At 64.1% G+C, this 57,671-nt stretch carries 49 protein-coding genes and 1 pseudogene (2 of these 50 cut by a window edge); 19 read left to right on the top strand and 31 right to left on the bottom strand.

The window, feature by feature from the left end; all coding sequences use genetic code 11:
• On the top strand, positions 1 to 504 hold the 3' portion of the coding sequence (locus tag AC1DW2_RS12850) for a YoaK family protein (RefSeq protein WP_084795221.1). It extends 228 nt beyond the left edge of the window; only the last 504 of its 732 coding nucleotides appear in the window; its start codon lies beyond the left edge, outside the window; the stop codon is at positions 502 to 504.
• A 63-nt stretch (positions 505 to 567) separates the two neighbouring features.
• On the opposite strand, the gene AC1DW2_RS12845 is transcribed toward AC1DW2_RS12850, so the two are convergent.
• From AC1DW2_RS12845 to AC1DW2_RS12835, 3 genes are all read right to left on the bottom strand, one after another.
• The gene (locus AC1DW2_RS12845; protein WP_477006214.1) at positions 568 to 1,434 is read right to left on the bottom strand and encodes a PhzF family phenazine biosynthesis protein; all 867 of its coding nucleotides are present in this window, start codon (positions 1,432 to 1,434) and stop codon (positions 568 to 570) included.
• 141 nt (positions 1,435 to 1,575) lie between these two features.
• Complete coding sequence (locus AC1DW2_RS12840) at positions 1,576 to 1,785, bottom strand: hypothetical protein (protein WP_477006213.1); 210 nt, start codon at positions 1,783 to 1,785, stop codon at positions 1,576 to 1,578.
• Positions 1,782 to 2,621: a helix-turn-helix domain-containing protein gene (locus AC1DW2_RS12835; RefSeq protein ID WP_477006212.1), complete on the bottom strand. Its 840-nt coding sequence runs from the start codon at positions 2,619 to 2,621 to the stop codon at positions 1,782 to 1,784. The genes AC1DW2_RS12840 and AC1DW2_RS12835 overlap by 4 nt, the downstream gene beginning before the upstream one ends.
• Before the next feature lie 452 nt (positions 2,622 to 3,073).
• On the opposite strand from AC1DW2_RS12835, the gene AC1DW2_RS12830 reads away from it, so the two are divergent.
• The 7 genes from AC1DW2_RS12830 (at position 3,074) to AC1DW2_RS12800 (ending at position 10,967) form a co-directional block, all read left to right on the top strand.
• Positions 3,074 to 4,951 carry a PAS domain-containing sensor histidine kinase gene (locus AC1DW2_RS12830; RefSeq protein WP_477006211.1) on the top strand — a complete coding sequence of 626 codons (1,878 nt, stop codon included), beginning with the start codon at positions 3,074 to 3,076 and terminating at the stop codon, positions 4,949 to 4,951.
• Positions 4,948 to 5,619: a response regulator transcription factor gene (locus AC1DW2_RS12825; protein ID WP_038944749.1), complete on the top strand. Its 672-nt coding sequence runs from the start codon at positions 4,948 to 4,950 to the stop codon at positions 5,617 to 5,619. Before AC1DW2_RS12830 ends, AC1DW2_RS12825 begins: the two co-directional genes overlap by 4 nt.
• A gap of 100 nt (positions 5,620 to 5,719) precedes the next feature.
• A complete protein-coding gene (locus tag AC1DW2_RS12820) occupies positions 5,720 to 6,100 on the top strand; it encodes a response regulator transcription factor (RefSeq protein ID WP_038955794.1) in 381 nt (126 codons plus the stop codon).
• 153 nt (positions 6,101 to 6,253) lie between these two features.
• On the top strand, positions 6,254 to 8,155 hold the full coding sequence (locus AC1DW2_RS12815) for an FUSC family protein (RefSeq protein ID WP_477006210.1): 1,902 nt from the start codon (positions 6,254 to 6,256) through the stop codon (positions 8,153 to 8,155).
• Positions 8,152 to 8,355, top strand: coding sequence for a DUF1656 domain-containing protein (locus tag AC1DW2_RS12810; RefSeq protein WP_445221354.1), 204 nt, complete (start codon positions 8,152 to 8,154; stop codon positions 8,353 to 8,355). The genes AC1DW2_RS12815 and AC1DW2_RS12810 overlap by 4 nt, the downstream gene beginning before the upstream one ends.
• A 10-nt stretch (positions 8,356 to 8,365) precedes the next feature.
• On the top strand, positions 8,366 to 9,664 hold the full coding sequence (locus tag AC1DW2_RS12805) for an HlyD family secretion protein (RefSeq protein ID WP_477006209.1): 1,299 nt from the start codon (positions 8,366 to 8,368) through the stop codon (positions 9,662 to 9,664).
• Positions 9,665 to 9,920: 256 nt separating this feature from the next.
• A complete protein-coding gene (locus AC1DW2_RS12800; RefSeq protein ID WP_477006208.1) occupies positions 9,921 to 10,967 on the top strand; it encodes a helix-turn-helix domain-containing protein in 1,047 nt (348 codons plus the stop codon).
• A gap of 194 nt (positions 10,968 to 11,161) precedes the next feature.
• On the opposite strand, the gene AC1DW2_RS12795 is transcribed toward AC1DW2_RS12800, so the two are convergent.
• The 10 genes from AC1DW2_RS12795 to AC1DW2_RS12750 form a co-directional block, all read right to left on the bottom strand.
• Positions 11,162 to 12,100 (bottom strand): ACP S-malonyltransferase, encoded by a 939-nt coding sequence (locus tag AC1DW2_RS12795; protein ID WP_477006207.1) that lies wholly within the window; start codon positions 12,098 to 12,100, stop codon positions 11,162 to 11,164.
• Between the two features lie 9 nt (positions 12,101 to 12,109).
• Complete coding sequence (locus AC1DW2_RS12790; RefSeq protein WP_354117212.1) at positions 12,110 to 13,060, bottom strand: AEC family transporter; 951 nt, start codon at positions 13,058 to 13,060, stop codon at positions 12,110 to 12,112.
• Entirely contained in the window at positions 13,057 to 13,938 is an 882-nt protein-coding gene (gene mdcB / locus AC1DW2_RS12785; protein WP_477006206.1) for a triphosphoribosyl-dephospho-CoA synthase MdcB, read from the bottom strand. The genes AC1DW2_RS12790 and mdcB overlap by 4 nt, the downstream gene beginning before the upstream one ends.
• Positions 13,935 to 14,615, bottom strand: coding sequence for a malonate decarboxylase holo-[acyl-carrier-protein] synthase (mdcG, locus tag AC1DW2_RS12780; RefSeq protein WP_477006205.1), 681 nt, complete (start codon positions 14,613 to 14,615; stop codon positions 13,935 to 13,937). Before mdcG ends, mdcB begins: the two co-directional genes overlap by 4 nt.
• A complete protein-coding gene (mdcE, locus tag AC1DW2_RS12775; RefSeq protein WP_063984273.1) occupies positions 14,590 to 15,312 on the bottom strand; it encodes a biotin-independent malonate decarboxylase subunit gamma in 723 nt (240 codons plus the stop codon). The genes mdcG and mdcE overlap by 26 nt, the downstream gene beginning before the upstream one ends.
• On the bottom strand, positions 15,299 to 16,237 hold the full coding sequence (locus AC1DW2_RS12770) for a biotin-independent malonate decarboxylase subunit beta (protein WP_477006204.1): 939 nt from the start codon (positions 16,235 to 16,237) through the stop codon (positions 15,299 to 15,301). Before AC1DW2_RS12770 ends, mdcE begins: the two co-directional genes overlap by 14 nt.
• Positions 16,234 to 16,551: a malonate decarboxylase acyl carrier protein gene (gene mdcC, locus AC1DW2_RS12765; protein ID WP_063984275.1), complete on the bottom strand. Its 318-nt coding sequence runs from the start codon at positions 16,549 to 16,551 to the stop codon at positions 16,234 to 16,236. Before mdcC ends, AC1DW2_RS12770 begins: the two co-directional genes overlap by 4 nt.
• 9 nt (positions 16,552 to 16,560) lie before the next feature.
• Positions 16,561 to 18,207 (bottom strand): malonate decarboxylase subunit alpha, encoded by a 1,647-nt coding sequence (gene mdcA, locus AC1DW2_RS12760; protein WP_477006203.1) that lies wholly within the window; start codon positions 18,205 to 18,207, stop codon positions 16,561 to 16,563.
• Complete coding sequence (locus AC1DW2_RS12755) at positions 18,204 to 19,070, bottom strand: MBL fold metallo-hydrolase (RefSeq protein ID WP_477006202.1); 867 nt, start codon at positions 19,068 to 19,070, stop codon at positions 18,204 to 18,206. The genes mdcA and AC1DW2_RS12755 overlap by 4 nt, the downstream gene beginning before the upstream one ends.
• A 94-nt stretch (positions 19,071 to 19,164) precedes the next feature.
• Complete coding sequence (locus tag AC1DW2_RS12750) at positions 19,165 to 19,950, bottom strand: alpha/beta hydrolase (RefSeq protein ID WP_063984278.1); 786 nt, start codon at positions 19,948 to 19,950, stop codon at positions 19,165 to 19,167.
• Positions 19,951 to 20,255: 305 nt separating this feature from the next.
• On the opposite strand from AC1DW2_RS12750, the gene AC1DW2_RS12745 reads away from it, so the two are divergent.
• Complete coding sequence (locus tag AC1DW2_RS12745; RefSeq protein ID WP_166351901.1) at positions 20,256 to 20,597, top strand: hypothetical protein; 342 nt, start codon at positions 20,256 to 20,258, stop codon at positions 20,595 to 20,597.
• Positions 20,598 to 20,933: 336 nt separating this feature from the next.
• Here the strand turns inward: AC1DW2_RS12745 and AC1DW2_RS12740 are convergent, their stop codons facing one another.
• Positions 20,934 to 21,338: a hypothetical protein gene (locus tag AC1DW2_RS12740; RefSeq protein WP_477006201.1), complete on the bottom strand. Its 405-nt coding sequence runs from the start codon at positions 21,336 to 21,338 to the stop codon at positions 20,934 to 20,936.
• A gap of 23 nt (positions 21,339 to 21,361) precedes the next feature.
• On the opposite strand from AC1DW2_RS12740, the gene AC1DW2_RS12735 reads away from it, so the two are divergent.
• The 4 genes and pseudogenes from AC1DW2_RS12735 to AC1DW2_RS12720 all read left to right on the top strand — a co-directional run bounded on the left by AC1DW2_RS12735 (position 21,362) and on the right by AC1DW2_RS12720 (position 28,196).
• The gene (locus AC1DW2_RS12735) at positions 21,362 to 22,534 is read left to right on the top strand and encodes an efflux RND transporter periplasmic adaptor subunit (protein WP_354117202.1); all 1,173 of its coding nucleotides are present in this window, start codon (positions 21,362 to 21,364) and stop codon (positions 22,532 to 22,534) included.
• Positions 22,531 to 25,674 carry an efflux RND transporter permease subunit gene (locus AC1DW2_RS12730; protein WP_477006200.1) on the top strand — a complete coding sequence of 1,048 codons (3,144 nt, stop codon included), beginning with the start codon at positions 22,531 to 22,533 and terminating at the stop codon, positions 25,672 to 25,674. Before AC1DW2_RS12735 ends, AC1DW2_RS12730 begins: the two co-directional genes overlap by 4 nt.
• Complete coding sequence (locus AC1DW2_RS12725) at positions 25,661 to 26,077, top strand: thioesterase family protein (RefSeq protein ID WP_354177549.1); 417 nt, start codon at positions 25,661 to 25,663, stop codon at positions 26,075 to 26,077. The genes AC1DW2_RS12730 and AC1DW2_RS12725 overlap by 14 nt, the downstream gene beginning before the upstream one ends.
• Positions 26,078 to 26,422: 345 nt before the next feature.
• Positions 26,423 to 28,196: pseudogene (locus tag AC1DW2_RS12720) on the top strand (ATP-binding protein).
• 11 nt (positions 28,197 to 28,207) lie between these two features.
• On the opposite strand, the gene AC1DW2_RS12715 reads toward AC1DW2_RS12720, so the two are convergent.
• Positions 28,208 to 30,499 (bottom strand): FdhF/YdeP family oxidoreductase, encoded by a 2,292-nt coding sequence (locus AC1DW2_RS12715; RefSeq protein ID WP_477006199.1) that lies wholly within the window; start codon positions 30,497 to 30,499, stop codon positions 28,208 to 28,210.
• 240 nt (positions 30,500 to 30,739) lie between these two features.
• Here AC1DW2_RS12715 and AC1DW2_RS12710 point away from each other — a divergent pair, with 240 nt between their 5' ends.
• Complete coding sequence (locus AC1DW2_RS12710; RefSeq protein WP_477006198.1) at positions 30,740 to 31,987, top strand: oxalate decarboxylase family bicupin; 1,248 nt, start codon at positions 30,740 to 30,742, stop codon at positions 31,985 to 31,987.
• Between the two features lie 94 nt (positions 31,988 to 32,081).
• Here AC1DW2_RS12710 and cydB read toward each other — a convergent pair whose 3' ends face one another.
• The 13 genes from cydB to AC1DW2_RS12645 all read right to left on the bottom strand — a co-directional run bounded on the left by cydB (position 32,082) and on the right by AC1DW2_RS12645 (position 43,682).
• Positions 32,082 to 33,068: a cytochrome d ubiquinol oxidase subunit II gene (gene cydB / locus AC1DW2_RS12705; RefSeq protein ID WP_477006197.1), complete on the bottom strand. Its 987-nt coding sequence runs from the start codon at positions 33,066 to 33,068 to the stop codon at positions 32,082 to 32,084.
• Positions 33,069 to 33,070: 2 nt separating this feature from the next.
• Positions 33,071 to 34,480, bottom strand: a complete 1,410-nt coding sequence (locus AC1DW2_RS12700) for a cytochrome ubiquinol oxidase subunit I (protein WP_477006196.1) — start codon at positions 34,478 to 34,480, stop codon at positions 33,071 to 33,073.
• Between the two features lie 18 nt (positions 34,481 to 34,498).
• A complete protein-coding gene (gene mqo, locus AC1DW2_RS12695; RefSeq protein WP_477006195.1) occupies positions 34,499 to 36,037 on the bottom strand; it encodes a malate dehydrogenase (quinone) in 1,539 nt (512 codons plus the stop codon).
• 42 nt (positions 36,038 to 36,079) lie between these two features.
• A complete protein-coding gene (locus tag AC1DW2_RS12690; RefSeq protein WP_477006194.1) occupies positions 36,080 to 36,484 on the bottom strand; it encodes a cupin domain-containing protein in 405 nt (134 codons plus the stop codon).
• Positions 36,481 to 36,906: a cupin domain-containing protein gene (locus tag AC1DW2_RS12685; RefSeq protein WP_477006193.1), complete on the bottom strand. Its 426-nt coding sequence runs from the start codon at positions 36,904 to 36,906 to the stop codon at positions 36,481 to 36,483. The genes AC1DW2_RS12690 and AC1DW2_RS12685 overlap by 4 nt, the downstream gene beginning before the upstream one ends.
• A gap of 13 nt (positions 36,907 to 36,919) precedes the next feature.
• A complete protein-coding gene (gene fumC, locus AC1DW2_RS12680; protein WP_477006192.1) occupies positions 36,920 to 38,356 on the bottom strand; it encodes a class II fumarate hydratase in 1,437 nt (478 codons plus the stop codon).
• A gap of 164 nt (positions 38,357 to 38,520) precedes the next feature.
• On the bottom strand, positions 38,521 to 39,108 hold the full coding sequence (locus tag AC1DW2_RS12675) for a YoaK family protein (RefSeq protein WP_354132828.1): 588 nt from the start codon (positions 39,106 to 39,108) through the stop codon (positions 38,521 to 38,523).
• 96 nt (positions 39,109 to 39,204) lie between these two features.
• A complete protein-coding gene (gene fdhD, locus AC1DW2_RS12670) occupies positions 39,205 to 40,041 on the bottom strand; it encodes a formate dehydrogenase accessory sulfurtransferase FdhD (RefSeq protein WP_477006191.1) in 837 nt (278 codons plus the stop codon).
• Between the two features lie 3 nt (positions 40,042 to 40,044).
• Positions 40,045 to 40,644 (bottom strand): HdeD family acid-resistance protein, encoded by a 600-nt coding sequence (locus AC1DW2_RS12665; protein WP_063984294.1) that lies wholly within the window; start codon positions 40,642 to 40,644, stop codon positions 40,045 to 40,047.
• 137 nt (positions 40,645 to 40,781) lie between these two features.
• The gene (locus tag AC1DW2_RS12660; RefSeq protein WP_477006190.1) at positions 40,782 to 41,405 is read right to left on the bottom strand and encodes a histidine kinase dimerization/phosphoacceptor domain -containing protein; all 624 of its coding nucleotides are present in this window, start codon (positions 41,403 to 41,405) and stop codon (positions 40,782 to 40,784) included.
• 38 nt (positions 41,406 to 41,443) lie between these two features.
• Positions 41,444 to 41,944: a Dps family protein gene (locus tag AC1DW2_RS12655; RefSeq protein ID WP_028153529.1), complete on the bottom strand. Its 501-nt coding sequence runs from the start codon at positions 41,942 to 41,944 to the stop codon at positions 41,444 to 41,446.
• Positions 41,945 to 42,069: 125 nt separating this feature from the next.
• A complete protein-coding gene (locus tag AC1DW2_RS12650) occupies positions 42,070 to 42,633 on the bottom strand; it encodes a cytochrome b (RefSeq protein ID WP_477006189.1) in 564 nt (187 codons plus the stop codon).
• Entirely contained in the window at positions 42,630 to 43,682 is a 1,053-nt protein-coding gene (locus AC1DW2_RS12645) for a catalase family peroxidase (protein ID WP_477006188.1), read from the bottom strand. Before AC1DW2_RS12645 ends, AC1DW2_RS12650 begins: the two co-directional genes overlap by 4 nt.
• 357 nt (positions 43,683 to 44,039) lie before the next feature.
• On the opposite strand from AC1DW2_RS12645, the gene AC1DW2_RS12640 reads away from it, so the two are divergent.
• Positions 44,040 to 44,933, top strand: a complete 894-nt coding sequence (locus tag AC1DW2_RS12640; protein WP_477006187.1) for an SDR family NAD(P)-dependent oxidoreductase — start codon at positions 44,040 to 44,042, stop codon at positions 44,931 to 44,933.
• A 230-nt stretch (positions 44,934 to 45,163) separates the two neighbouring features.
• Positions 45,164 to 48,067, top strand: coding sequence for an ATP-binding protein (locus tag AC1DW2_RS12635; RefSeq protein WP_477006186.1), 2,904 nt, complete (start codon positions 45,164 to 45,166; stop codon positions 48,065 to 48,067).
• Between the two features lie 241 nt (positions 48,068 to 48,308).
• Here AC1DW2_RS12635 and AC1DW2_RS12630 read toward each other — a convergent pair whose 3' ends face one another.
• Complete coding sequence (locus AC1DW2_RS12630; protein WP_477006185.1) at positions 48,309 to 51,161, bottom strand: ATP-binding protein; 2,853 nt, start codon at positions 51,159 to 51,161, stop codon at positions 48,309 to 48,311.
• Positions 51,162 to 51,285: 124 nt separating this feature from the next.
• Positions 51,286 to 51,567, bottom strand: coding sequence for a hypothetical protein (locus AC1DW2_RS12625; protein WP_028153535.1), 282 nt, complete (start codon positions 51,565 to 51,567; stop codon positions 51,286 to 51,288).
• 912 nt (positions 51,568 to 52,479) lie between these two features.
• On the opposite strand from AC1DW2_RS12625, the gene AC1DW2_RS12620 reads away from it, so the two are divergent.
• Both AC1DW2_RS12620 and AC1DW2_RS12615 read left to right on the top strand, forming a co-directional pair.
• Positions 52,480 to 53,751 (top strand): ABC transporter substrate-binding protein, encoded by a 1,272-nt coding sequence (locus AC1DW2_RS12620; protein ID WP_477006184.1) that lies wholly within the window; start codon positions 52,480 to 52,482, stop codon positions 53,749 to 53,751.
• 153 nt (positions 53,752 to 53,904) lie between these two features.
• The gene (locus tag AC1DW2_RS12615) at positions 53,905 to 54,138 is read left to right on the top strand and encodes a hypothetical protein (RefSeq protein WP_166351859.1); all 234 of its coding nucleotides are present in this window, start codon (positions 53,905 to 53,907) and stop codon (positions 54,136 to 54,138) included.
• Positions 54,139 to 54,438: 300 nt separating this feature from the next.
• Here AC1DW2_RS12615 and AC1DW2_RS12610 read toward each other — a convergent pair whose 3' ends face one another.
• Complete coding sequence (locus tag AC1DW2_RS12610; protein WP_477006183.1) at positions 54,439 to 55,332, bottom strand: helix-turn-helix transcriptional regulator; 894 nt, start codon at positions 55,330 to 55,332, stop codon at positions 54,439 to 54,441.
• Between the two features lie 596 nt (positions 55,333 to 55,928).
• Here AC1DW2_RS12610 and AC1DW2_RS12605 point away from each other — a divergent pair.
• Positions 55,929 to 57,671, top strand: partial view of an ATP-binding protein gene (locus AC1DW2_RS12605; RefSeq protein WP_477006182.1) — the 5' portion only. It continues 1,158 nt past the right edge of the window; the window shows 1,743 of its 2,901 coding nt (coding positions 1–1,743); the start codon lies at positions 55,929 to 55,931; the stop codon falls past the right edge of the window.

Here is a 57,671-nt window from a genome sequence, read left to right as displayed (position 1 = left end):
TGGGCACAGCTGTTGGCGATTCCCGTTTTCATGCTGACCTTGGCGACCGTCTGGCTGATCGCCCAAGCTTCCGGCCGGCACGGTTCGAGCCTGGCGCGACTGTTGCTTCGGGTTCAGTTCCTCGTCCTGGCCGCGTTGTTGATCTTCAGCGTCATCACAAGGCCGTCTGCCGATGCGGCTGGATCCCGGGCCGGCGCGGCCGCGATGATCGCCGTGTCGGCCATGGCCTGCCAGTACGCGCTCCTTCGCCTCGCTCTGCCGGGCGCGATCTCGACCGCGGTGATGACCGGCAATCTGGCCAATGCCGTCTTGTCGGCGATGGACCTGCTCGCTCCACGCACCCCTCTGCTGCCGCATGATTCAACGCCGCTGGGTCGCTCGCTCCATCGTTTGCTCGGCTTCATCTTCGGCTGTGTCGCCGCCGCGGCGGCTGTTTCAGTGCTGGGAGACTGGGCCTGGTCCCTTCCGGCAGCCTTGTCTGCCGTCGCGGTCGCGGTGCGTTAGCGGGTCTGACTCAATATGCATACCGCAGCCGAAGCGCGGCATGATCGACCATCGACCTGTGGCTTAATCGGCAATCCTGCCATCCACGCACGTAACGCAAGCGCCGCCAACGCTGATCTCGCCGTCCGCTTCGATCGCCAAGGCGATGCGGCCATCGCGCCCGACGCAGCGCCCCTGCGCCGCCGTGTAGCTCGTCCCGGCCTTGAGGAGACCGCGGTCGCGATGGAACACGGCGATGGCGCCGTTTCCACTGCCGCATACCGGGTCCTCCTCGACGCCGCATGATGGTGCAAAAGAACGCACCTCGATAGCCGCCTCGCCATCAGCGTGACGGCCAAAAAGCGAGAGCCCGGTCACACCCAGCCGCTTCTCGAAGGTGGCCGAGCGCCGGAAGTCCGGCGTCAGCGCGAGAACGCTGTCCGCGTCGGCAAGTTGCGCGACGACCCAGACGGCCCCGACATCCACGATCGCTGGAGCCACCTCGCGAACGATCCGATGACCGATGACAGCTTCCAGTTCGTCGACGTCTGCGGCTGAAAGAGCCGTGACCTTCGCCGGCGGCAAGGCAAGCGTCAGACGCCTCTCCGCGCCGTCGCCCTCCACGGCAATCCGCACCAGCCCGACACCGCATTCCTGGACGAGACGGCCGGCCCGGAGCATCACGCGGCCCGCCTCCAACACGGCATGGGCGCTGCCGAGCGTCGGATGCCCGGCAAACGGCAGTTCGCTGCGGGGGGTGAAAATGCGCAGGCGGTAGTCCGCCTCGGAACTCGTGGGCGGCAAGAGAAATGTCGTTTCCGACAGGTTCGTCCAGCGGGCAATTGCCTGCATTTCGGCCGTCGCCAGCCCCTCGGCGTCAAAGACGACTGCGACGGGGTTTCCCAGGAAGGGTTTGGAGGAGAAGGCGTCGACGACTTTGTAGGCTCTCATGACTCTCGCTCTGCGGTTTGCCATCGCCGTGTTAACGCTTGACCAGCCCCGCTTGTAAAGGGCGGTGTTGCGAGGCGCCGAGGGAGCATGCTGCGCGATCTCGCGCCGGAAATCGCGCCGGGCACACCGATTTGCTAGAGGCTATCGCGCGACGACCGTGACGATGGTTCGGCAGAAATCGAAAATGAACCGGCCATAGAGCGCGCCGGATCCCGGATCTGAAGATGCCAGGCGATAGGAGTTGCCGAGAGCACGGGCAATCTCCAGCACGCCCGTGACTTCATGGTGCGTCATCGCCAGGTGAATGCCGGCCAGCGGCAGCATCAGGGCCTCAATGCCAACACTGCTCATGACGGCCCCGCTTCGGCGCGAGGCAGCGGCAGGAATTGCGCAAGGTAGGCGCTCCTCCATTGATAAGGCGTATCGCCGGCGAAACGCTTGAATACCGTCGTGAAATGCGCCTGAGTCTGGAATCCGACGGTCAAGGCAACGTCGACCAGCGAGACGTCGGCGCGCCTCAGCAGTTCCTGGGCGCGTTCGATCCGCCGCTTCAGCAGAAAGTCGTGAGGCCGCATGCCGACGGCCGCGCGGAACTGCGCGGCAAAGTGCATGCGGCTGAGGCCGGCGACCGCCGCCAGATGCTGCAAGGTGATCTTGCCAGCCAGATTCTCGTCGACATATTGCAGCACGCGCTTGAGGCGCCATTTTTGCAACGACCGCACAGACCGGCACCGCTCGTCGGCCTGATCGGTCTCGTTGCGCGCGACGGCCGTCGGCCGGCTGGCTCTGCGGGTCAGGATGGCAAGACGCAAGGCGTCCGCAAGGATGGCGGAGTGAGGATGATGGGCCGCTTCGGTTGCCGCGAGCGCATCGGAGAGGCTTCGCATCACCGGGTCCGGGAACTCGCCTGCACCGGCCTCCCGATCGGTCTCGACGGAGATGCGCGCGAGGCGTTTCGCCGATACCCTGAAGCTGGGCCCGTCGCCGGCGCATCTCCGCACGCCCGGCGGGGGCGTCTCGATGGCCAGGGCAACATCGAGGTGAACGAGGGACAGCGTCATCGCCTTTTCGCCGGTGCGATCCGGACGTTCCGCAAGCCCGGACTGGCAACCATCGATAGCCGAGACGCCGATCGAGCCGACGACATGATCCTTCGCGCCTAGCGGGTGTGACATCTGTAGCGACATCGTCGAACTCCTTGTCCCATTTTCGATCCGGCGAGACCCAATGGCTCGTCCGAATGTGGGAGCAGAGTAGTTCGGCGGTCCCCGCGCTCCATTCTACGCGCGGGTGCACCGGATAGGTTCTCGGGTTGATCGCGTCATACCTAGGTATGACCGCGGCGTCGCCGGCCGCACGGGCGTCCCGTTCGCCGCGATGGCGGAACTGATCTCGCCCTGCGGTAAGTTGACGCGCTCGCCAATGGTCGGAAACTCACGCAAAACCCCGTTTTTGCCGGGGAATGTGCCTCATCGGCACGCGCGCGGGATCAAACCGCGGCAACGTCTTTCAAGAGAGCACGAAAATCATGTTGCCGCATGTTGTCGGCCCGATCAAATCGCGGCATCAACGTGACCGAAAATGAGCAGAGCGACCACCAGCGACGATGACCAGTCTTGATCGGGCCACGGGTTCATCGATGAGCCGCGCCGGCTTGCGGTTCTGGTCTGCCGTCCTCGCTTTCGCGGTTTTCCTGGTCGATGTGCTGACGCCGCTCGAGGGCGCGGTCGCAGTTCTCTACGTCGTTGCGATCCTGCTCGCGGCGAGGACGCACCGGCGTAACGACATCATCGCCGCCGCTGTCGGCTGCAGCGTCCTGACCATAACCGCCTATCTACTGTCGCACGATCTGGAGGCGATCGCCTCGCCTGCCCTTCGTGCGCTGGTGAGCCTCGCAGCCATCGGAATCACGACCTTGCTGGCGCTCCAGAATCAGGCGGCGACGAAGCGCCTCGCGGCGCAGGCGCGCCTGCTCAATCTCTCGCATGACATGATCTTCGTCAGGGATCGCGGCGGCGTGATCAGTTTCTGGAACAGGGCCGCGGAACAGGCCTACGGCTGGTCGGCCGACGAGGCGGTCGGGCAACTCGCCGACGCGCTGCTGAGAACCAAATATCCCGACCGGCGAGAGGCCATCGAGGCCGGCCTGCTCGACATCGGCCGATGGGAAGGCAGGCTGGAGCAGCGGACGAAGGCCGGCGGCGCACTCACCGTCGATGCAAGATGGGCGCTCCAGCACGACCATCTCGGCAAACCCGTTGGAGTCCTTGAAACCCACACCGACGTCACGGACCGCGTCGCGGCACATAACGCGCTGGTGCAGAGCGAGCAGCGATACCGCCGGATGTTCGACGCAAGCCGGGTCGGCGTCGTCGAGGAGGATTGGAGCGCAGTGCGGACCGCGCTGAATTCGCTGGAGACCGGAGGCGCCACGTTGCGGGACTACCTTGCACGAAATCCTGAATTCGTGCGGCATGTCCGCCGGCTCGCCAGAATTACCGACGTCAATCCGGCCCTCCAGAAGATGGCGGGAGCAAGCGACTCTGCGGCCTTCATCGCGAACGTGGACAGGCTTCTGGACGAGAACCACCGCCGTTTCCTCGGCGCGCTGATCGCATTCGCGGAAGGAGATCGGTTCCACGAAGGCGAGACCGATTTCGTGAGTCTCGACGGTCGCAAGGTTCCCGTCATGTTTACGATCACCTTTCCGGCCGAGCCCGACGGAGATCGCAACGTGCTCGCCTTCGTCATCGACATCACCGAGCGCAAGCAGGCACAGGATGCGCTGCTCGCGGCGCAGGCGGAGCTGGCGCATGCCGCGCGCGTCGCCACCCTCGGCGAGCTCAGCGCGTCCATTGCCCACGAGGTGAATCAGCCTCTGGCAGCGATCGTCACCAGCGGCGAGGCTGGCTTGCGGTGGCTGCGCCGCGACGTGCCCGATCTCAAGGAGGTTGCGGCGACGATCGGTCACGTCGTTGCCCAGGGCCGCCGCGCCAGCGAGATCGTGACCCGCATCCGGACTTTCCTGAAGAAGGCCCCTACCCAGCAGGATCTGCTGCAGATCGACGAGATCATCGAGGAAGCGACCCTCCTGGTCGCGCGCGAGCTCGTCAAGGACGACGTCACCCTCATCGTCGAGACGGAGCATGGCCTGCCGCCGGTTCGCGGCGACCGGATCCAGCTTCAGCAGGTCCTGGTCAATCTTCTGATCAATGCCGGCCAGGCCATGTCAGGCCGGCCTGGTTCCCGCACCGTTACGCTGCGCGCCGGAACCGTGGACGGCGAAAACCTCGCCATCACGGTCGAGGACAGCGGCCCGGGCATCCAGCCGGACGACCTGCCGCGCCTGTTTGATCCGTTCTTCACCACCAAGGGCGGCGGCATGGGCATGGGACTTGCGATCTGCCGAACGACGGTGGAAGCTCACGGCGGCCGATTGTCCGTGGAGAGCTCTCCGGGCTCGGGCGCGACATTCCACCTGACACTGCCATTTAGCCAAGAACACGCCTTGCCATGACACGACCAAACCAAGTGCAACCGCCGGCCCAATCCTCCAGTTCAGTCGTCATCATCGTTGATGACGACGCGAGCATTCGTGCCTCGCTCGACAGCCTGTTCCGATCCGTCGGCCTCGAGACACGCCTGTTCGGCTCACCGGCCGAGCTGCTTGGCGGCGTCATGCCCGACAAACCGGCCTGCATCGTGCTGGACGTCCGGCTCCCGGGCGTGAGCGGCCTCGATCTCCAGGGGCAACTGACCCGCCAGGGCATCAGATATCCAATCATCTTCATGACCGGTCATGGAGACATTCCAATGTCGGTGCGCGCCATGAAGGCTGGCGCCGTGGATTTCCTGTCCAAGCCGTTTCGCGATCAGGACATGCTCGACGCCGTGACGGCAGCGCTCGAGCGCGATGCGCAGCGCCGTGCGGAAGCCGCGACGAAGGAGGATATCCGCATCCAGTATGAGAGCCTGACGGCGCGCGAGCGCGAGGTGATGGGCCATGTGACCGCCGGCTTGATGAACAAGCAGGTGGCCGGCCTGATCGGCCTCAGCGAGATCACCGTCAAGATCCACCGCGGCAACGTCATGCGCAAGATGGAGGTCCGGTCGCTGGCCGACCTCGTTCGCAAGGCCGAAGCGCTCGGGATTTCCCAGAACCGAAAGACTACGGACCAAACCTGAGTATAATTCCGGCGGGACTGCCGCACGGTGCATAAGGCCCCATCGGCCGCCCAATGGGAGATATCCTCCCTGCGGAACACAGCGGTCAGGATGTGTGCCAATGGCCAAAACCCCGGTGATTGCGATCGTGGACGACGACGAAGGCGTGCGCGCGTCGCTGGCGAGCCTCGTGCGTTCGCTCGGCTATGAAGCCCACGCCTACGAGTCCGGCGTCGCCTTCCTGCGGGAACCGGCGGGAGAAGATCCGGCCTGCATGATCGCCGACGTTCAGATGCCGGTCATTACCGGCGATGAATTGCAGGCGCGCCTGGTTGCTTCCGGCCGCCATTTCCCGATCATTTTCATGACCGCTTTCCCCAGCGAACCCGTGCGCCAGCGCGTCATGGCGGCTGGCGCGCATTGCTATCTCGGCAAGCCGTCCAGCGGCGACGAGATCATCCGCCGCCTCGAAGAGGCCCTAGCGGGCCACGCGCCGCAATAGTCGGGTCCCGGCTCGGGCCAACTGCGCCTTCCCGGCGTGCGTTCCCGAAAGCAGGTTGATGGACCGAAAATACCGGCCGGCACAGCTCATGCTCCCCTTCGATTTCGCGACGCCGGCAGGCCGCACGCTTTGCCGCGCATGGAGGGAGCATAATTGCCAGGTGACGCCACCAGCGCTGCCGACGACATCCGCCCGCGGGTCTTCGCCGGCTTCCCGGTGAGTTCCTGGGCGTTCGCGCTGCGCGTCCTGCTGGCAATGCTCCTCGCACTCTATGTGAGCTTCTGGCTCGAGCTCGAATCCCCCTCGTCGGCTGCCGTCACCGTGGCAATCCTGGCGCTGCCCACGCGCGCGCAGGGCATGGAAAAGGCAGGCTATCGGCTGCTCGCAACCGCCATCGGCGTGATCGCATCGATCGCCATCGCCGGCACCTTTTCCCAAACCGGCGCGCTTCTGCCCGCAGTGTTGGGGATCTGGGTCGGACTTTGCGTCTACGTCGCCGGGATGCTGGACGGCAATCGCGCTTATGCGGCGGCTCTCAGCTGCATCACCGTTGCCCTGATTGCCATTCAGCAGATCGACAGCCCATTGCAGGTGTTTCCGACCGGCGTCGCCCGGGGCGCCGCCATCGCCATCGGCGTCCTCGCGGTCGCTCTGGTCAACGAGGTGCTCGCCGCGCCGGACTATCATCCGGTTCTGGCGAGCCGCCTCGAAACACTGCATCGCGGGGTCACGGAGTTCGCGCAACGCGCCGTCCGCGGTGAAGCTTCATCCGCGACCGCTGCTGCGGACATGTTGCGCGATGTCGCGGCCCTGCATCCGGAGATCGCGAGCCTCGTCACGGAGTCGATCAGCGGCCCGGCCAGAACCGCAGCCGCACGCTCCGCGATGGTGGGCCTCGTGAGCGAGCTCGCGCTCGCCCGTACGCTTGCCGCGCTGCCGGCCGCATCCGCGACGTCCCGGGACGACCGAAACCCCGACGCCTCCGGCCTGATCGCGATCTGCCGGACCCATCTGCGCGATCAGATCATCCGCAGGAATGCAGACGTGCGCGACAGCCTCGAGGCACTGCGGGCCGGAAACCATCCACTCCGGCAGTGGCGCGCGCCGCTTTACCGCTCGCCTCGCATTGCAGCGGCAGCCGGCGTCAGGGCCGCGATCCACTTCATCCTCATTGCAATCATCTTCGTGATGGCGGGATGGCCGACCACCGCGCTCTGCCTCTCGCTTGCCGCAGTCATCATCGGCCTGAGCGCGACGGCTCCGGATCCGCGCGCCTTCACGACACTGGCGGTTTTTGCCATGCCGATCGCATGCCTGCTCGCCGGCATCCTGAAATACCTCGTCTTCAACGGCGTATCCGAGTTTCAACTGCTGGCGATCGGCCTTGCGCCTCTCGTGATCGGCGCAGCGCTGCTGATCACGCTGCCGAGCGGCATCCTGCCGCCGCTCGGCCGGCTCTCCCTCGTGTTCACGCTTGTCATTCTCGCACCGAGCAATCCGCAGAGCTACGACCCCGACGTATTCCTTGTGACATGTCTGTTTGCCCAGCTTTCCTCGGTTCTGGTCTTCGCAGCGCAGCTCCTGCTGCCGTCCTTGTCCGGCGAACGGAGGATCCGGCTGCTGCTGGACGACGCCCATCGCGAGCTGAGCCGCCTCGATTCCGGGCGAGCCCGGCATCTCGCGCCGGAGGAAGCCGCGTTTCGCGATGCCGCCCGGATCGAGCAGATCCTGACAACGAACGGCGCCACGGCACCTCCCCCTCGGGTCGTCGCGGAAGCGCTGCGCTGCTTCGACGAGGCCGTGGTGCTGCGACAGTGCCATGCCGAACTGGACCGCCTGGCCGAGAACTCACTCGGCGGAGCGGTGCGCGCCGCGCGAGCCGCGCTCACCCTACGCGATAGGGGCGCAATCCTGACTGCCGCCGAGGCGCTGCGCCAGACGGCTGCCCAAGGCAACCTGTCCGTCGAGCCGGTGCTCGCCGCGCTCGTTCCGGCCAGCATCGTCCTCGAACCATGGCGGAGTTTCACCGGTTCCGGCCAGGGGACGCATCCGTGACGAATACTTATCGTGAACTCGTCGTGGGCGGCGTGCTGATCGCCCCGATCGTGTCCTATGCGGCCACGGCGCTGCTCGCATTCCTGCTGCTCCGCCCGGTGCTGCGTCTCGTCGGATTTACAAGAATCTTCAGCAACCCGTCGCTGGCCGAGCTCTGCCTCTACGTGTCGATCTTCGGCCTGCTCGCGCTCTTTTGCTAGGGAGAAAGTCATGGACGCGGCTCTGCCTCGAGATGCGGCCTTTCCGCCCCACCCCGAATCTTCAGCCGAAGCACGAGCGGACGCAGCCGACGCCGTCGCGTGTTCCAGCCTGACGGAGGCCGCGGCGCGCGCGACCAGCGACCGCGCCGCGAACGATGGCGAAGCTTCCCGGCAGGCGACGCTATTGACGCGGTCGCTGCGCAAGGCCGCCGGGCGGTTCATGGCCGGCGTCGGCAAGCATTTCGCTACTCTTGCCATCGCTCTGGTCGCCATCCTGATATCGGTTGCAACCTGGCAGCACTATGTCACCGCGCCCTGGACGCGCAATGGCAGCGTGCGCGTGCAGGTCGCCAATGTCGCGCCGCAGATCGCGGGCAAAATCGTGGAGCTGCGGGTGGCCGACAACCAGTTCGTCCACAAGGGTGACGTGCTCTACGTCATCGATCCCTTCGACTTCGACGTAGCCGTCAGCATCGGCAAGGCCCTCGTCGACCAGCGGGCGGCGGACCTGGAGGTGAAGCAGGCCGAGTCCGACCGGCGCCGGCGTCTGTCCGACCTCGCGACGACGCCAGAGGAGCAGCAGATCTTCGCCGGCAATGCCTCGCAGGCGAAGGCCGCCTACGCAGCGGCCGCTCACCAGCTTGCACAGGCGGAATTGAACCTGAAGCGCACCAATGTGCTCAGCCCCGTCGACGGCTATGTCACCAATCTCCTGCTACGCGTCGGCGACTATGCGCTGACCGGCGTCACCAACGTCTCCATCATCGATTCCAACAGCTTCTGGATCGACGGTTATTTCGAGGAAACCAAGATGGCGCATGTCTGCGTCGGCGATCGCGTCGAGGCACAGCTCATCGGTTACTCCAAGCCGATCCTGGGACATGTGAAAACCGTGACCCGCGGCATCAGCCCGTCAAACGCCGCGGCGGGCACGCAAGGTCTGCCCAACGTGGACCCGATCTACACCTGGGTGCGGCTCGCACAGCGCATACCGGTTCGTGTCGCCATCGACACGGTGCCGCCGGGCGTGCCGCTCGTCTCCGGCATGACGGCCACGGTGACGATCCGGCGGCCCAATGCGGTCGATCGCCAGACCTGGCCTCATCGGCTCCGCACGACCTTCGTGGACCCAATGTTTGATGTGTTCGGCGCAGGAGATCCGCCGCGCCCCAACTGCCTCCAATCCCCATCCCAGCAGCCTCCCGAGGTGACGGCGCTTCCCTACGCGCGGGTGCCCGCAATTCCGCCGGCGGAGAAGATCGCGCCCGGACTCAGCCCCGGCATCGATGCCTCGCCACGCCTTCCCTGAATCCGGTCAGATCGCCCGACCTGAAGAGAGCTGCATCGCGCCGCAACATCTGAACTCACAGCGCAAGCATTTGATTCTTCTTGCTTAATTCGGAGTTTCGCGACGTTCCGACGCACCTGCAGCTTTCGCAAAATCTAACACGATTTCAGCAACGCTAACGGGCCTTGTGGCGGCATCAGACATATCGTTCGAGCGTCAACCAATGGCATTCAGCAGCCGTCACGGCGGCAGCGGAATCCAAAAGACGGGACGAACGATGCTCACCGATATGCAAGCGGCCGGCGCCCGATTGACACATCAACCCGGCGCCCGCGAACCGGATTTCTCTCAGGGGGCACGCGAATTCCCCCACGAACGAAAATGGCGCCAGCCCGAGCAACGCGCGGGCGTCGCGCGCGAGGACATCACGATCTCGCGCTTTACCTATGCGCAGACGGCCGTCAGGCGCGAGGATGCAACGACGCCTCCCGACCGGTACTTCTTCTCGATCGCCCTGAAGAGCACACGTCTCAAGCTGACCAGAGGCAGTCAGACCATTTTCGAAGGCGCCATGCCGGCAGGCACGCTCTATGTCGGCGCGCCGTCGAAGCCGCTCCGCGCGCAGTTTCTTGTGCCGTGCGATTTCCTGCACTTCCACATCTCGGCCAATTGCTTCCCATCTCCGCAGCAGGGAACGGAGCCGCTCGCGCCCGAATGCCTGAACGATCTCGTTCTGTTGCGCGACCCGTTCGCCGAACAGCTCGCAAAGGCGCTGACCGAACAAGGCCATTCGGCTGATCGGGAATTTGCGCGCTGCATCGCCCAGACGCTGGTGATGCACGTCGCTCGGCGCGAGCCCCCGCGTACGAAAGTCAACGCCTTGCCGAAATGGCGGCTCCGACGCGTCGAGGAGTATGTCAGGGCGCGCTTCGACCACTCCATCAGCCTGTCCGACCTCGCCGGCGTCGCGGGATTGTCCCGGATGCACTTCGCAGCGCAGTTTCGCGCCGCGACTGGATACCGGCCGCGCGAGTATCTCCTGCAACAGCGCATCGAGCATGCAAAATCTCTCCTGTCGAATACCGAGACGCCGCTGGTCGAGGCGGCGCTGGCCGTCGGTTTCTGCACGCAGGCGCATTTCTCGACTGTCTTCAAACGTCTGACAGGCGACACGCCGGCACGTTGGCGATGCACCAGCCGGAACGCATTGGCGTCACCCAGGCTCGCTGAATGCGACCCGGTTCCGTCACGCGAGCCGGTGTCTCATGTCCTGCCGGCGGACCTTCGTGAATCATGCGAAATGAGAAACAGCGTGGGGACGTGAAATACTTTGCACGCCGGATCGGCGATGCTGGCAGTGTTAGTGACTGAGACCCCAAGTCACGGCTCGAGCCTTCTCCTCCCAGGCATGCGAGCATTGGGCCGTCCTCCCCACAAGGACGGCCCCTTTTTTTGCCTCGCCGCACGTTGATCCGGAGCGCGCCGTCCGTCCGATTCCGGAACGATGCTGTTGCCATTTCAGTCGCTGAGATGCCGCGCAAGCCAGTTGCGCACGCCCTGAAGACTCCTGAAATCGTCCAGCGACCGCACCGGAAGGCCGGGCTCGATGCTCGCAACCATCCGGCTCAGTGCATGTCCAGGTCCAAATTCGAGAAATGCCGTGGCACCCGCTTCGAGACAGCTTTGCAGGCAATTTCCCCACTGCACGGTTTGCGAGATCTGCGCGGCGAGCTTGTCGTGGCCCGTCTCGGCGGAGACGACCGAACCGCCGTCGATGCCGCTCAGGATGCGCGCACCGGCGGCCGACGGGAACGCCACCGGCGCCGACCGCAAGACTTCGCGAAACACGACCGACGCCTCGGCGAGCCGTCCGGTGTGGGAGGCAACCCGAACCGGCAGATCGATGATCCTTGTGGCGCGCATCGCCCTCGCCTCTCCGGCAATCCCGTTCAATGCCTCCCGGCCACCGCCGACCACGAAGGCATCGCCTGGATTGACGATGGCGATCGCCGCGCCGTGGCGCTCGCAAAGGCGGGTCATATCGTCATGTGAAAGACCACGGACAAAGATCAGCCCGTCACCGGCGCAGGTGGCGGCGTCCATCGCTTCCGCGCGGCGCACTGCGAGGTCGAGCGTGAGGACCGGTTCGAACAGATCTCCCACGCCCCATGCCGCCACCTCACCGACGCTGTAGCCTGCGATGATGGTGCCATGTGGAATGATGTCCCTGAGCCCGGCAGCGGCTGCCAGTGCCTGCAACGTGCATAGAATCTGGCCGGACCGGTTGCGATGCAGAGCCTCGTCAGATTCGCTGCGCACGAAATCGCGCGGATCCCAGCCGCCCAGCAACGTTGCCGCGTGTGCAAACAGGTGCGTCGCTTCCGGCGCATCGCCCGTCAGGGCGAACATGTCCCGATGCTGTCCGCCTTGTCCCGAGCACAGGATCGCAAGTGTCATGATTGCCGCCTAGTGCGGAAAGAGCACGGCGATCGCGACCGCCATGGTCGCGACGCTGAATCCGGTGCTCGAAATGACCATCGATCCGACCGCGGCCGAGTCCAGCCGGTAGTTGACCGCAAACAGGATGCCGAAAAAGCCGGAAGGCACCGCGGCCAGCAGAATGGCCGTCCTCGCTGTGTCGGGAGCGATTGGAAAGACGTGAGTGATTGCAACGGCTGCGAGCGGCCGAACCACGTCCGCGGCCACGGTTGCGGCCGCGATCTTCCAGTCCAGGCGGAACGACTGTGCCGACAGGATGGCTCCGGTCAGGAACAGCGCGACGCCGGCGGCCGAACTCCCGATCAGCGCGAGGCACGCATGAGCGAGCGCATCGAGGCTCAGATCCGACACCGAAAACAGGATGCCGAACACGGGCGCGAGCACGACCGGCTTGGTGATCGCACGTCCCACCGCCGTCAGCATCTGCCGCGCCGCCATTTCCTCGCCACGGGACCTGGCGGCGTCCATTTCCGCCATGATCAGGGTCACCGGGCTGATGAGGACCGAACCGGTTGCCAATGCGACGGCGACCGGAACGGCGCCCGCCTGTCCCGCGACGGATGTCAGGATTGGAAGACCGACGCCGGCAAGATTTGGAAAGCCAACCGTGAGTGCCTGAATCGACGCATCGGGCCGCGACACCTTGAACAACCTGCGCGCGGCAAGATACCAGGCGGCATAGAGCAACGACATCGTTATGCCGAGCACCAGAAACAGCGGAACCTGCTCGATCATCTCGCTGCGCGACGCCGAGGCGGTTGCGGCGAACAGGGACGCCGGTACGGCGAAATCCATCACGAGTGCGTTGAGAGCATCGACATGGAGATTGTCGACGACATGAAACCTTCCGGCGGCGTATCCCAGCAGCAGGACAAAGAACACCGGCACCAGCGCCATCAGGATTGCATTGGACATCATGGCCCCGGCGCGTCGTAGGCATCGACGAAGAGCGACATCGCAAGCAGGTCAGCCGAGCCACCGGGACTGAGACGACGGGCGACGAAGCTTTCATGGATCCATCGCGCGCTGACGCGCCAGCCCGGAGCGCGCACGCCGCCGGCGTCGATGAAGCGACGTGCCGCGCGACGTGCAAAACGAAGCCCCTCGAGCCCGCCACGATGCAGCAGGTTCGTGTCTTCCACTGACGCAATCAGGGCAAAGCACGCTTCGACCCGAGCCGCTTCCGCATCCTCGGGCGTGGCAGGCGTTACTCTCCGCAGGGCCGGCAAGCCGATCCGGTAGACGCTGGGAAACCCGCTCGCCGCCTCGATACGGGCTCCGCCTGCGCGAAAGCGGCGGCGAGCAGCGCTGCCATGGCTGTGCAGCAACACCGGACCGTCGAGTATGCTGGCGCCCCAGAGGCGTGCCACGACGTCGCCGAGCGGACGTGCCGGATCGACCAGCCCGCCGGCCCTCGCACCGGCCGCCGCGCACAACAGGCCAAGACCGAAGATCGCGCCGCGATGCGTATTGACGCCCGCGGTCGCCTCGAGCATCGCCCGTTCGGCCTCCAGGCCGATGACCCGCAGCACTCCCATGCCGCAACCGAGCGCGCCCGCTTCGGCAAGGCTTTGAAGGTAAGGCCTGATGGCCGCAGCGCTGCGACGAAACGTGCCGGCATCCATGTCGACGTGACTGCCATTGTCGACATGACTCACGAGCCCCGGCTTGGGCCAGGTTTCCAGCTCCATGGCGAGGCAATCGGCAGCGAAGCCGCCGATCGCCCGGACACCGGACGCCATCTGCCCCCGGCTGGCAACAAGCGGTTCGATGCTTCGCGCGGCCGCTGTGATCATGATCCCATCGCTCCCGAAATGAATCGATCCCTGTCGAGCAGGGCCACGCACCCGATGGTCTTGACCAGAAGCTGGTCCGTGCCGGCATGGAATTCGCGCCAGTTCACCGCTGCACCATCCGCGTGCATCAATTCGCCATCGAGCCGCATCGGCGCATCGGTCTCGATCGCAGCCACGTCGGCGGCGAGCCGATCCAGATCGGTGTCGCGGGGGAACGCGAACAGGACATCAAGGTCGGAACGAGCGGTCACGTAATCGAGCCCGGTCAGCGATTGCCATGCGAGGCTGCCGAACACGCGCACGTCCACCGAATGACGAAGCGCGAGCCCGTCGAGCCGATCGAGCGTCGGCCACCAGTTGCGCGGCGCCGAGGCGCGCGCCTGCCGCAGCGCGGGCGGCCTCGCGACCGAAGTGACGTGGTCGATATCCGCGAGAAACGACAGCCGCTTCTTGCCGGCGGAGGGCGGCAACGGCAGGCCGAGCGCAACGCCGGTCGTTTCGCTAGGCAGAGCGCGCCGCCTGATCGTCGGCCATCCCATTTCGGACCAACGCGAAACCAGCGGGTCGGCTGCGAGATCGCCGCGCATCCCGATCATCGCGCGCCAACCCTGCGGGCTAACAAAGACGAGGTCGTGGCGACCGGCCGGCGGTTCACCGGGTTTGCAGGGCAAGGTCACGAACGCGCTCCGCGATATCGGCGGCCTTCGGCCGGCCACCGCGCTCCTTACCGAGCGCATCTCTTCGATCCCGCGCAGCCGGCATGTCGGCGAGCAGCGCCTCCAGCTGGTCTGCGAGTGAGGTGGCATCGCTCCATGTCATATGAACGGCACCCATCTGCTCGAGATTGGAGAGCCCCGGCGCGAAAACCGGCGTCGATTTGGCTTTCTCCTCAAGAGCGGTCATCGACAATTTGGTGACCTTCGCCATCGACGGCAGATCCATCACCGCGGGAGAGGCGCCGGGCAATCCGACCAGCACGCGCGTCGCAAGGCCCGTCGCAAGCAGGGCCCCCGCCGCCGAGTGGCCGTAGAGAAGACCGATGGTCGGGCGGCCGTGCATGTCCGCGTGGATCAGCACTTTCGCCAGATGCGCGAGGAATTCGTTGAGCCCGAGCAGCTCGTCACGCTTGCTCATGCGCTGGCTGTCGCTGTCGACGAGCACCAGGATCGGTCCGCTCCCGCGGTCGATCGACTCCAGGACGTGCGCGGAAAGTCTGATCGCCTCGTCGACGCCGAGCGCAGTCCGATCCGCAACACCAATCACGAGTATCCTGCCACCGGATCGCAGCGTCGCGGCGCCAGCAATGACGCCATTGTCGTTCCTGACCTCATGGCCGTCGGGAAACAGCGAGGCGAGAATGTCATCGAGCGTCACGGCTGGTCCTCCCGATCCTGCTAGCGAGCGCAATGAACTGGTCGGCCGGCAATTCCGGAACCGTTTCCGCATGCGCAACACCTTCCACGGTCCAGATATCGACGGCGTCCTGGCAAGCGCCGAAGCGGCGCAACCTGTCGGCCAGACGCTCCTGCTCCGCCCTGAGCCGGTCGAGGCCGAAGGGGCCGATCAACCCGATCAGCTCGAGTGCGGCCTCGCGAAAATCCTGCACGGTGTCATCGGCGAAGACGTCGGCCGCACCGAGCAGCCGCCGGTGCTTGCCGCCCATGGTGCGCCAGACCAGGGCACGGTCACGGGAGTCGAACTCCTCGACGCCGCGATTGGTCTCGATCACCTCGGGGCCCGACACCGCGATGCGTCCCGCCTCCGAAACGGCGAGCGCAGAGCAACAGCCTGCGATCAGACCGCCGCCGCCATAGCAGCCGGAGCGCCCGCCGATCAAGCCGATGACCTTCACGCCAGCACTGCGCGCCTCCATCACCGCACGCATGATCTCGGCGATGGCGAGCTCACCGGCATTGGCCTCCTGCAGCCGGACGCCGCCGGTATCGAGCAGGATCAGAACAGGGATCGATCCGATCTCGCGCGCTGCGCGGAGCAGACCCAGCAGTTTGGCGCCGTGCACCTCGCCGAAGGCGCCGCCCATGAAACGTCCTTCCTGCGCGGCGACGAATACCGGCGCGCCGCCGAGCCGGCCATGGCCGACGACGATGCCGTCATCGAACTGCTCGGGAAGGCCGAATATCTCCAGGTGCGGACTGACCTCGCGCTGTTCCGGCCCGATGAACTCGACCAGGCTGCCGGCATCAAGCAGCAGATCAAGCCTCGTCCGCGCCGATGCCTCGTTGAAGCTCGTGCTGCGGGCCCGTTCGGCCGGGGCGATGTGCGGGAGCGGCGCGGTCATTGCTCGCTCCCCGCGATCAATCGCACCGCCTGCGCCAGCCGAAGCGAGACCGTGTCGGGCCGCGCGCCGCCGTCATTGATGGAGAATTTCAGCCCGCCGGGCGAATAGCGCTCGACGAAATCGCCAATGACGGCGCTCCAGACTTCGCCGAAGCCCATCGCCGCGGTTTTGATCTCCACCGCGCATTCCGCATCCGGCAGGACGCGCTCCACCAGCACTTCCAGATTGCCCGAGGCGACCACGCCCACGATCGCGCTCTGCCTGATACCGCCCGCGCGCTCGCGAACCGGGTGATGAAAGCTGAGATCTTCCATGGCCTGTCCTCACCAGTTCCTGAATTTCGACGGCGGCGCGTAGAGCCCGCCCGACCAGCGCACGAGATCCTTGATCGAGCGCGCCGCCAGCATGTTGCGATCCGCATCGAGCGGATTGATGCCGATATCTTCCGGCCGCCGGATCACGCCGCGCTCGCGCAGCTGCGCGACCATGCTGCGATCCCGCCCGCGACCGACATCGGTGTATCCAGCGACGCCGCGGATCGCCTGCTCGCGTTCTTGCGCCGTACGGCACAACAGGAGGTTCGCCACGCCCTCCTCGGTGACGATGTGCGTGACGTCGTCGCCGTAGATCATCACCGGCGCGAGCTCGAGGTTGAGCTTCTCGGCGAGCTCGATCGCATCGAGCTTCTCGACGAACAACGGGACGTTCTTGTCGCCGAAGGTCTCGCCAATCTGCACCACCAGCTTGCGGCCCCGGCGCAACGGCGCCGGGCTGTCGGGATCGGCCTCCGCGCCGGCCTTCAGCCAGGGCTCGCTCGGATGCCTGCGACCGCGCGCATCCGCGCCCATGTTCGGCGCGCCGCCGAACCCGGCGATGCGCGAGGTGGTGATGGTCGAAGAATTTCCCTGGAGATCGATCTGCAGCGTGGAGCCGATGAACATGTCGCAGGCATAGAGCCCGGCGGTCTGGCAAAACGCGCGGTTGGAACGCAGCGAGCCGTCGGGACCGGTGAAATAGACGTCGGATCGGGCCCGGATGTACTCGTCCATGCCGACCTCCGAGCCGAATGAGTGGATCTGCCGAACCCAACCGGACTCGATCGCGGGAATGAGCGCGGGATGCGGATTCAGGGCGAAGTGGGTTGCGATCCTACCCTTCAGGCCCAGCCTCTCGCCGAACGTCGGCAGCAGGAGCTCGATCGCGGCCGTGCTGAAGCCGATCCCGTGATTGATCCGCTGCACGCCATAGGGCGCATAGATGCCCTTGATCGCGAGCATCGCGGTCAGGATCTGCCCCTCGGTGATCGCCGCCGGATCGCGCGTGAACAGTGGCTCGACGAAGAACGGCTTGTCGGACTTGACGACGAAATGGACGCGGTCCGCCGGGATATCGACCCGCGGAACCGTCTCGACGATCTCGTTGACCTGGGCGATCACGACGCCGTCCTTGAACGCCGTTGCCTCCACCACGGTGGGCGTGTCCTCGGTGTTCGGGCCGGTGTAGAGATTGCCGTCACGGTCGGCGCTGACGGCGGCGATCAGGGCGACGTGCGGGGTGAGATCGATGAAGTAGCGCGCGAACAGTTCGAGATAGGTGTGAATTGCTCCCAGCTCGATCTTGCCGCCGAACAGCATGTGCGCGATGCGCGCCGATTGTGGCCCGGAATAGGCATAGTCGAGCCGCTTCGCGACCCCGCGGTCGAACAGGTCCAGATGTTCGGGCAGAACGACGCCCGACTGCACCATGTGCAGATCGTTGACCTTGGACAGATCGACCGCCAGCAGTGCACGGCTCAAGAGATCCGCCTGCTTCTGGTTATCGCCTTCGAGGCAAACCCGGTCACCCGGCCGGATCACGGCCTCCAGCAGACGCGTAGCGTCGGACGCTTCCACGACCTTGCCGTGGGCAAGTCCGGCACCGGCCGCGATGCGGGCATCGCGCGCGGCGCGGTTGTTCTGCCAGCTCGTCATGACCTTGGCCCCTTTGCGGCGTTGGCTCCGCTCCAGAGCGATCCCGGATTGGCACGGTCGGGATGAAGCGCGAGCATCGCCTCGTAGAGCTCGCGCGGAGAAATCGTCGCCTGGTCGAGTCGGTCGAAATCGAGCAGATATTGCCGGGTCTCCGCGATGCTGCGCGGATCGTCATCGTTCTCCGGCTTCTTGTGTCCGGCCACCACGAAGCGGGGCTTCAACGCTTCGAGCCGATCGAGCGCGGCGATCCATTCCAGCCGGCTCTGCGTGTCGGTTTCGGCGAGATAAGGATGAATGCCGTTGTACACGGTGTCGCCGGCGACGATCAGATCGCGAGACGGGACATGAAGGGCGGTGGAGCGCGCCGTGTCGGTTCGTCCCATGTCGATGACGACGAGCTTGTGTCCCTCGAGCGCGAGCTCGCCTTCGAKAGGCTCTGCAGCGACCAGGCGCTGCGCGATCTCGCCCGGAGAGCGCTTGCGCCAGAAACCGTCGAGCGATGCCGGCGAAAGCTGCGTCTTCATCTCGTCGACAACCTCGGGAACGGCCACGGCCCGTGCCCGCGGAAAGCGATCGAGCAGCGGCGCGAGACCGAAGAAATGATCACCGTGGCCATGCGTGACGTAGATCGTGGTCAGATTTCGCTCCCGCGACACGACCCAATCCAGCAACGTCTTCGACTGCCCGGCGGTCAGGAACGTGTCGACGAGGATGGCATCCCGCTCGCCGTAGATCAAAGTCGACGAATTCGCGACCCACATCAGGTCCGGATTGCCGGACGGCAGATCGCGGCTCAGTCCAGCCCGCTTCACCGTCGTCACGTCCCAGTCCAGGATCGTGCCGGTCGTCTCGATCATGCTCATGGAATTCTCCGGAGGGGCAGTCGGGCCGGCGGGAGTGCTGTCTCTCCCGCCGTCCTTCCTTCTGCCGGCCGTGCGTCAGGGCCGGCAAAACGCGTCAGCGGGTGGCCGGTTGATCGATGCTGCGAGCGGCACGGGTGATGATCTCCGCCACTTCCTTCGGATGCGACTCGTAGACCGAGTGGCTTGCACCCGGGATCACGGTGGTGTGGCTCTTGGCGCGCTCGTAATACCAGCGCTCGAGATCCGGATTGATGATCTGGTCGTTGCCGGCAACGATGCCCCAGCTCGGCTTGGTCTTCCACGCAGCCGCCGTCAGCGGCGTGCTGAACACCTGCGTCGCGGCCAGAACCTGGGAGCGTGATTCGAACTCCGCCTGCTCGCGCGGCAGATCGGGCGCGAACAGCTTGGGGAATTGCACGGGATCGAGATAGGTGAATTTGTCGGGCGTGACCTTGATGGCGCCTTCGGTCTTTCCAAGTACGCTCGGCGTCTTCTTGCCCAGCGCCGCTTCGTCCTCTCCGACGTCGGGCGCATGCGCAGCGACGTAGACGAGGCCGACGACATTGGGATGAACACCCGCCTCGGTGATGATCGAGCCGCCATAGCTGTGGCCGACCAGAAGCGTCGGGCCATTCTGGAGATCGAGCAGCCGCTTCGCCGCCGTGACATCATCGCCAAACGACGTCTCGGGCTCCTGCAGCATGCTGACGCGGAAGCCTTCCTTGACCAGGATCTCGTAGACCGGCTTCCAGCCGGACGCATCGACCCAGGCGCCGTGCACCAGGACGATGTTCTTCGGGGGTTCAGCGCGCGCCGGGGCGACGGTCGCGAACAGGGAGAGAGTGGCAGCGAAGGCGAGGCCAGCGTTGAGGTGTTTCATGTCGGGATCACTCCAGGTTGGAATGGTGCGACAGTAGTGTCGACACTCGCCGGCGTATTTCGGCAAACAACGGCCCTTGCCACTTCGCACGTCGGGACATGCCGATCGAGACAACGGCTGCTCGTGCATCCTCGGGACACTGCCTAGCTAGGGCGCGCACTTCAAAGCGCAGCGCATATGTCAGGCGTACAGACCTCTCATTACTGTGAACGGCCGGCGTTCATACGCGAAAGACGAACGATCCGCTTTGGCATTCAAGAGGTCGCATCTGATGCTGATTGAACTCCATGCATGGGATCGGACACATGACATCCACAGCAAATCTCCAGATCGCGCTTCTCATCCTGTTGTGCGCGGCTTCGCCCGCGCGTGCAGGCACTTGTGCGGACGACATCGCGAAAACCCAGATCCAGCTGGATCAGGCCATCGAAAAAGACGCGGGCGCCCACGGCTGGCAGCGGGAGAGCCTCAGCGCGCTGCGCAGTCATCAACCGACGCCTCGCTCGATTGCAGAGGCCGAAGGCGGCCGCGGAGCGGTTTTCGCGGATGCGCTGGATTCGCTTGATCGCGCACGTACCGCCGAACAAAACGGCGACACAGGCACATGCAGCCGGGAACTCGCGCATGTGCGGGCCATTCTGAAATAGCGAAAGCGAGCCGAAGCCAAAGCCGGCCAACGGCGCTGTCATCGGCGAGGCAACTCGGCGACGCGGCCGAACGAAGACGAATACCCGCTTACGATGCGTCGAATGCCCGTTGTCGTCGTGCTGCCGGGTAGCGGGACGTGCGTTCTGGAAATACCCCACCGTTCCGCACCTCTCTAGTGCTCGACAGCATTCAGCCGGAGCATTTTTCATGCGAGAGCAGCACCCATCGAACGACGTCGGCTCGGGAAGATCCAGCTCGCGCCGGTTCACCCTGATACCGCTCGCCGTGGCACTCACGGCCGGCATGCTGTGGCTCGTCCCGGCTGCGACGTCCGCTCAAACGACCATGCCGGGAATGCAGCCTTCCACCGGCATGCTGGCGACGTCGCCGCTCAACCCGCAATCCACGCGGCCCGTCGGCGTTCCGCTGGGATCGACCGAGATCGCAACGCCCGGCATTTCGCCGCTCAATCCGGCGCAAAGCACGGCGGGTTGTGCCGGATCCGGCAATACCGCCTCGTCCGGAGCCTTGTTCGACGGCGGCGGCCTGTCCGGGGGCTCATCCGTCACCTGCAACAGCAGCATCACGGCGGCGCCTCCGCTGCCTTCAGCATCGACGGTCGGACGCGTCGGGATACCGCTCGGAGCCACCGAGCTCGGCGGCGCCGGAATCAGTCCGTCCGTTCCGGTGCAAGGCCCTGCCGCAACCGACAGCACGACTTCGATCAGCGGCTCAAGCAATCCCTGACATCCAGGACGATCTCATGAAACGAAATCTCGCCATCGCGCTTGTCGCTCTCGCCGCGATTCTCGTCGGAGCCGGCCTCTGGTTCTTCGCCGCGGACCGGAAGCCGGTCGTCGCCGCCGCGCCGGTGCCCGCGGCCGTACCGGTGGTCACCGCCGCGGTCACCGGCAAGGACGTTCCGATCTATCTGCGCGGCATCGGCACCGTGATCGCCTACAACACCGATGTCGTGCGCAGCCAGATTCAGGGACAGATCGTCAAGATCGCCTTCACCGAGGGACAGACCGTCAAGGCCGGAGATCTGCTCGCCCAGATCGACCCGCGTCCCTACGAGGCCCAGATCGAGCAATTGACGGCCAATCGCGACCGAGATCAGGCCCAACTCACCAATGCCGAAGCCAATCTCTCCCGCTACAGTAAACTCGGTGACAAGGGTTATGCGACCCCGCAGCTGATCGAGACGCAGACCGCGCAGGTGGCCCAACTCAAGGCCGCCGTGAAAGCGGACCAGGCGCAGATCGACGAGGCCAACGTCCAGCTCAGCTACACGCGCCTGACATCGGCCATTCCCGGCATCACCGGCGTCCGCCAGATCGATGTCGGCAACGTGATTCATCCGACCGACCCGAACGGTCTCGTCGTCGTCACCCAGATCGAGCCGATTTCGCTGCTGTTCACCCTTCCGCAGACGGATCTGCCCGTGATCCAGGAACACGAAGCAAAAGGCCAGTTGAAGGTCATCGCCTACAGCCAGGACAACAAGATTAAGCTCGGCGAAGGCACGCTGCTGCTCGTCAACAACGAGATCGCAGGGACGACCGGCACCGTCCAGCTCAAGGCCACATTCGCCAATCACGAGCACCGGCTGTGGCCGGGACAGCTGGTGAATGCCCGGCTGCTGCTGAAGATTCAGAAAGATGCGCTGACGGTCGCCGGCTCCGCAGTCCAGCAGGGCCCGAACGGCAGCTATGTCTATGTCGTCGCTCCCAACCAGACCGCTTCCTTGCGTCCTGTTCACGTCGCGCAGATCAGCGAGGGGCAGGCCCTGATCGACCAGGGACTGAAATCAGGCGATACCGTCGTCGTCGACGGTCAGTATCGGCTGACGGAAGGAAGCCAGGTTCGGGAACTGCACGGCAAGGCCGCGCGCGAAGCCGACCTGCAAAGTTCCGTGCAGGACGCGCTCCCATGAACTTGTCCGCGCCCTTCATCCTGCGGCCGATTGCAACCGCTCTGCTGATGGCGGGCCTGCTGCTGTGCGGCCTCGCGGCCTACCCCCTGTTGCCGGTCGGCGCGCTGCCGAACGTCAACTACCCGACGATCCAGATCTCGGCGCAACTGCCCGGCGCCGACCCCGGAACCATCGCCTCGTCGGTCGCGACGCCACTCGAACAGCAGCTCAGCCAGATCCCCGGCGTCACGCAGCTCACCTCGTCCAGCGCACTCGGCGTCGCCCAGCTCACGGTGCAGTTCGAGCTGTCGCGCACGGTGGACAGCGCGGCGGTCGACGTGCTCTCCGCGATCAATGCCGCGAGCCCGTACCTTCCGCAGAACATCCCCTACCCGCCGACGATCAGGAAGGTGAATCCGGCGGAAACGCCGATCATGCTGATCGCGCTGACGTCAGAGTCGATGCCGCAGACCACGGTCGATGCCTACGCGGAAAACATCCTGCTGCCCAAGATTTCCCAGGTGCCGGGCGTGGGCCTCGTCGGGATCGGCGGCCAGCAGAAGCCCGCCATCCGCATCCGCGTCAATCCGCAGGCGCTGGCCGCCCGCGGCATCGGCCTCGAAGACGTCCGCACCGTGATCGCCGGCGCCAATGTCGACCTGCCCAAGGGCACGCTCAACAGCCCGCGCGTGACCTATACGCTGAATACCAACGACCAGTTGCTGAAGCCCGCCGCCTATGAAAACCTCATCATCGCCTATCGCAACGGCTCGCCGGTGCGGCTCCGCGACATCGGCTCGGCGATCGAGGCGCCCGAAAACGACCTGCTGGCCGGCTGGTACGGCAAGGACCCCGCCATCATCCTGGCCGTCCAGCGCGTCCCCGGCGCCAACGTCATCGAAACCGTCGACCGCATCAAGAAACTGCTGCCGCAGCTGCAGGCCTCCGTTCCGCCGGCGATCAAGGTGACGATCGCCGCCGACCGCACCGCCACGATTCGCGCCGCGGTTACCGATGTGCAATTCACGCTGCTGTTGACCGTTGCCTTGGTGGTGATGGTGATATTTCTGTTCCTGCGGAATTTCTGGGCCACCATCATCCCGGCGATCACGGTTCCGCTGGCGCTGATCGGCACCTTCGCGGTCCTCTACGTACTCGGCTACAGTCTCGACAACCTCTCGCTGATGGCGCTGTCGATCGCGGTGGGATTCGTGGTCGACGACGCCGTGGTGGTCATCGAGAACATCGTGCGCCATCTCGAGCGAGGCATGACGCCCATGGAGGCTGCGCTCAAAGGCTCCAGCGAAATCGGCTTCACGATCGTCTCCATCACCCTGTCGCTGATCGCGGTGTTCATCCCGCTGTTCCTGATGGGCGGCTACGTCGGAAAGCTGTTCCAGGAGTTCGCCGTCACGATCACCGCCTCGCTGCTGCTGTCGCTGGTGATCTCGCTCACCTTGACGCCGATGATGTGCGCGCGCCTCCTGAAGGACGAATCGCGCAGGAAGCACGGCCGGCTCTATCTCCTGTTCGAGCGCGGCTTCGATGGCCTGCTTGCGCTGTACGCGCGCGGCCTGCGAATCGTGCTGCGCCATCGTTTCGTGACGCTGCTCGTGATGCTCTCGACGATCGCGCTGACCGGCTATCTCTATGTGATCATCCCGAAAGGCTTCTTCCCGCAACAGGATACCGGACAGATCGTCGGCATCACCGAGGCTGCCCAGGACATCTCCTTCCCCGCCATGTCCGAACGCCAGCAGGCGGTCGTCGACGTTCTGTCGAAGGATCCGGCGATCCAATCGGTGGCCAGCTATATCGGTCCAGGCGGGCCGACGGCGACCCTCAACCAGGGGCGCATCTTCATCGTCCTGAAGCCCAAGCCCGAACGCAAGGCCAGCGCCGACCAGGTGATCGCGCGGCTGGAACCCCAGCTCGCCCATATCCAGGGCATCAAGCTTTACATGCAGTCGGCCCAGGACATCACGATCGGCGCGCGCCTGTCGAAGACGCAGTATCAGTACACGCTGACGGACGCCGATTCCAACGAACTCAACCACTGGTCGGCGATCTTCCTGGAGAAGATCCGCGCGCTCGACGTCGTCGCCGACGTCGCGAGCGACCAGGCCAATGCCGGCCCGAGGCTGCAGGTCACCGTCAATCGCGAAGTCGCCTCGAGCTTCGGCATCCTGCCCACGACGATCGACAACACCCTCGACGACGCCTTCGGTCAGCGCATCGTCTCCACCATGTTCACCTCGCTAAACCAATACCACGTGGTCATGGAGGTCGATCCAGCCTTCCAGTATGGGCCTGACGCGCTCAAGGATATCTACCTGAACTCGGCCACTGGCCAACAGGTCCCTCTGAGCACGCTGGTCCACAGCGTCATCATGCCGGCGCCGATTCTGATCAATCACCAGGGCCTGTTTCCCTCGGTGACGATCTCGTTCAACCTGCGACCGGGCGTAGCGCTGGGCGATGCGGTGACGGCGATCCAGAAGATCGAGAAGGACACCGGCAAGCCCGCCTCGCTGTCGACCTCGTTCCAGGGCAACGCGCAAGCCTTCCAGTCGTCCCTGTCCGGCACGCCGTTGCTGATCGGGGCGGCGCTGATCGTGATCTACATCATCCTCGGCGTCCTCTATGAGAGCCTGATCCATCCGATCACGATCCTGTCGACGCTGCCTTCAGCCGGCATCGGCGCGCTGCTGCTGCTGCTGGCAGTCCACATGGATCTCAGCGTCATCGCCATCATCGGCATCATCCTGCTGATCGGCATCGTCAAGAAGAATGGCATCATGCTGGTCGACTTCGCCCTGGAGGTGGAGCGCAATCAAGGGCTGAGCCCTGAGGAAGCGATCTACCAGGCCTGCACGCTCCGCTTTCGTCCGATCCTGATGACGACCATGGCCGCGCTACTCGGCGGTGTGCCTCTGATGCTCGGCAACGGCACCGGCGCCGAACTGCGCCAGCCGCTCGGCTACACGATCGTCGGCGGCTTGATGCTCTCGCAGATCCTGACGCTCTACACCACGCCCGTGGTCTATCTCTATCTCGACCGGCTCGGCAATTGGTTCACCAAGCGCAAGCCGCATGCGGCCGTGACACCCACCCCCTCCACGAGCGAAGCAGATGCGGGATTGGGCCATGAGTCCGCTTGATCGGGTGAGCGTCGGCATGACGGCGGAAAAGCTGGTGACCGTCACGGCCGAGATGACGGTCGGCCACGTGGTGCCGGGAATGCCTGAAGTCTACGGCACGCCGATGATGATCCTGCACATGGAGATGGCGGCGGGATCGGCGATCCAGCCGTCCCTGCCGACCGGCTATGTCAGCGTCGGGATGATGGTCGACGTCCGTCATCTGGCGGCGACGCCGGTCGGCCGTACCGTGCGCGCGGTCGCACGGGTCGTCGCCGTCGAAGCCAGGAGCGTCCTGTTCGAAGTCGAGGCCTGGGACGGCGGCCGCAAGATCGGTGACGGGACCCATCGGCGCGGCGTCGTCGATGTCGCCGAGTTCGAAAGGCGTTTCGGCGTGACGAGGCCCACCGCGGCGTTGGCCTAAGGTCGCGGAATCCTTCCCGCGGCAACATCCCGGATCTGCGCGCAGGCTCGCATGGTGACGCCGTGCGTTTTGACAAAGGGTCCGCGAAAAAGCAAAAGACCGGTTTTCCACGGTACGGTACATCGCTTGCATCCCGCGTCCGGACATCCGGGCTCGGGAATTGGTCTCATGCCCGGCGAGTATCTCTTGGACCTCTTCAATCTGCTCGCCCAGCCCGGACTCGCTCACGAAGGCAAGGAACCCGCGACGGCCCGCCACACGGGGACGCTCTGTCGCACATCGTGGCCCGACCATTCGCGCTACGCCCATCCCGCCCTTTGGGTCCTGGGAGGCGTCGCGCTCGGCGTGTTGTCATTCACGTGCTTCCTGCTCGGGATCGACCTCACCACCAGCGCCTTCGCCCTGCTGGCCGTCATTGTCGTATTGTCGCTGCTTGCGATCGCCGGCTTGGTCAGGCGGCAGCACCGGCTCGAGCGCGAGGACGTCTTGCGGCGGCGTCAGGTCGCCTATCTCGCCGAGGCCCAGAAGCTCAGCCACACCGGCAGCTTTGGCTGGAACGTCGCCAGCGGCGAGCTGTTCTGGTCCGAAGAGACGTTCAGGATCTTCGATCTCGAGCCGACCTTGCCGCCGTCGCTCGACACTATCCTGAAGCGTACGCATCCCGACGATCTCAATGCCGTACGCGAGGCGCTCGATCGCGCCACGAACGACAGGAACGACTTTTCCCTGGAACATCGGCTGATCCTGAGCGATGGCTCGATCAGGCACATTCGCGTGGTCGCCCGTGGAACGTCGGAAGAGCGCGGACAATTTCGGTTCATCGGCGCGGTCATGGATATCACCGCCCAGAAGAAGGACCACACCGAGCTGGAGCGGAGCGAGCAGCGCTACCGCCACCTGTTCGGCCGCATGCCGATCGCCCTCCGTCAGCTCGACGCCAGCAGACTGGTGGTACTGTTCCGAAAACTGCGAGCCGAGGGCATCAAGGACCTCGGCAGCTATTTCGACAGCCATCCCGACTTTCTCCGGACCTGCATGGACGCGCTCTCGTTTCAGGAAGCCAACGAACGGGCCATCCAGATGTTCGGAGGGGGCATCGACGGCTATGTCGGGCGTTCCATGTCCGACACCTGGAAGGCCCGCCCGGATACGTTTCGGCGGGCCATGGAGTCCCGCTTTCGCGGTGAAACGAACTTCGAGGAAGAGACCAAGATGGTGACGTGGGACGGCCGCGTCGTCGACGTTCTCTTCACCACGGCCCGCGTCGGCCCAATCAATGATCTCGAAATAAGCCTGGTCGCCACGATCGACATCTCGCAACGCGTCCGCGCCCAGGAGAGGCTTCGGCAGGTGCAGGCGGAGTTCGCGCAAGCGGCACGCGTCTCGATGCTCGGCGAGCTCACCGCCTCCATCGCGCACGAAGTCAACCAGCCTTTTGGCCGCCATCGCGACCAACGCCGCTGCCGGTCTGCGCTGGCTGAACAGGCCGATTCCCGACATGGCCGAGGTCCGCAGCGCAATCGAAAATATGGCCACGGATACGAGGCGGGCCGCGGACATCGTGGCGCGTGTTCACGGGATGGCTTCGCGCAAGGCGCCGGAGCGCGCCGTTCTGTCGCTTGACGATGTCATTCGCGAGGCGCTTCTGTTCCTGCGCCACGAGATGGAATCCCGCGGCGTAACGATCCTGCACCGGCCCGACGCGGAATCTGCACTCGTGCTCGGCGACCGCACCCAGCTCCAGCAGGTGATCGTCAATCTGGCCATCAACGCCGTGCAGGCGATGACGCAAGCGGGACGCCACCATGGCAGGATCGTCATCACCACCGCCGCGCAGGACGCGACGACGCTGTGCTGCTCCGTGGAGGACAACGGTCCCGGCATCTCCGCCGAACATGCCGGCCGGCTGTTCGAAAGCTTTTTCACGACCAAGGAGTCCGGCATGGGCATGGGACTGCCGATCTGCAGGTCCATCGTCGAAGCGCATGGCGGCCGCATCGACGCCGAAGGCCTTGGCGCCGAAGGCCTTGGCGCCGATCGCGGCGCCCGGTTCTGGTTTACGCTGCCGATCGCGACGCCGGCGTCATCGCCGCCATCCGGTCGGGACGCCGACGCCTGACCCCGCCCGCTCTATTGCGCCGGGGCGGTCGAGCGCACCAGGCGGATCGGGATGCCCTTGAATGACGGTGTAAAGCTGAGGGGATCACGGGCATAGAGCGGCACCAGCGGATTGGTCTCCGGATAGTACGCGGCACAGCAGCCGGTCGGAAACGAATACGCAACCACGCGGAAGTTGCGCACGATCCGCTCGGCGCCATCGGTCGACTCCGTGATCAGGTCGACGCGATCGCCGTCCGCGAGCCCGCGCTTCTTCAGTTCATATTCGTTGAGGAAGACCACGTCGCGCTGGCCGAAGACGCCGCGATAGCGGTCCGACAGCGAGTAGAGCGTCGTGTTGTACTGGTCGTGGCTGCGTATCGTGCTGAGCCACAGGAAATCCGGATCGGCCTGCGGCGGGTCCTCGCCGCAGCCCTCAAACACCAGGAAATTGGCCTTGCCGGACGGCGTTGCCCAGATGCGCTCCCGCGCGGTCGAGGTCAGATGGAAGCCGCCGGGAATGCGGATCCGGGCATTGTAGCTCTCGAAGATAGGGAAGACGGCCTCGATCGCATCCCGGATGCGATCGTAGTCGCCTACAAAGCCGTCCCAATCGACCACCGTGCGCTCGCCGAGCGTCGCCTTGGCGAGGCCTGCGATGATCGCGACCTCGCTGAGAAGATGCTCCGATGCCGGCTTGTTGCGACCGCCCGAGGCGTGGACCATCGACATCGAATCCTCGACCGTGATCGACTGCGGCCCCGATTCCTGAATGTCGATCTCGGTTCGCCCGAGGCACGGCAGGATCAGGGCGGCGCGGCCATGGATCAGATGGCTGCGGTTGAGCTTCGTGGAGACGTGGACGGTCAGATCGAGCTTGCGCAGCGCGGCCTGCGTCGCCTGCCAGTCGGGTATGGCCGCGGCAAAGTTGCCGCCCATCGCGAAAAAGACCTTCACCTCACCGCGGATCATTGCCTCCAATGCCGTCACGACGTTGTGTCCCGGCGCGCTCGGCGGCTTGAAGCCGAAGCGGTGCTCGAGGCGCTCGAGGAAATCCGCCTTGGGGATCTCGGTGATCCCCACGGTTCGGTCGCCCTGCACGTTGGAATGACCGCGAACCGGACAAACGCCGGCGCCATCGCGTCCCACATTGCCGCGCAAGAGCGCAAGATTGGCGATCTGCTGCACGTTGTGCGCACCACGCTGGTGCTGGGTAATGCCCATGCCGTAGACAAGGATGGCGCGCTCCGCCTTCATATATGCGCCGGCGGCATATTCCAGGTCCTCGCGCGTCAGGCCGGACTGGCGTTCGATGTCGGGCCATTGCGTTCGCTTGAGATCGCCGATCAGCGCTTCGATGCCGGCGGTGTGCCCACGAATGAAATCCCAGTCCAGGATCTCCGGCTGCTCGGCCGCACGGGCGGCCTCGTCCGTTTCGACGAGGATCTTCATGATCCCCTTGAGGACGGCGACGTCGCCACCGACACGCACCTGGAACAGCTTCGAGCTGATCGTCGTCGACGACAGCGTGATCATCTCAACCGGGCTCTGCGGCGCCTGGAAGCGCTCCAGCGCGCGCTCGCGGAATGGATTGAACGAGATGATCGAGGCCCCTCGGCGGGCCGCGTTGCGCAGGCTGGTCATCATCCGCGGGCTGTTGGTGCCCGGATTCTGGCCGAAGATGAAGATGCAATCGGCCTTGTCGAAATCCTCCAGCAGCACGGTGCCCTTGCCGACGCCGAGCGATTCCGGCAGGCCGACGCTGGTCGCCTCGTGGCACATGTTCGAGCAGTCGGGAAAGTTGTTGGTGCCGTACTCGCGCACGAACAGCTGATAGAGGAAGGCGGCTTCGTTCGAGGTTCGCCCGGACGTATAGAACTCCGCCATGTTCGGATCCGGCAGCGCATTCAGCTCGCGGCCGATCATGGCGAATGCGTCGCTCCATTGCACCGGGAGATAGCGGTCGGATGCGGCGTCATAGGCCATCGGATGGGCGAGCCGACCGACCATTTCGAGATCGTAATCGTTCCAGCTCGCGAGCTCCGTGACGGTATGCTCGGCAAAGAATTCGGGCGTGCAGCGCTTCGATGTCGTCTCCCAGGCGACCGCCTTGCCGCCGTTCTCGCAAAATTCGAATGACGAGGTGTGCTTCGGATCTGGCCAGGCGCAGCCGGGGCAATCAAAGCCCTCCGGCTGATTCATCCTGCTGAGCGTCGCTGCACCCTTCAGCGGCGCCCGCTGCACCAGAAGCGCCTCGCTGAGCGCCTTGAGTGCGCCCCAGCCGCCGGCGGGTTCACGGTAGGGACGAACCGATTTCGTTGTCATCTCGATATCTCGCGATATGGCAATTCTCCGGGCCAGTTAAGGATCGTGCGGGCAGAGCCGTCTTTTCAAAACGAAGCCGAATTTCGCAATTGCACATGTTCGGAGCCGGCTGCAGCAGCCAGTGCATTCCGGCAAAAAGAGCGCGTTCACGGAAGCTGAAACGGCGACCGGAAACTAGGTTTGTCAGTTGGAGCCCCGTCGCTACGGAGGGCTTTCGACATTTTTCAGGAGCGACCCAAGATGTTCTCAAGACGTGATTTGCTGGCCATGTCCGCGGCAGGCGCCGCCATGGTCGGCTCCAGCGCGCAGGCCGCAACTTTCGGCAATCCGGACGAGCCGCCGCAAGGCGCCGTGAACGCCAAGAGCCCCGGAAGCCTGTCCGATCCCGGTCCCCAAGATCCGGACCTTGCCAAGCACTTCCCCTCTGCCCAAACCCCGCCCCCGACGGACGTCGGTGGCCTGCCGGCGGATTGGGCCTCATTCAACAATGCGCCGAGGCGTATCCAGAATGGTGGCTGGGCCCGTCAGGTCACGGTCGAGGATTTCGCCATCTCGAAGGAGATCTCCGGCGTCAATATGCGGCTGGCTGCCGGCGGAATCCGCGAGCTGCATTGGCACCAGGCTGCCGAATGGGCGATCCTGACCTACGGCTCCTGCCGCGTCACCGTGCTCGACACGCAGGGGCGCCCTTATGTCGGCGACCTCAAAGTCGGCGACCTCTGGTATTTTCCGCCGGGCGCGCCGCATTCGCTGCAGGGCTTGGGCCCCGATGGTTGCGAGTTCGTGATCTGTTTCGACGACGGCCACGCCAATGAATTCAACACGCTCCTGGTGACCGACTGGTTCGCCCACACGCCGCCCGAGGTGCTGGCGAAGAACTTCGGTGTTCCGGCCGACGCGTTCGCAAAGATCCCGCTGCACAACCGCTGGATATTCCAGGGGACTGTGCCCGGCGATCTCGCCGCCGATCGCGCAGCCGTTGCAAAGCACGCCGAAGCGCCGCCCTACCCCTTCATCCACTCGCTCGGCGGCTCGGCCCCGGTCAAGGAGAGCTCCGCCGGCAGCATCCGCGTCGCCGACAGCACCACCTTCAAGGTTGCCACCACCGTCGCTGCGGCGCTGGTGTCGATGCCGCCGGGGGCTGTCAGGGAGATGCACTGGCATCCAAATGCCGACGAGTGGCAGTACTATATCAAGGGCAAGGCGCGGATGACGGTGTTCGACACGGGCCCCAATGCGCTGACGACGGACTTCGCGGCCGGCGACATCGGCTATGTCCGGCGCAATCTCGGCCACTATGTCGAGAACGTCGGCGACACCGAGCTGCAGTTCGTCGGCGTGTTTCGGGCCCCTCGCTACGAGGAGGTGTCGCTCTCCTACTGGCTGACGCACACGCCACCCAAACTGGTCGCCCAGCATCTCAACATCGACGAGAAGCTGATCGCGCAATGGCCGGACAACAGCCCCGGCGTCATGCCCAAATCCTGAACCAGGTCCGCAGGAGTTCCGAACGAGAAAGGCGCCGAAACCGGCGCCTTTCTTTTATCCGTGACAGCTCACAGCAACTTCGAGCGTGCAGCCGTCAGTAGTGATCGGCAGCAGGGGCCGACTTGCCGCGGAAGACGCGATAGCCGATCGCCACATAGAGCAGCATCAGCGGGAATACGAACAGACCGGCGCCCCAGAACATGAATGCAAGACTTGCATGGGGCGCCGCGGCCTCGTCGATCGTGACGACGAACGGAATCATGTAGGGCCAGAACGATAAGGCGAGCGTGGCGAAAGCCGCGACGAAGATCAGGGCAACCATATGGAACGGCCAATAATCGTCATGGCGCAGGATGCTCTTGGCCAGCATCGCGGCCGCACCGGCGCCGATCACGGGAAACACGAACAGATAGGGCCGGTCGGTCCAGCGCTGCAGGATCGGAAGATGTTCGACAAGCGCATACGCAAAGACGACGACCAGGAAGACCAGGACGCCGATCGCCAGCGGCGGGATCTGGCGCCGTGCGGCATCCCGAACAGGACCTTCGCACTTCCGCACCAGCCAGCAGGCGCCGAGCAGCGAATAGCCGAAGCAGAGCCCGACCCCGCACAGCGCGGAAAAGGCGGTCAGCCAGCCGAGCGTTCCGCCGGTATAATCGCCGTTGGAGAACTGGAGTCCTTCGACGAGAGCGCCGACCATCGCGCCCTGCATGAAGCTGGCGGCAAACGAGCCCACGACGAAGCTGACGTCCCAGACCCAGCGCGAACTGAGCGCCTTGCCGCGAAACTCGAACGCTACGCCGCGCAGGATCAATCCGAGCAGCATCACGAGAACAGGGATATAGAAGGCCGACATCACCATGGCGTAGACCACGGGAAACGAGCCCCACATGATCACGCCCGTGACGATCAGCCAGGTTTCATTGCCGTCCCAGACCGGAGCGACCGTGCTCAGCATGGCATCCCGTTGCGACTCGCCCCCGGCCGCTCCGAACAGCATGCCGACGCCAAGATCGAACCCGTCGAGGAGGAGATAGATCAGGATGCTGATGGCAAGAAGGGCAACCCAGTACATCACCATGGCTATTCTCCCGCCCCGAGATAGCTGCGTACGGCGGGCACCTGATCGGCGAGCGACATCGGCCGATTGGGCACGGGAACGTGGAGCGGCCTGCCACCGAGTCCCGCCGGGCCGGCACGCAGCAGCTTATAGATGTAATACGTCCCGAATGAGAAGATGAAGGCGTAGACCGCGACGAACAGGATCAAGGAAGTCATCGCAGCCGACGCTGTCAGAAACGGCGTCACGGCGTCTGCAGTCCGCAACACGCCATAGACCGTCCATGGCTGGCGCCCCACTTCCGCGGTGTACCAGCCGGTGAGGATCGCGACCCACGGCAGTGGGAAGCTGAGGAAGATGCCCCACAGCAGCAGGCGGTTCCGATCGAGCCGATGCTTGAGGCCGAGCCAGGTCCCGAGCCAGGCCAATCCCAGCATCACGAAGCCGCAGCCAACCATGATGCGGAAGGCAAAGAACGGGATCAACACCGGCGGCCGGTCCTGCGGCGCGAAGCTGGTGAGGCCGACCTCTTTCGACGTCAGGCTCATGCTGCCGATGATGCTCCCGAGCACCGGAATCGATATCGCGTATTTGTTCGATTCGGTGCTCGAATCCGGGATCGCGATCAGCACCTCGGAGGCCGGCTGCTCGTCATGCCATCGCGCCTCGATCGCGGCGAACTTGGCCGGCTGGTAATCGTGGACATAGTCGCCGACGAGATGCCCGATGAAGAGCTGGACCGGCAGCAGCACCGCCGCAAGCGCAAGGCCCATCCGCAGCATGACATGAGCTTCGGGGCGATAGGTCCGCCGCAGCAGATACCACGCGCCGGTTGCCGCCACGCAGAACGCGCCGGTCAGGTAGGACGCGAGCAGCATATGCGGAAACCGGACCCAGACCACGCGATTGAAGATGATCTGCGTCCAGTCATCAGGCACGAACTGGTCGTTCTGCAGGACGTAGCCGGTCGGCACCTGCATCCAGCTGTTGTTGACCATGATCCAGAACGCCGAAAGCGTCGTCCCGAGCGCGACCATCGCCGTCGAGAACAGGTAGAACCACGGCGGCACCCGGGGGCGACCGAAGATGAGGATGCCGAAAAAGGCCGCTTCCAGCATGAAGGCGGTGAAGGTCTCGTAGGAGAGCAGCGGGCCCTGGATCGGGCCCGACATCTTCGAGAGCACGCTCCAGTTCGTTCCGAACTGAAACGCCATCACCACGCCCGATACGACGCCCATGCCGAACGCCACGCCGAAGATCTTCAGCCAGAACGCGAACAGGGTCCGGTAGACGGGCTTGCCACTGTACTGGTGCATCGCTTCGAGCACGGTGAGCCAGGCGGCAAGCCCGATCGTGAACGCCGGGAAGATGATGTGGAACGAGATGGTGAAAGCGAATTGCAGCCGCGACAGAAGGAGCGCCGTCGGGTCCATCGAACATTCTCCGTTGGTTCACGCCCGCTTCGCGGCCGCCGGCGCGCGTGCGGCCGGCTGCGGAATGTTGTCGACCTTGAGGACCGCGGCGGTCGCTGCACGAATCTGGCGACAGAAATCCGCATCGTCGATCAGCGACACGCCATAGGACGGGATGATCTGCTTCAGCTTGGGCAGCCAGGCGCTTGCCGTCAGCTCCCCGGCGAAGCACTTCTCGAGCACGCTGATCGCGATGAACGCGGCGGTGGAAGCCCCCGGTGAAGCACCGAGCAGGGCCACCAGCGAATGATCGTCCGCGCCGACGAGCTCGGTCCCGAACTCGAGCAACCCACCACGCTTGACATTGGGCTTGATGATCTGGACGCGCTGGCCCGCGACCTGCAGCCTCCAGTCCTTCGGGTCGGCCTTCGGGAAATATTCGTCGAGTGCGGCGAGCCGGTGTCCCTCCGATTGCAGCACCTGCCCGACCAGGTATTCGGTGAGATCGAAATTGTCGCGCGCCACCGAAAGCAGCGGCTTGACATTGGCGGGACGAATGGACTCGAAGAGATCCAGCAGCGAGCCATGCTTGAGGAATTTGCTCGAGAAGCCGGCATAGGGACCGAACAGCAACGAGTGCTGGCCGCCGATCACCCGCGTATCGAGATGCGGCACCGACATCGGCGGCGAGCCGACCGCGGCCTTGCCGTAGACCTTGGCATGGTGACGCTTGTTGATCTCGGGATCATCGCAGCGCAGCCAGATCCCGCTGACCGGGAAACCGCCATAGCCGCGCCCCTCCGGGATACCGGATTTCTCCAGCAGCGGCAGCGCGCCGCCGCCGGCACCGACGAAGACGAATTTTGCGCGCACCGACCGCGTCTCGCCGCTCGCGGTGTCCCGCACTTCGACACGCCACCGGCCACCCTCCTCCCGGTCAAGACCGGTGACGCAGCTGTTGTAGTGGACCGCGCAGCCCGGCTGGCTGACCAGATGCTTGACCAGCAGATGCGTCAACGAGCCGTAGTCGACGTCGGTGCCGGTGATGATCCGTGTTGCGGCAACCGGCTCGTCGCCACTCCGTCCGTCCATCACCAGCGGCGCCCATTCGGCAATCTGCCTGGAATCCTCGGTATGCTCCATCCCCTCATAGCAATGATGGGCCGACATCGCCTTGAACCGTTTCCGGAGAAATTCGACGTTCTCCGCGCCGTGCACGAAGCTCATATGCGGCACCGGATGGATGAACGCTTGCGGATCCGCGATCGCTCCGCGACCGATCAGGTAGGACCAGAACTGCCGGGACAGATCGAACTCCACGTTGACCTGGAGCGCCTTGGAGATGTCGATGCTGCCGTCGGGCCGCTGCGGCGTATAGTTCATCTCGCAGTTCGCCGCGTGGCCGGTCCCGGCATTGTTCCAGGAGTCGGAGCTTTCCTGCGCGCAATCCCCGAGAATCTCGTACATCTGGATCGACAGGGAGGGCTCGAGCTCCTTGAGAAAGACGCCGAGTGTCGCGCTCATGATGCCGGCGCCAATGAGGACGACATCAGTTTCGCGGTCGGAAGCTGCTGACATGGCTATTTCCTTCGTCGGGTGTTGCTGCTTTGGATGGCTCGATCAGGCCCGCACCGATTGCCGCACCTTGGCGCGGAACGGCACGTCCGCTCCCGGGCGCAGGATCACGTAGGCACGGCGCCAGGATGAATCGTCGGTCAATTTCCAGCTATGCCCCGAGCCGGCGGTGTCCTCCGCCAGCAGGATGTTGCCGGGGTGGAGCAGGAAGTGGTGGCCGTCACGCGTCTGGAAATCGAGCGTTCCGCTGAGCGTGATCACCAGCTGCCGGATCKGCGCGGTGTGCCAGGCGAAAGCTCCGCCCGATTCCGTTTCCTGAAAGGAGACGCTGGCGGCATCGATCTTTCCGGTCAGGAAGTCGCCGCGCTGTCCCGGCTCCAGCTCGAGGAAGCCTTCCTCGAAATGCGAGTTGTTGTCCTCTCCGGTCCATAGACGCACACAGCGGATCATCGTGTCTCTCCTTGCATTGTGGTTGCGTTGCCTGCCCGGGGTTGTTCGGACCAGAACGGCACCTCGGCGCCCGGCTCGAGAACCGTGTAGAGGCGCCGCCACGGCGCCTCGTCCGTCATGGTCCAATTGTGGCCCGTCCCACCGGTATCTTCCGTGAACAGGACATCGCCCGGGCGCAGCGTGAAGCTTCCATCCGCCGTTTCGAACCGTAGCGTCCCGCTCAGGGACATGACGAGCTGGCGCGCTGCGTCGGGATGCCAGCCGAGTTTCGGATCTGCATCCGTTTCGTGGAACGAAGCGGCATCGATCCGAAGCTTTGCGCTGAGCGCATCGCCCCTCGCCCCGCGCGCGAGCTCGACGACGCCATCCTCGAAGTGCGACTTGCCATCCGCACCCGTCCAGAGTCTGACGCACCGGATCATTGCCGCCGCCCCTTCAGCCGGCCTTCGCGCCGATTGCGAGCGGCACCTTGATCTCGGCCACATAGGGCTTGACCATCTTGGCGGGATCCACAATGCGGTCGAACTCCGGCTCGGTCACGAAACCGAGCTTGAGCGCCGCCGACTTCAGCGTGAGGTCGTTGTCCATCGCATAGTGCGCGATCCGCGACGCCTTGTCGTAGCCGATCACGGGCGCCAGCGCAGTCACGAGCATCAGCGATCTCTCGACATACTCCTTGATCTTCCTGTGGTTCGGCTCGGTGCCCTCGACGAGGAAGGTGCGGAAATTGGTGCAACCATCGGTCAGGATGGTGACGGACTGCGCGATGTTGTGGATGATCAGCGGCTTGTAGACATTCATTTCCAGATAGCCGCCGGCTCCGCCGAACCCGACGGCGACGTCGTTCGCCATCACCTGCACGGCGATCATCGTCAGTGCTTCGGCCTGCGTCGGGTTGACCTTGCCCGGCATGATCGACGAACCCGGCTCGTTCTCGGGGATCAGCAATTCGGCAAAGCCCGCGCGCGGGCCGCAGGACATCAGACGGATGTCGTTCGCGATCTTGTAGAGCGATCCCGCGAGCGTGCGGAGCGTGCCGGATAGCTGCACCAGCGCATCATGCGCGCCCTGGACGGCAAACTTGTTCGGTGCGCTGACGAAGGGCAGCCCCGTCAGCCGCGCGATTTCCGCGGCGACGGCCTCGGCGAAGCCCGGCGCGGCATTGATGCCGGTGCCGACGGCCGTGCCGCCCAGGGCGAGCCGGAAGACGCCCTTGAGCGCGTCGTCGATGCGGGCCAGATCGTCGGCGAGCATGCCGGCATAGCCGGACCATTCCTGCCCGAGCGTCAGGGGGGTCGCGTCCTGCATGTGGGTTCTGCCGATCTTGACGACGTCGTCCCACTGGCTCGATTTTGCCGCGATTGCGTCGTGCAACGCCTCGACCGCCGGAACGAGCTGCTCGGTCACGTTCATCGCGGCTGCGATGTACATGGCCGAGGGAAAGCTGTCGTTCGAGGATTGCGACATATTGACGTGATCGTTCGGGTGAACCGGATGCTTGCTCCCGAGCGGCGTGCCCGCGAGCTGGCAGCATCGGTTCGAGATCACCTCGTTCACGTTCATGTTGAATTGCGTTCCGCTGCCGGTCATCCAGACGTGAAGCGGAAACATGTCCTGATGTTGGCCGGAGAGGATCTCGTCGCAGACATGCGCGATCAGCTTGTGGACCTTGCCGTCGAGACGGCCGCCGGCGCAATTGGCGTTCGCGGCCGCCTTCTTCAGGATCGCGTAGGACTGGATCATTTCGCGCGGCATCAGGTCCTTGCCGATGCTGAAATGCTCGAGCGAACGCTGCGTCTGCGCCCCCCAGAGCTTGTCCGCGGCAACGTCCACTTCACCCAGGCTGTCCGTCTCTTTGCGAAGGTTGTTCATCCGTGCCTCTTGGCAGTTGACGTCGAAAGGCCATCTCGGCGCTGTTGGAAAGTGTACGCACCGCATGACGCGCACGCTTCCTTGAATGAACGTCCTTTTGCCGAATGGCATGGTGCGCGCTCCGCACCGTCAACGAGCGAAATCACGAGACTTGGATCGACGGTTCAGCTTCGCAGTTGCGGCCGGCAGAGCCAAAGAACGCACACCGACGATGCGATCGGCAGGACAAGGCTCCAGGCGTGCAGCCATTTCGTCACGCAGGCCCCGATGGCGGCCCCCGACAGGAACATCAGGCAGACCAGAAGCATGACTGCGGTGCCGCGCGCCGCATCGCGATCGGACGCAACTGATTGATCGATGGCACGGAGCATGTTGCCGGTGACGGTGACGGTGAGATATTTCCAGCGTTCGACCTGCCTGAAGCTCGCCGACTGCAGCGCGGCGCCGAAGGAGATTCCGAGGATCGTGATCATGTCCGGAATCCGATGATACAACAGCATCACCGCGACCAGGCAGACGATCTCTCCGGCGAGGCAGAGCAGCGGCGACTTGAGGCGGATTGCCAGCGATGCGCCGAGCAGAAAGGCGGCCAGCGGAAGAAGATGATGGGTTGCCTGCCGCCATTGCCCGGACATGGCGTCGATGCCGAGGAAGATAACATTGCCGGTTTGCGAGCTTGCAAACACGCCGCCGAGCGAGAGCCACGTAAAGGCGTCGAGAAAGCCGCCCGTCATGCTCAGAAGAGACGCCACGAGAACCGATCGCTCCGGAGCATGGACGACGCTTCCGGTCTCGGCGACCGGTTCCGGAGATACGGCTTGCATCGCCATGTGCGTCGGCCCGCGAGGTCAGCAGCCGGCGTGCGTTGCGGCCTCATCCGGCAGCAGAACGCGACGCGGGTGCGTGAATACGCCGTATCCGTCATCGCGAGCGATCGCGAGCAGCGTGATCCCCGCTTCATCCGCGGTCTTGATCGCGAGTGCGGTGGGTGCGGATACGGCCACGATGACCGGTGCGCCGAGCATCGCCGCTTTCTGCACCATCTCGACCGAAACGCGGCTGGTCAGCAGTACCGCGCCATCGCACGCCGATCTCCCCTCGCGTACGATCGCGCCGGCGAGCTTGTCGAGCGCATTGTGCCGGCCGACGTCCTCTCTGACCAGGCCGATACCGGTGCGCGGATGCCAAAAGGCCGCCGCGTGGACGGCCCGCGTTTGCTGATTCAGAATTTGGTGCGGAGAGAGGGCCTGCATGGCGCCCAGCAGGTCGCGCGCTTGAAAAACGATGCCCCGGCCCTTCACCCGCGCCGGCGCACGGCGAGCCTGTTCGAGGCTCTCGATGCCGCATAGCCCGCAGCCAACGGGGCCGCTGATGGTTCGGCGCCGTGCAACCAGGGATGCCGCGCGGTCACCATCGAGCCACATCCGAACCTCGACGCCGAGATCGTTCGGGATCAGCTCGATGCTGCTGATCTCGCTCGCACGTTCGACGATGGCCTCGGTGAGGCTGAAGCCGATACCGAAATCCTCCAGATCTCCCGGCGTGCCCATCATCACCGCCTGGGTCGAGCCGTTATAGGTGAGCGCAATCGCGGTCTCCTCGGCAACCAGCCGCGAGGTCGACTTCGTCTGACCGCCGCGCCAGGCAATCTCCCAATGCCGGGTGAATGTCGAGCCTTTCGCCATGACTCATACCGTCGCCGGCTGGGACGAATGACGGGACGCGCGGCTCTTGAGCGCGACCCCGAATGCGATGAATCCCCATCCCTGGAAGATCAGGTCGACGACCAGCATCACACCAAGCAGCCACAAACCGATGGCGGGCCAAGCCGCAACCAGCATGACACCGACGCAGAAGGTCAGGACGCCCGCAGCCACGATCCAACGCCAGCCCGCGGCCGGCCGGATATGGAACCCGGCCCAGATCCTTATCACCCCGGCTACGACCAGGAAGGCACACACTGCGAGAGACAGCGTGAATGAAGCCAGGATCGGATCGTAGAGTATGATGGCCCCGGCGGCCGCATAGACGATCCCGGCCAGTAGCCAAAGCAGGAATCCCCGCAAGCCGCGCACTGAAAACGCTTGCACGATCTGGAAAATGCCGGCGACCGCCATGGTGGCGCCGATGACCAGTACGGACGCGAGGTTCGCCGCCATCAGATTGGCAGATGCAACACCGCCGAGGATCAGTTCGCCGACACCCAGCGCAACGAACCAGCCCCATTTTCCGGTGATGGCGTGGATGGCCCATCCGAGCGAGGCCTTCGAGTTCGACATGTCCGTCATGGCTTGACCCTTGTTCGCACGACGATCCGCAGATCATGAATAGGGCAAGCGTATCGAGATCTGTCCCAACTCATCTTTCGAGGTCGCAGCGATATTATTTGATCCGCACGACACGGATCGTTGCGCGAGAGTCGCGACTAGCGCGGGATGGTCACGACGGTCCTGAATCCGTCGGGGCCGCCGCGGACGTCGACGGTCCCGTGCAGACGCGCCGCAAGCGTCTCGACGATGGAGCGGTCCTCTTCCCGGTACCGACTTTCGTCGGACGAGCCGTTGTCCATGACGCTGCACGCAACCGACGTCGCCGTGAGCCACACTTCGAGACGAATGGCGCCTGCTCCGCAGTGGGATACGTGGCGCACCGCACCGGTGATCAGTTCGAAGACGATCATCCCCAGCAGCCAGCAGCGCTCGGAACTCATCTGCAGCGGATGCAGCAGCAGCGAGAGCGCAATACCCTTGTCTTCGAGGCTCGAGCGGCTGATCGACCGGCACAATTGCTGAAGATAGGCCGCCAGATCGACGGTGGTGGTGAACTGCGGCATTTGCAGCGCGTGGTGAAGTTGTGCATGACCTTCCAGCCGGTCCTGCACGGAAGCGAGGGTCGCCCTCGCTTCGATGCCGTCGCAACGATCGGCCGCCTGCGCCACCAGATCAATCGCCGAGGCGAGCTCGTCGTCGATCCGATGCTCGAGCTCACGCAGCAGCAGGCGCTCAGCCTTTACGCCGCCATCCGGCAGGAGTTCCGAGAGGCTGCTCATTCTTCACCCGCCTCCCGGCCCAACGGCGTGCTTTGCGCTTACGAATTCTGGCCGCTTCGGCCGGTCTCGTAGAGGAACCAGATGCGCCGTTCCGTTTCGTCGATCCAGTTTTCCAGGACGCTCGCGGTGGCGACATCGCCGTACTCGTCGCAGAGCTCGTGGACCCGGCGCATTTCCCGCGTTAGCTGCTGGTTGTCGCTGCGCAGTTCGGCGAGCATGTCCTGCGGATCGACATAGTCGGCATCGTTGTCGAGAATGCGCTGCTCGCGCGCGATGTGGCCGATCGAGCGTAGCGTCGTGCCGCCGATCTTGCGTGCGCGTTCGGCGATGTCGTCAGTCATGGCGAAGATTTGGTCGGCCTGCTCGTCGAGCATAAGGTGGTAGTCGCGAAAGTGGCTGCCCGACACGTGCCAGTGGAAGTTCTTGGTCTTCAGGTAGAGAGCGAAAACGTCGGCGAGCAGCGCTCTCAGCGCGGCTGGAACGTCCCGGTTCGCATTCGCTCCGAGATCCGTCGGGCTTTGGAGGTCTGCTTTGGTCATGGTCGGCATCCTTGTGTTGGAGGTTGGAAACATCTAGCCGCGCCGCGCGCGAGGAATCTTTCCTGCGCGAAAGATCCTTTTGGGATCGCACGCCTGCGAGGGGCGCACGCGGGCGCGCAGCGGGTTCATTTCGTTTGTGTCACCCTGTCCCGCAGCGGCAGAAGCGACATCGATGCGAATACGCCATCGCGACGGATCAATGCGTGGAATAGCCCCGCCGCCAGATGCAGCAGCACGAGGGCAAAGAACGCGAAACCCAGATAGACGTGGGCATTCCAGAGCAGCGTGTGCATCAGGTCGCTTTGCGGCAGCAGCGCGGGAATTCGGATCCCGCCATACAGGACGACCGGATAGGCCGCGGCCCAGAGCATGCCGAGGCCGAGCAACGGCATGACAACCATGAGGCCATACAGGAGCTGATGCGACAATTTTGCTCCAAACTTCATGGGTCTCGAAAGATCGGCCGGCAATGGCGGCGCACCGTAATGCAGCCGCAACGCCAGCCTGATCAGCACGAGGACCAGCAGGATGACGCCGATCGTCTTGTGGACCAGGATGAGCGGCAGATATTTCGGCGCGACCGTGGAGACCATGCCGACGCCAATGAACAGCATGGCGAGGATGCAGACCGCCATCAGCCAGTGCAGAACACGCTGGATCAGGGCAAAACGATGAGGAGCGCTGGTCATGGCTTGGCGGTCTCGGTTCGCGGATAGTCCCCGGCTTCGGCCGCGCGCAGATCGTAGGATTTGCGGTAGACCGATGAGCGTGCAGCCGKGAACGGATCGTCCGACACCCGGATTCCCTGTGGCAGGACCGCCGGATCGAAATTGATGTCGCGGCACGGTCCATCGCGCTCCGGCTCGATCCGCTGCACGATCAGCGTTCCRACCTCCACTTTGCGACGGTTCTCCGGCCAGGCCTTGCTCGGATCCGCGGTCGGGTCGCCCGGATCGGCGACGGTCGTGACCATGGTCCATCGCAGTGGACCGGCGGTCCGGACCCGTTCGGTGATCTCCTGCTCGAGATAATCCGGCCCGCGCTTTTCGAGGTCGGCCTGCGAGATTGGAATGGGTTGCGCCGAGGGCAACAGCGACCATCGCACGGTGTGGTCGCCGCCTCCGGCGTCCGTGAAGACGAAGCTGTTGAGGCCGTTATAGGGCTCCTCCGCATAACTGCCGGTCCAGGGCGCCGTCTTGGCCCAGGCCGCGAAGGGGCTGAATTCCGGGTTGGCCTGAATGAACGCCTTCATCGCCTCCGGATCTTTCTTGCCGGATGCGATCAGCAGGTCGTGAAATGCCTGCGGCGTGGAAACCGCGAAGAAGGGCGGGTTGATCATCGCCATGCGCCACTCTTCGCCGTCTGCCGTCGTGATCATCAATCCCAGGCCGCGGACGCGCACGGTCGCATCGACCGCGTTCGGATCGGCTGTACCGAGATTGAAACGGCCCAGGGCCGGATAGTGCCCCTGCGCGAAGACCTTGGCCCGGGAGAGCTCCGCACCGTTTCCATTCGCCTCGAATGTCCCAGTGAAGCAGATTCCCTTGGCATGATTTCGCCGGTGCCCGAGCGGCGGGCCGCTCGGAGGCGTCAGCGCAGCGATCATCCGTTCCGGCGTCAGGCGCCCCGGCGAGAGCCATCCCGCAGTGTACGCGAAGGCAGCCGCGCCGCCGCCGACCACGGCCGCAATCAGGACGAGGGACCCAAGCCCCGAACGTGGTAGCTTGCCTTGATTCATCCGGTCTCCTTTGCGATGCGCAGACCGCCTGGCGATCGGGTGCGCGCGGCGCTCTTTCGAGCGACGCAGCCTCCTTGTAGCCGGCGGCCAAGGCCTGATCTTTTCGAACCCACCGCCAATTTCGCGAAGGCACGCCTGAGCTGTCTTCGGCGTTCGCCGGACCCGGATCCGGCTTCGGGCATTCTCGAAATTTTTCGTGCAATTTGACAATCGATCGTGATGCCCGAAAAGACCCACCCTGCGCCCCGCCCTATTCCAGATGCGCTTCCACGATGGCGGCGGTCGACTCCCGAACGATGGACCGTGTCGCGACGGGGCCGCCAGCGCCGCAGAGGCTGGAATGCGATTGGGAATCGAATGAGCAAAGTGATCATCGTCACGGGTGCTGCAAACAGCATCGGACGAACCACCTGCCGGCAACTGATGCAGGCAGGCCACACGGTCTACGTTTCAAGCCAGGAAATGAATGGCCCTATTGCGCAAGGGATCGAGGAGGCTGGATCAAATCCCGGCCAGCCCGGCACCGATCTCCGCACGATCGAGTTCGACGTCTCTTCGGAATCCTCAGTGACCTCGGCCGTTGAGACCATCATCGCCGAAAACGGCCGCCTCGACGTGGTCGTGCACAATGCCCGGCAAGTCGTTTACGGACCCGCAGAAGCCTTCACGCCGGAGCAGCTTGCCGAGCTCTACGATACCAACGTCCTGATCGCACAGCGCCTCAATCGCGCGGCGTTGCCACAATTGCGCAAGCAGGGTCAGGGCTTGCTGATATGGATCACGTCAAGCAGCGCGCGGGGCAGCTCGGTTCCGTTCCTCGGCGCCTGTGCTTCAACGGAAGCCGCCCTGGATTCGCTGGCACTCAGTTACGCCGGCGAGCTCGCGCGTTGGGGCGTCGAGACGACCATCATCGCTCCCAGCGCTCTCGGACCCGGCCACTATGTCCGATCCGGCCGGCCGCAGGATACTGTTCGGGCGGAAGAATACGCGGATGGTCCGACCGCCGACGTGAGTGAAATCGCGCTTGCGGGACTCGCGCAGCTTTCGCCGAAGGATACGGCTCCACAAGATGTCGCAAGTACAGTTGCGTATGTCGTGAACATGCCGTTCGGACAACGTCCGCTGAAAGTTCATTTCGGCCCGGATGACGATGGGGCGGCAGCTGTCGACGCCGTCGCCGACCGCGCTCGCATGGAACTGTTCCGCCGGATCGGCCTGGAGGATCTTCTCAAGCCCGTGTTGATCCGATGAGATCACCCATCGGCGGAGATTTCCCCAATCGACGGTCGTTTCCCAAAAAATCAGGACGCTCCCCGGAGTTCCCTGCCCTCCGGCCGAAAGTGATCAGCGACATCCATCGGTGATCCTTTACCGCGATACTGCTGGATGTTACGTTTGGAGCTGCCACCGCGGTCACACGTTTCGGCCCGAGTTCAAGTCATAGAGTACGACGAGTCGGTCGTCGGATTTGATATTTCCAAATGGTCCACCGCTGGCAGAGCAACGCCACAACAGCCACGACCGGACCCTCTCCCCAGGAGAGCTCCGCTCAAGAGATTTTCGTCTTTGGGCCGTTTCGTCTGGACGCCTCGCAGAGACGGATCGAGAAAGATGGCAATCCGGTCCAACTGTCGGCTCGCGCATTTGACCTGCTGCTGACACTGATCCGGCATGCGGGCGACGTCGTCAGCAAGAGCGATCTGATAGCCAGGACATGGCCAGGCTCCAGCGTCGATGACAACAGCCTGCGCGTCCATATCGCAGCACTCCGCAAGGCGCTCGGGGACGGCAATGCCGGCGCCAAATATCTGAGCACGGTCTCGGGACAGGGTTATTGTTTCGTCGGTTCGGCCGCGAGCCCGGAGCAGAATCAACCTGCACCGACCAAGCCTGTTCGCGCGCACAACCTGCCGGCACATCCCTGGCAGATGGTGGGCCGCGAGCAAACCATCCAGGATATATCGGAAAGGCTCAAAGCTCAGCGTTTCATCACGGTCGTCGGCCCGGGCGGCATCGGCAAGACGACGGTCGCTGTTTCCGCGGGCCACGCCCTTCTCGCGGAATTCGCCGGCCAGGTTCACTTCGTCAGTCTCGGCGAGACTCGCGATGCCGCTCTGGTACCGGCCATTGCAGCATCTTCGCTCGGGCTGCGGGCGCGATCGGACGATCCCTCAAACAACCTTGTGGCATTCCTGCGCGACCGGCGGATGCTGCTCATTCTGGATTGCTGCGAGCATGTCGTCGACGCCGCGGCGGCGCTGGCCGAACGGCTCTACCAGGAGGCGCCGCAGCTGCACATCATGGCCACGAGCCGGGAGCTGCTGCGGGTCGAAGGCGAGCACACATATCGTCTCTCGCCTCTGACAAGCCCGCCGGAAAACGCCGTTCTGACGGCCGAGAGCGCGATTGCCTACCCCTCCGTAAAGCTCTTCGTGGAGCGCGCGGCCGCGGCTGGAGGTGAGTTCGGATTGACGGACGCGAACGCGTCGGACGTCGGCAACCTCTGCTGTCGGCTCAATGGCATCCCGCTCGCGATCGAGCTCACCGCCGGCCATGTGACCGCCTACGGCGTCAAGGCCATGGTCCAACTCCTCGACAAGCACTTCAATCTGCTCTGGGAAGGACGACGCACGGCGCTGCCCCGGCACCGGACGCTTCGCGCAACCATCGAGTGGAGCTACGATCTTCTATCCGGGCCCGAACGGGTGGTTCTCAGCCAGCTATCCGTGTTCGTCGGCAGCTTCACCGCCGATGCGGCCCGAGCGATCGCCGGCAGTGATGCGACCAGCGACGACACGACCATGGCTGCGCTCGACAACCTCGTGGCCAAGTCGATGCTTGCCCCGAACCAGGACTCGCAATCGATTCGCTACAGGCTCGCGGACGCGACGCGGGCCTACGCGCAGGAGAAGCTCGCCGCCAGCACCGACGCTGAAATCATGCGGCTACGCCACGCCTCCTACTTTCGGGATTTGCTTGAAAAGACGGCCGACGAGCCGAATGAAGGCCTGTCGTCGATGGCCGATCAATTCGGCGAGGTACGTAGCGCGCTGGCGTGGTGCTTCTCGGATCGAGGCGACCGCAGAACCGGCGTCGGCCTCGCTGCCGCAGCGATCCCCCTGTTCTTCAAGCTGTCGCTCTTCACCGAATGCCAGCTCTGGGTCACGCGCGCAATCGAAGCGCTTCATGAGACGGGCGGAAGTGTCAGGCACGACCTCGCACTTCATGCCGCGCTGGCGTCGGCCCGGATGCTGACGGGACAAATCGACGAATTGGGCGTCGGCTATCTCGACAGAGCGGTCCGGTTGGCCGAGACAATTGGCGATGTCGCCGGCCAAATCCGTCTGATTGGCCGACTGCATCTGCTTCAATTGCTCGTCGGCAATTTTGACGATGCGCTGGCCACCGCAAAGCGCGGCGAAGCGATTGCCCTCGCCAGCAACGATTCCGTCGGGGTGGCGCGCATGCGCATGTTGCTCGGCACGTCGTGCCACTATCTGGGCGAGGTTGCCGCGTCTCGCTCGTACGTCGAAGCGGCGCTGTCCCATCCGGGACTGGAAGGCGACTCCCGTGGCGGCCTGACGTCCGATTACCCGAGGCGTCCTCAAATCACCCTCGCCCGCATCTTATGGCTCGAGGGACATCCCGATCAGGCCACGGCGACCGCCCGCCAAGCCATCTCCGATGTGATCGCCATCAACCATCCGACCATACTGTGCATAGCGCTGCCCTGGGCATTCGGTGTTTTCCTTTGGAACGGGGATGTGGGCGTGTGCGAAGAGCACATTGACAGGCTCCTCGTGGAGACCCGCAAGCATAATCTCGCCACCCTCCAGACGGTCGGCGACGCCATGAAAGGGATTGCGCTGTTGGCCCGCGGTGAGAGTGATATCGGGCTGGCGATGCTGAACGCCTCCGTCAAGAAGCTGCAGAGCCAGCGCTACGGCGCGGCGGCCGGGCTTTGCGTGCCGCTCGCGGAAGCTCTGGCGGCGACAGGTCGTGGAGATGAAGCACTCGACATCCTCGATCAGGCGATTGCCCGGGGTCGGCGTCGCAACTTCATGGTGGAGATGCCGGACATGTTGCGGGCAAGGGCAGAAGTGCTGATCCGCAAGGACAATCCCGACTTCCTGGGGGCGGAGCGGAGCCTGGCGCAATCACTTGACCTTGCCCGACATCAGGGGGCGCTCGGTTTTGAGTTGCGCACGGCAATCGGTCTTGCAGGGCTATTGCAGCGGCGGGGCCGCCGCAGTGAAGCGCAAGACGTGCTTGCGCCCATCTATGGACGATTCACCGAGGGATTCAATACGCCCGTCCTGAAAGCGGCCAGCGAATTGCTTGCCGAATTGGCGTCTCCGCCTTCGGGCTCGCTCGCCGCGAGTTGATGGCTCTGACAAGCTCGCGTGGGGTGCGCGAACCTGCAGTGGCCAGGTCGTGCAATCCGGATAGAAGCGCGCGGCATGGAAAGACCGCGTCGAGGGGCCGGCGCATTCTTGGTCCGGCAATAGGACTTCGAAGCCAACGTTCTGGAGCACGGGGGATGCGGCGCTCGCCGAGGCCGCACCTGCGTCCGATGACATGTATCGGACGCCGCCCCCGGGGCATCCTGGAGCACCGCCCGTACTATTAGGTCGAAAACTCCGTCATCATCGCTCTCGCGAGCCTGAGATCCGTGGTCTCGAAACCCTCGGTGAATTTGCCGTACACAAGGGCCAGGATTTGGTGCGCATCGGCAGGACGGCCCTGACTCGTCCTCAACCGTGCCAGGCTGATGGCCGCTCTCAGCTCCCAGAACAGCGCACCTTGGCCGCGCGCGACTTCGAAAGCCTTGTCGAAGCACTGCTCGGCGGCGATAGCCGAGCGACGCTCGCCGGGATGCCGGAGCAACTCGCCCTTGATGCGCCAGAGCTCAGCCGCGTACCACCGCTCATCCCTCGCCTCGCAGCGCGCAAGCGCCTCGTCCGCGGTCGCAAGCCCCAGCGATACTTCGCCGACCTCTCCGAGACATGCTGCCAGTTCGCCGAGAGGAAGCAGGAAGCGCGGCAGGAAACGCGCCTCGCCCGCCAGCTCGAGCGCCTTGCGCAGCAACGTCAATCCGGCGGCGACATCGCCACGCCGCGCCATCACCATGCCCCTGAAGGCGCGCGCCCATACGTTCCATAGACGGATCGGATGACGTTCGGTGTGCTCGAGCAGCATGGTGCAATAGCCTTCCGCAGCATCGAGGTCGCCGGCCAGGAAAGCAATCGGACAGGCACCCTGGCCGAGTACGCTGCAGAAGGTCAGGGCATGACCACTCGCACGGCCCTCCTCGACATTGCGCTCGACGACGCTCAGTGCCTGATCCGCCAACCCGAGAAGCCACAGGATGCGCGCCTGGAAATAGCGTGCCGAGGCTCGCAGGTCGAACCTGAAACGGATCACCTGCGGCTTCGCCGCCAGATCGGAAAGGCGAGACAAGGTCCGCCCAATGTGATGATGCGCCAACCGCTGGTCACCGAGGTAGTGCAGCGTCGTGGCAAGCAGCCGATCGCCCATCATCCGGTCGACCGAATTTTGGGAATCGGCCACGATATCCGCGAAGCGGTGCGCGAATTCCAACGCCTTGCGGAACTCGCCGTTGTTGAATTGATCGATGCAGAGCCCCCAAAGCGCACGCAACAGATAGTCGCTGTCGCCGAGCTGCTCGGCCAGCTGCAGGGTCGCCGCCCAGGCCGGACCGGCCTCTCGAGCCCTGCCAACGCCGTACATCAGTGACCAGCCAAGCGCGGCCGATAATTGCATGCGGAGCCGCAAAGCGCCCGCCGCGCTGCCGTCGAGGCTGGCCAACGCCAGTTCGGTCCGCTCGCGGCACTCGGCGAGGAGCGACAATTGTACCCATAACGGGACGGCCCCTGCGGTCAGCGCCACTCCGATCTGCGCATCTCCGTCGGGCGAGAAAGCCCAATCGAGGCTGGATCGTACGTTGTCGATGTGCTGGCCATAAAAGCCGAGCCACTCCGCCTGCGGTTTCACTTCGCTGTCAGCTTCCGCATTCGCAAAGAACCCGCCATAGTATCCGGCCTGGCGGCGCGCGACGCCGGGAAATTCGCCGCTGGCGTGAAGCTTTTCCAGCGCATAGGCGCGCGTGGTGTCCAGCAGGCGATAGTACGGGCGCTCGCCGCGAATATCCGCAAGGACGAGCGACTTTGCCACCAGGTTGGCAAGCTCCGCGGTGACATCGCCCATCCCTTCGCCGGCGACCGCGATCACGGCATCGAGTAGAAACTCTCCGGCAAACACGCCGAGCCGCCGCAGAACCCGCGCCTCGGCGTCCGGCAGTAGATCGTAGCTCCAGTCGAGCGTCGCACGAAGCGTTTGCTGCCTGGGCAACGCAGTACGCCGGCCGGTCGTCAGAAATTTGAACCTGTCGTCGAGAAGTGCCGCGATCTTCGGCGGACTGAGCATCACGGCGCGTGCCGCCGCGAACTCGATCGCAAGCGGAATGCCATCCAGCCGGCGGCAGATGGCTGCGACGGCATCGAGGTTCTCGTCGTCGAGCGCGAAGCTGGAGCCCAGCGCTTTCGCTCTGGTCGTGAACAATTCCACCGCCGTGTAGGCCGATGCGGCGTCAGACCCGAGCCGGACTTCGGGCGGCACACCCAGGGGCGGAACGCGATAGACATGTTCGCCGTCAATGCGCAGCGCTTCGCGACTTGTCGCCAGGACGGTCGTTCCGGAACACTGGCTGACGATCGTCTCGGCCAGTTGGGCCACGGTATCAACGACGTGCTCGCAATTGTCGAGAATGAGCAACAACTGCCTGGCTCCAATCGCGCGCGCTATGGAGCCCGGGGTGATCTCCTCCCCTTCGAGCTTGATACCGAGCGTGCTGGCGACGGCCGAGCACACCAGCTTGGGATCGGGCAGCGAGGCCAATTCGACCAGCAACCGGTCGGCCGCAAAACCGGCTGGCGGCGTCCTGGCAGCTTGTAGTGCAAGGGCCGTCTTGCCGATCCCGCCGGGCCCGACGAGGCTCACGACGCGATAAGCCGACAGAAGCTCCCACAAACGCGCGGCCGCGGTGGTGCGGCCGATGAGAACGAATGATGCATTGGGAATGTTGGTCGACGGCAGTGGCTGGGGTGCGGCAGATTGTAGCGGGGCATCCATCTGCCGGGTCCGCCATGAACCCAGCAGGCGATAGCCCCGGCCGACCGTTGTCGCCAGCATGTCACGATCCGAACCAAAGGCCTTCCGGATCGCCGCGATATGGACCCGAAGTGCACTCTCCTCGACGAAGACGCCGCGCCAGACACGCTCCGTCAGGTCATTCTTGGTGACCAGCCCGCCTTCGGCCTGAGCCAATTCCGCAAGAATCTCAAAGGCACGACCGCCCAGAGGAACGGACTCTCCCATCGAGCGCAGTTCGCGTCTGGCAAGATCGATCTCCCATTCAGCGCAGGCGTAGACGGGGCGCTGGCTTGGCTCGGCCATCATCGGCATAGCCCCAGGCGGTTGCTTGATCTTGCGCCCAGCGTATCACCAACGCTTTCAAAATACACAATCTGTCCGGCGACCAAGGCCGCCAGACACTCGCCGCAAATATCGCAATGCTCGCACGTCAGCAGCCGCGACAGATGGATCCTTCCAGCATCTTCTCGACCCGTGCGTCCTCCTTGTCGATGGTCGCATCCGAGCCGAGCAGCGGTCCCTTCGTCGGATGACCAACCCCCTCCGATGACGGGAGCGCGGTGCCGAGCGAGTTCGTTCCCGGCGCAGCAGCGCTGGTACCGAGCGCGCCGCCGCTCTCCATCGACATGTGAGATCCCATGCCGCCGCGGGCAGATGCAACGCCCGAGAGCGCAAGGCTGGCAACGACGCAGAGAAACCAGAGCAGTCTCATGGCTCACACTCCTCATGTTGTATGACCTGCACCTTGAACTGGGCGTCGCACACGATTCGACCATGCACGATCGCGCGAGCAACTATGACAATTGTGACAGAGTTCGGCTTCGAAGACGCATCAGACCTTCGTAACCGCGCGCTCTGCCTGATATTCCCCTCATCTTCTCGCAAGAGTGATGCGTGGCAAGCAGGGTTTTCCGGCCGGACTGCCTATATAGCCCGGTATAGAAAGCAATTCCGGAAACGCCATCAGCCGAGCAGCGATCATCGCCAAGCGATTCTCCGCACGTCACGAGCAATGGAGATTCGCTATGAGTGCATTCAAAACCCTGATCGCCGCAGTGCTGCTCTCAACGGCAACGATATGATCCGCCTCCGCGGCCTGGTCCTTTGCCGATCAGGAGCCCGCCGCATTTGCATCAATGTATCCCAATCGCGACGTGCTGAATGGCGGCGCATTGACGCCGGCAGGGCGAATGGGTCTCGAGCGGTCCGGTGGCGCGGCTCCGGTGTTCGGAGCGGGCCACATCTACAACCGCCACGGGCATCGGTGAGCGGCGGCAACACGCAAAGGCAAATTGCCGCGTAACCATGCCTGTCCGTGACCCCGCTCGGCGTGCGACCGCGCCATGCGGCGCACCCCGCGGGTCCGGAGCCTCGATCGATATCATCAGCTCCGAACGTTTGTTCGCGACGACGGCGTAGAACGCTCCCCCAGATCGGGCGCCGGTGACGGGTCAATTCTACGCACACCATTGTAAAACTTCACAGTTCTTCAGCTTCTGTAATCCGGCTCGCGTCGGGTCCCGCGCTACACTCCGGCTATCGACTGTTGGACGAGCAGGCCCCCCATTGGCGCCATACCGCCGCCCGGCAGGCACAACGACCAGCAGCGCTATGGAGGCATCGCTTGATCACCAGTGGAAGTGGCCATTTGAGTCCGGGCATTGCGAGGCGTCTGCGAAAACTAGCGGTCGTCACTGTCATATTTGCGGCCGGCGCAACCAGCGCCTCTGCGCAACAGCGATACGATCCCGGTGCGAGCGACACCGAGATCAGGATCGGCAACATCATGCCCTATAGCGGCCCGGCATCGGCTTACGGCATCATCGGCAGGACGATGAGTGCGTATTTTCGCATGGTCAACGACAATGGCGGCATCAACGGCCGGACAGTCGAGTTCATCTCCTACGACGATGGCTACAATCCGTCCCGAGCGGTCGAGCAGGCACGGCGGCTCGTCGAGGCCGACGAAGTGCTCGCGATCTTCGCCCCCTTCGGCACCGCAAGCAACGCCGCCATTCAAAGGTACATGAATAATCGCCACGTGCCGCAATTGTTCGCCATATCGGGGGCATCTCGCTGGGCTGATCCCGTCCACTTTCCGTGGACGATCGGCTGGCTACCGAGCTACCGAACCGAGGCACGCATCTACGCGGACTATGTCCTGACGCATCACCCTGGCGCCAGGATCGGCATCCTCTACCAGAACGACGACTTCGGACGCGATTATCTGGCTGGCCTGAAGGAGGTGCTGCAAGACAGGTACGCGCAAATGGTGGTTGCGAGCCTGCCATATGAAATCAGCGAGCCGACAATCGACTCGCAGATCGTGGCGATCAAGGCGGCCGCCCCCGACATTTTCATCAATGTCGCCACGCCAAAATTCGCGGCTCAGGCGATCAGGAAGCTCGCCGAGCTGGACTGGCATCCCGTCCACATCATGACGAACGTCTCGGTTTCGGTCGGCTCTGTGTTGAAGCTCGCAGGACTGGACAACGCGAAGGGAGTCCTGAGTGCCGGGTACCAGATGGACGTGACCGACCCGCAGTGGGACTCATACCCGGGCATGCAGCACTTTCGCGCGTTCATGGCGAAATACTATCCGGACGCAGATCGATCCGAAAGCGGCCCGCTGGTGGCATTCAATATGTCGAGCGCGCTCGTTGAGGTGCTTAGGCGCTGTGGCGACGATCTCGCGCGCGAGAGGATCATGCAGGTGGCGACGAATCTCGACATCGAGGGGGCGGCCTATATTCCCGGCGTCCGGGTCAAGACATCGCCGACGGACTTTCGCCCGATTGAGCATCTCCAAATGATGCGCTTCACCGGCGAGAAGTGGGAATGGTTCGGTCCGCTCATGAATGGCCATTCGGACCAGATAACGCTTTCGCCCGACTAGCGAGCAATCGCTTTCGAGATGAAGCGCGGGCGCCGACTTCGTGCAAAGGCGAAAATGATCGTTCAATTGATACTGCTCATCCGACACATGCGTACACATGTCTGGCAGGCGAGCCGAGGCGTTCCCGGCGTCGCTTTGTCAAGGAGACGTGCAATGACTACACTGAAGCTCTTGTCGGCCGGACTGATGGTTTCGGCCATGATCGCCTCCCCCGCGATGGCTCGCGAAGGCAGCAACAACGCGCGCCGAACCAATGACGACGCCTATGCGTCGGTTCAGCGCGTTCCGGTGACGTCCAAGCGCAACTGTGTTCGCGCTCCCGACGTCGGTGCGTATGCAAGCGACCCCTGGCGTCGGCCCCCGTGCGAGCCCAAGTCGGGCTATTGAGCACGCCAACCGGAGCGAGCCCCCTTGCCGCAAGGCAATCGTCAGCGCTGACTTGAAGAGGTTCGTCTCAGCGTTTCGGGGCTTCCGTCTCACGGACGTGACTGGAGGAAGAATGGCGCCCTATGAAGCCCCGTTCTTCCGACCGGCCATGTCTGAGACGCATTGATCCGTACCAACGCCGCGGCCCGGCATCTGCAGCGGATCCGAGAGCGATGCCAGCTCCATCGCGGAATTCACCAACCTCGCCACTGCGGTCTCAGGCCCCACGGGGGCGAGGCCTACTCGCTCGAGGCAAGGGCATCAAAGATCGAATCCAGCCGCAGCGGCATCTCGCCATCGGCTCGGCGTGTCACCCGCGAAGCGCCTGAACGTCGTCGTGAAGTGGGCCTGGCTCTGAAAACCCACTGTGAGCGCGACCTCAACAATCGGCATCTCGCAGTCCCGCAGCAGATCCTTGGAACGCTGTATCCGGTGCCGCAAGATATATTCGTGAGGCCTGCAACCCGTCGCGGCGCGGAACTGGGCGGCGAAATGCATCCGGCTCAGGCCCGCGGCCGCGGCAAGATCCGCCAGCACGATTTTCTTGCGGAAGTGAGTCTCGATATAGTCGAGCACCCGCTTGAGCCGCCACTTCTGCAATCCGTGGACCGGCCTTTCAGAAGTGCATTGGCCGACGCGGGCTCGCTCGTCGAACCTCGGCTCCGCCTCGGACCGCAAGGCAAGGAGCCGGGCAATGACGGCAAATCGCAGGGCGTCGACGCAAATGGCGCTATCGGTGGCCTTCAATCGCTCCATCGAGACGAGAGCTTCGGACAGGCGCTGAACTACCGGATCGTCGTCACAAATGGGCGCAGTTGTCAGAGAGCTAGGTGCAGTCATGGCCGCGCGTTGCCACGGGATTTCGACGCGCAGCCAGCCGGTGTCGCGCGCCGGATTACACGGGGATATGCTGGAGCTGCGCCGTGGCTGCCCTTCGATCGCAATGACCAGACCAAGCCGCTCGAWGGCAATCGTCGTTGCGTCAAGGGGGGACAGATCGTCTCTGCGCGAAACGGTGGTCGGCGCGATGACCTTCGGAAGCGGCGCGATCGAGGCCATTGCGATGGCCGAGCGGAAATCTGTTTCGTCCGCGGTGACGGTCGCCTGGGTGTCGCCATGCTTCGGTTGTGGCGACAGTAATAATGGCTGAGACATGATCTTACTCTGGCAAGGACAATCCAAACGATGATGCTCCATTCCGGCGAAGCGCATCGATCGCAGAGTAAGGTAGCAAGCTATGGCCCGATCGCGAGTGAAGAGGCGCAAAATCAGGAAACTTCAGGCTTTCCTTCGCCGACTTGCCGACACCGTCGAAGCGATGCGTCGTGCCATCCTTTCAATCGAGATGCCGCGCGATATCCTGCAGCTCGCGATGTGAACAGGTGTCGCTTCGACCGCTCGATAACGAAGAGACCAAGCAGGCTGCCGAGCTTCTGAACCGTTGCGACGCGAAGTCCCCTGCCCCGTGTTGCTGTCGGGATGTGCTGCACGCTCCTTCCGGCCCGCTCTCCCATTTTGGCACTCCCATTCGTCCTCACGAATTCGTGTGCAAGCAACGAGCGTTTCGGACGCCTGCATCGAGCCATGGCGAACAGCCGGCTACTGAGAAGGTCGTCTTGACACCCCAACGGCCTCCCCTGTACGACACCTGGGCATACTGACGCTTTCAGAATCTTGCCAGGGGCGGTGATCTTTGGGGGTCACGTCACTCTCCTAGATTGCGGCAGTGAAGCTGATCCACGGACCCCCTTATGTCGCCTTCGCCCGCTGTACGAACCTACTCTTTCGGTAACTGGCTCATCGATTGCCAGCGGAGAGAGCTGAAGTGCGACAACATCACGGTCCCGATCGGAAGCCGCGCATTCGAGATTCTAGAGAAACTGGCGGGTTGCGCAGGTCACCTGGTGACCAAGGATGATTTGATCGGAAGTGTCTGGTCAGGCCTGGCCGTCGAGGACAACACGCTACAGGTCCATATCTCCGCCGTCCGCAAGGCGCTGGGCAAAGATCGCGATCTCCTCAAGACGATCTCGGGCCGTGGATATACCCTCGCCGGGACCTGGCGAAGCGGGCATTTGGATCAGCCCGCAGCGACATCGGTATCCGTCCCGGCCATCGAATCCTTTTCGAACAACCTGCCGAACACGCGCGCTCCTCTTATCGGGCGCGAGGATTGCCTGAGCGAAATTGCCGAACTTATGTTCGCATATCGGGCCGTGACTTTGGTCGGCCCGGGAGGCATCGGGAAAACAAAGCTGGCCATCGAACTTGCGCGCCTGGTCGCATCCTCATTCGATGGTGCGGTGGCGCTGGTCGAGCTCGCGACCTTGCATGATCCGGCACTTGCGACATCGACCACCGCGCGTGCGCTCAAGCTTGCCCTTAGTGACAAGGAGGTTTCGGCCGCCTGCATCGCGCAGGCTATCGGGTCACGGCGTCTGCTTCTCATCTTGGACAATTGCGAGCATGTCATCGACATCGCTGCACAGATCGCGAGTGCTGCACTTCGCTATTGTCCCAATGTCACTATTCTTTCGACCAGTCGGGAAGGCCTCCGCATCGATGGCGAATACGTTGCGGCCATCCCGCCGCTGTCGGTTCCGGACTCTGGTTTGCGTGATCCCGGTTTGCTGTTGCAGGCAAGCGCCGTGCAGCTCTTCGTCGCTCGCACACAGTCGCTACGCGCGAACTTCTCTCCAGGCGCGGACGATCTGCTGAAAGTGGCTGCCATCTGTCGCCGGCTCGACGGAATTCCGCTCGCGCTGGAATTCGCCGCGGCTCAGACCGCGAATCTTGGGGTAGACACGGTCTTGCTTCGCCTGGACAGGCGAATGGAGTTGCTGAGCGGCGGCCGCAGGGACCAACTGCCACGGCACCAGACCCTGCGAGCGACGCTGGACTGGAGCTACGATCTGTTGTCGCCCGACGAGCAAAGGCTGTTGTGCTGGCTCGCGGTGTTTCCGGCAGGTTTCACACTCGATGCGGCCATTGCAATGATGGACGACGCGTTGTCCCGGTCGGACGTCATCGAAACACTGTTCAATCTGGTCGGAAAATCGCTGGTCTCGCTCGATCCCTCCTTCGAAGGGCGGTGGCGTCTGCTGGAGACCACCCGCGCCTATGCTCTGGAAAAGCTGGCAGAAGCAGGGCTCTGCGAGCAGGCCAGCAGACGGCATGCGGGCTTTCTCAGGCAGCTCATCATGCCACCTGGCGATGCCTCCCCCGCCTCCGACGATCTCACTCGCCTTGCCCAGGAAATTGGAAACGTGCATGCAGCGCTCGACTGGGCCTTCGCACCCGGCGGCGATGCCGCGCTCGGCGTAGAGCTGACGGCCGGCTTTGTGCCGGTGTGGATGCAACTGCTGTCCTTCATGGAATGCTCGACCCGGGTCGAGCACGCTCTCGCCCATCTTGACGGAGAGCTGACCTGCAATCCAAGGCTCAAGGCGCAGCTCTACGTCGCGCTGGGGTTCGCGCTTCTCAATACGACTGGC

The organism is Bradyrhizobium sp. P3_C3 (genome assembly GCF_056402655.1).
Note: the sequence above shows the minus strand (reverse complement) of the source record. Positions and strands in the feature narration are given on the sequence as shown.

Coding starts and splice junctions, on each gene's coding strand:
- AC1DW2_RS12845 (WP_477006214.1), bottom strand. CDS start 1,434: ATGAGAGCCTACAAAGTCGTCGACGCCTTCTCCTCCAAACCCTTCCTG.
- AC1DW2_RS12840 (WP_477006213.1), bottom strand. CDS start 1,785: ATGAGCAGTGTTGGCATTGAGGCCCTGATGCTGCCGCTGGCCGGCATT.
- AC1DW2_RS12835 (WP_477006212.1), bottom strand. CDS start 2,621: ATGTCGCTACAGATGTCACACCCGCTAGGCGCGAAGGATCATGTCGTC.
- AC1DW2_RS12830 (WP_477006211.1), top strand. CDS start 3,074: ATGAGCCGCGCCGGCTTGCGGTTCTGGTCTGCCGTCCTCGCTTTCGCG.
- AC1DW2_RS12825 (WP_038944749.1), top strand. CDS start 4,948: ATGACACGACCAAACCAAGTGCAACCGCCGGCCCAATCCTCCAGTTCA.
- AC1DW2_RS12820 (WP_038955794.1), top strand. CDS start 5,720: ATGGCCAAAACCCCGGTGATTGCGATCGTGGACGACGACGAAGGCGTG.
- AC1DW2_RS12805 (WP_477006209.1), top strand. CDS start 8,366: ATGGACGCGGCTCTGCCTCGAGATGCGGCCTTTCCGCCCCACCCCGAA.
- AC1DW2_RS12800 (WP_477006208.1), top strand. CDS start 9,921: ATGCTCACCGATATGCAAGCGGCCGGCGCCCGATTGACACATCAACCC.
- AC1DW2_RS12795 (WP_477006207.1), bottom strand. CDS start 12,100: ATGACACTTGCGATCCTGTGCTCGGGACAAGGCGGACAGCATCGGGAC.
- AC1DW2_RS12790 (WP_354117212.1), bottom strand. CDS start 13,060: ATGATGTCCAATGCAATCCTGATGGCGCTGGTGCCGGTGTTCTTTGTC.
- mdcB (WP_477006206.1), bottom strand. CDS start 13,938: ATGATCACAGCGGCCGCGCGAAGCATCGAACCGCTTGTTGCCAGCCGG.
- AC1DW2_RS12770 (WP_477006204.1), bottom strand. CDS start 16,237: ATGACCGCGCCGCTCCCGCACATCGCCCCGGCCGAACGGGCCCGCAGC.
- mdcC (WP_063984275.1), bottom strand. CDS start 16,551: ATGGAAGATCTCAGCTTTCATCACCCGGTTCGCGAGCGCGCGGGCGGT.
- mdcA (WP_477006203.1), bottom strand. CDS start 18,207: ATGACGAGCTGGCAGAACAACCGCGCCGCGCGCGATGCCCGCATCGCG.
- AC1DW2_RS12750 (WP_063984278.1), bottom strand. CDS start 19,950: ATGAAACACCTCAACGCTGGCCTCGCCTTCGCTGCCACTCTCTCCCTG.
- AC1DW2_RS12745 (WP_166351901.1), top strand. CDS start 20,256: ATGACATCCACAGCAAATCTCCAGATCGCGCTTCTCATCCTGTTGTGC.
- AC1DW2_RS12735 (WP_354117202.1), top strand. CDS start 21,362: ATGAAACGAAATCTCGCCATCGCGCTTGTCGCTCTCGCCGCGATTCTC.
- AC1DW2_RS12730 (WP_477006200.1), top strand. CDS start 22,531: ATGAACTTGTCCGCGCCCTTCATCCTGCGGCCGATTGCAACCGCTCTG.
- AC1DW2_RS12725 (WP_354177549.1), top strand. CDS start 25,661: ATGAGTCCGCTTGATCGGGTGAGCGTCGGCATGACGGCGGAAAAGCTG.
- AC1DW2_RS12715 (WP_477006199.1), bottom strand. CDS start 30,499: ATGACAACGAAATCGGTTCGTCCCTACCGTGAACCCGCCGGCGGCTGG.
- AC1DW2_RS12710 (WP_477006198.1), top strand. CDS start 30,740: ATGTTCTCAAGACGTGATTTGCTGGCCATGTCCGCGGCAGGCGCCGCC.
- cydB (WP_477006197.1), bottom strand. CDS start 33,068: ATGGTGATGTACTGGGTTGCCCTTCTTGCCATCAGCATCCTGATCTAT.
- AC1DW2_RS12700 (WP_477006196.1), bottom strand. CDS start 34,480: ATGGACCCGACGGCGCTCCTTCTGTCGCGGCTGCAATTCGCTTTCACC.
- mqo (WP_477006195.1), bottom strand. CDS start 36,037: ATGTCAGCAGCTTCCGACCGCGAAACTGATGTCGTCCTCATTGGCGCC.
- AC1DW2_RS12685 (WP_477006193.1), bottom strand. CDS start 36,906: ATGATCCGGTGCGTCAGACTCTGGACGGGTGCGGATGGCAAGTCGCAC.
- fumC (WP_477006192.1), bottom strand. CDS start 38,356: ATGAACAACCTTCGCAAAGAGACGGACAGCCTGGGTGAAGTGGACGTT.
- fdhD (WP_477006191.1), bottom strand. CDS start 40,041: ATGGCGAAAGGCTCGACATTCACCCGGCATTGGGAGATTGCCTGGCGC.
- AC1DW2_RS12665 (WP_063984294.1), bottom strand. CDS start 40,644: ATGACGGACATGTCGAACTCGAAGGCCTCGCTCGGATGGGCCATCCAC.
- AC1DW2_RS12660 (WP_477006190.1), bottom strand. CDS start 41,405: ATGAGCAGCCTCTCGGAACTCCTGCCGGATGGCGGCGTAAAGGCTGAG.
- AC1DW2_RS12655 (WP_028153529.1), bottom strand. CDS start 41,944: ATGACCAAAGCAGACCTCCAAAGCCCGACGGATCTCGGAGCGAATGCG.
- AC1DW2_RS12650 (WP_477006189.1), bottom strand. CDS start 42,633: ATGACCAGCGCTCCTCATCGTTTTGCCCTGATCCAGCGTGTTCTGCAC.
- AC1DW2_RS12640 (WP_477006187.1), top strand. CDS start 44,040: ATGAGCAAAGTGATCATCGTCACGGGTGCTGCAAACAGCATCGGACGA.
- AC1DW2_RS12635 (WP_477006186.1), top strand. CDS start 45,164: ATGGTCCACCGCTGGCAGAGCAACGCCACAACAGCCACGACCGGACCC.
- AC1DW2_RS12630 (WP_477006185.1), bottom strand. CDS start 51,161: ATGATGGCCGAGCCAAGCCAGCGCCCCGTCTACGCCTGCGCTGAATGG.
- AC1DW2_RS12625 (WP_028153535.1), bottom strand. CDS start 51,567: ATGAGACTGCTCTGGTTTCTCTGCGTCGTTGCCAGCCTTGCGCTCTCG.
- AC1DW2_RS12615 (WP_166351859.1), top strand. CDS start 53,905: ATGACTACACTGAAGCTCTTGTCGGCCGGACTGATGGTTTCGGCCATG.